Consider the following 56,438-nt stretch of genomic DNA (forward strand, 5'->3'; position numbering starts at 1 on the left):
ACCGATGTCCTCGACGACGGCCCGGGGTTCGATCCGGCGGAGGTTGACCGGGTCTTCGAAGCCGGCGTGACCAGGGGCAACGGGCACGGGTTGGGGCTGGCCGTGGTGAGGCGTCTCGCCGCGTCCGCGGGAGTGGCGGTCCGCGCGATCGCGGATGGTCACGGCCGCGTCGAGGTGACCTTCCCCACGCCAGAAGCGATCGCGTAGTCAGGTTGTGTGCAGGTTGGCCGAGCGAACCTCCCTGCATGACAACGACGAGCGAAGCCCAGGCGCGCCGCAGCGGGCGGCTGATGCTGAACAAGGTTCCCGAGGTCACCGTCTGGTTCTGGGTGATCAAGATCCTGTGCACAACCGTCGGTGAGAGTTTCGCCGACTGGATCAACATGAAGCTGGGCGTCGGCCTCGTGAACACGGCCTGGATCTTCACCGCGGTGTTCGTGGTGGTTCTGGGCGTCCAGCTGCGACTCAAGCGGTACGTCCCCTTCCCGTACTGGCTGACCGTGGTCGTTGTCAGCGTCACGGGCACGCTGTATACCGACATCCTGACCGACCAACTCGGCGTGCCGCTGTGGATCAGCTCCGCCGTGTTCGCGGTCCTGCTCGCCGCGGTCTTCGGCGTGTGGTGGCTGCGTGAGCGCACCCTCTCGATCCACTCGGTCACGACGCTGCCGCGTGAGTCGTTCTACTGGCTCGCTGTTCTCGTCACCTTCGCGCTCGGCACCGCAACCGGTGACTGGACCCTCGAGCTCACCGGCTGGAGCCCGGGAGTCTCGGTGCTGTTGCCGCTCGGCCTCATCGCGGCGATCACGCTGCTGTGGAAGTTCGGCGCGAATCCGGTGCTGTCCTTCTGGCTCGCCTACATCCTGACCCGTCCGCTCGGTGCCAACATCGGCGACTGGCTCGCCTCTCCCAAGGTCGCTCAGCCGGGCGAGCCGACCGGCCTCGCACTGGGCACCTTCACCACCAGCCTGATCTTCCTCGGCCTGATCCTGGCGACTGTCATCTACCTGACGGTGACGCGCTCCGACGTGACCGAGAGCTACGACGCGACGCACACCCCGCAGGTCACCGCCAACCCGCACAGGGAGCGCATCGCGCTGGCGGGTTTCGGCCTCCTCGCCGTCGTCACTGGAGGCCTGCTGGTCTGGGCTCACAGCCAGCCGCACGTCGGCCCGGCGCCGGAGACCGACGCCACCTCCACCGTTCACCTCGCCCCCGGCCAGGCCGTGAAGAAGTTCCCGCCCGCGAAGGTCGACGCACTGAAGGCACTCGCATCCACCTCGCTCAAGGACGCACGGTCAGGGAACGCGGCCGGGGCCCACACCGCTGCCCAGTCGCTGCGAGACCTCTGGGATGCCGACCAAGCCTCGCTGCAGCCGCTGGACAACACCGGCTGGACGTTCCTCGACGCCCAGATGGACCAGGTACTGAAGACCTTCGGCATCGACCACCCGAACCCGCCGATGTCGCCGGCGCGACAGGAAGCCGAGCTCAACACCCTCCTCACAGATATGCGCTGACAGACCTGATCGGCGCCAGGACCGCAGTCGCCGGTGGCGCGCTGCCGCGGCATCGTTGCTTCCCGACTTCAGCGCGTGAGCACGGGTGCGGCCCTGCCGCACCCGGCTCCCGGCGCAAGCCGAGCGCGGAAGGGGAACAGCGGGACCCATGGTGTGTACCCGCTGTGCACGAGGTCGGGCGCGCTCCCCTGACAGGGCACGGTCCTTACTCGGGGGCCTTGCGCGGAGAACCGGTGTGGGTGTCCGGCCCGGGGCGATACAGGCGGTGACGGGCGACGAGTTCGAGGGTCACCGCCACCGCGACGGCCTGCACGGCCATGAGCGCGATGAGGACGAACAACTGCACCGCTCCGGCCAGCACAGGGCTGGCCCCTCCCAGGAGCATGCCGACGAAGGCGCCGGGGAGCGTGACCAGCCCGACCGTACGGGTCTGGTCGAGACCGGGCAGGAGGGCCTCTGAGGCGGCGGAACGTGCGATCTCCATTCGCGCGTCACGGTCCGCGAGCCCCAGCGCCATCGCCGCCTCCACCTCGCCGCGGCGCTGGGACAGCTCGTCCAGGGCACGGCGTCCGGCGAGGACCGTCACGGTCAGTGCGCCACCGATGAGAATGCCGGTGACCGGGATCAGGGCGACGCCCTTCAGGGGGACGAGCCCGGTGGCGAGGAGCGCCACGACGACCGGCGTCACACCTGCGGCGATCGGAACGGCCGTCAGCCACCAGGTGTGGTTGGCGGTGATTCTCCTGCCGGCCGTGCGCACGGCCACCGTGAACATGACCACGAGGAACGCCAGGAGCCCCGGCACCGACTTGACAGCCCAGGTGATGACCACCGCGACCAGGGCGAGCTGGAGAGCGGCACGGAAGCCGGCGAGGAGGATCTCCCGGGCCCGGCTCTTGTACGGGTGCGGGTCCAGACGCGCCCAGCCCGCGACCGCCGCCGCGACCAGCAGGAGCGCGGCGAGCAGGACACCGAGTGCTGGGTTGACCGGTACGAGAGATGCCGCACTCGACGTCACGTTCACCACCTTGAAGGACTGCTGCGCGGGCCGGGGGTGTGCGCGGGTCCGCGTCCCGGCTGGCCCCGGCGGCCGGCAGCGCAGTCTACGTTGACGTCCTTCCGTCGCCGTTCACGCTCCGCTGTTCATGCCCGCCACCCCGCGGCCGCGACGAACGGGAGGACGACGCTGCCTTCACCACGCTGAACGCGAATCGCCGCCTTGGCCGCCGTCGATCGGTCGGCATGCTCCCACGGCCCCTTCCAGCCGGTAGCCGTGACCCCGCAGGGTGGTGATCCGGGGCAGTCGGCACGGGCGGGTGAGCGCGTCGGCGGCCTGGGCCAGGCGGCGTCGCAGTCCGGCCATGGTCACGTCGAGGGTCTTGGTGGAGCCGAACCAGTTCTCGTCCCACACATCGGCCATCAGAGTCTCGCGCGAGACCGCCTCGCCCGGGTGCCGGCCCAGAAGGGCGAGCAGGTCGAACTCCTTGGGCCGCAGGAGAACCTCGGTGCCCTGGAGTGTGCATCTGCGTGCGGCCAGGTCGATCACGAGGTCGCCCAGCCGGATCGGGCCGGGCACGGGCGAGGAACCGGCGTGGCGGCGCAGATGGGCGCGGAGCCGGGCGAGGAGCACGGTGAGGCTGAAGGGTTTGACGAGGTAGTCGTCGGCACCGGCGTCGAGTCCGGCGACGATATCGATGTCGTCGGTGCGTGCGGTGAGGATGACGATCAGCAGGTCCGGGAAGCGGGTACGCAGAGTGCGGGCGATGTCGAGGCCGTCGGTGTCGGGCAGCCCGAGGTCCAGGAGCACCGCGTCGAACGGGGTGCGGGCGGCCTCGGCCAGGGCGGCGGTGCCGGTACGGCTCCAGGTGGGCGTGTAGCCGTTGCCGCGCAGACCGGTCTCCAGGTGGTGGCCGATGGTGGTGTCGTCCTCGACGACGAGGACGCGCAGGCGGCTGCGGTCCGGTGTGGCGGGGGTCCCCATGGTCGACAGCGTAGGAGGAAGCGGGCCGTCCGGCACGGTCTGCGGACACCGGCTGTTCACAGGTCACGCAGCTCCTCCACCGCGGGTCGGCGGGCGCCGCGGATGCCGTTGGCTGTCGCGGCCAGTACGGCGGCGACGGCGGCGGCAGCGGTGAGCGCCAGGTAGGCGGCGGGGACCGCGAGGCCGGCGGGCGGTGGGTCGAAGACACCCGTCAGGACCTTGACGAGCATCTCGGACAGGGCCCAGCCGATGAGGGCGCCTCCGGCCAGGCCACCGGCGGTCAGGAGGAGGGCCTCGGTGAGGACCATGCCGCGCAGTTGGCGTGTCCTGGCGCCGAGGACCGTGGCGATGGCGAAGGTACGTCGGCGTTCGGCGAGTCCGAGGCCAAGGACGAGCCCGCCGGCTCCGGCGGCCAGCAGCACGGCGAAGACGAGTTCGATACGCGTGAGGCCGGCCAGGTCGACGGAGGTGAGGCTGGTGCCGACGGTGCCGCGGGTCTGGGTCAGGTCGGTGACGGTGGCGCTCGTTCCCAGTCGTCCCCGCAGTTGCGCGGCGATCTGCTTCTGGTGGGTGCCGCCGGTATCGAGGAGGAACGCGCCGACCGCGTCGCTGCCGGTCGCCCTGGCGATGTAGGAGGCGTTGGCGACGAAGAAGCTGTCCTTGGGGGCGGTGGGGAATTCCTTGACCACGCCGGCGTAGCGGAAGGCGACGGTGCGCAGAGCCTTGGTGCGGGCGTCCTGGACGCGCAGATTGACGGTGTCGCCCGGGGAGAGCTGGAAGTCGTGCACGGTCTCGGCGCTGACCAGCAGATTGTCCGGGCTCTGGGCCAGCTTGCGCATGAGCTGCCCGGCGGTGCCACCGGCGAAGTAGGTGTCCTGGAGGGACGTGGCCTGCGCGATGCTGCCGGGGCGGACGCCGTAGAGGTCTTGCAGGTCGGAGCCGACGTATGCGAAGCGGTGCTGGAGCGGCTCGACGTGCCGGACGCCGGAGACCTTCAGCGCCGGTCCGGCCGCGGGTGCGACGCGGGCGCCGGGTGGTTCGGTGACGGTGACGTCGGCGCCGTTGGTCAGGCGGGCGTCGACCTCGGCCTGCTGCTGGTAGGTGGCATTGAAGACGGCGGTGGAGATCGCGAAGGACACGGCGAGGGCGAGCAGCACCACCGACCGGGCCAGCGGGCGGCGGCGCCGGGACAGAGTGGCCGCGGTGGTGCCGGCGAGCGTCGCGGTCAGTGGCCGGGCCAGCCTGGCCAGGGCAGGTCGGCCGTGGGTGAACGCGAGGAGGGTGAGCCGCCACAGGAGCAGGGCTGCGCCGATCCACAGGAGGGCGGGGCCGAGGAAGGCCCAGTACGACACGGAGATGCTGGGCACGCCTTCCGGGGCGAGGACGAGGGCGTACTGGCTGCCGGAGGAGGCGCGGAAGACCAGCCAGGAGCCGGCCAGGAGGGCGAAGTCCAGGCCGTAGCGCATCCACCAGGGGCTGCGACTGCCGCGGGCTCCGCTCTCCTTGCGGGTGTCGGAGACGGTCACGGTGCGCAGGTCACGCAGGGCCGGCACGAGGACGGCTGCCGCCGCCACGGCCGCCCCCAGGACGAAGGCAACGCCGTACCAAGCGGCCCAGGTGCTCGCGCCGGCCCCGAAGGACGCGCTGCCGAAGGCGAGGCGGCCGGTCAGCGCGGCGATGCCGAGTCCGGTCAGGCCGCCGACCAGGCCGATCAGTGCCGCCTCGACGCCCGCGAGCACGGTGATCTGGCGCGGCCGCAGTCCGCGCAGCCGCAGCAGCCCCTGCTCCTGCCTGCGTCGTTCGCCGCCGGCCGAGGCCACTGCGGCGGTCAGCGCGGCGGCGAGGACGGCGCCGGGGACACCGAGGAAGAGGAAGAGAATCTGGGCGTACAGGGCGTCCTGGCGGGCGGAGTCGAGGGCGGCGCCGACGTTGTCGCCGACGAGCGCGGCACCCGTCGAGCGGGCCTCCAAGTTGTGGGCGGCGCGGGTGACGGCGTTGAAGGCGGCGGCCGGGTCGGAGGGCAGCCGGGTGTCGTCGCGGGCGGTGTGGATCTGGGTCGTCGTACCGGTGGCGCCCTGGGTGAGGGCGGCGAACCGGGCGGCGGGGAGCAGAACGACGTTGTCGGGGGGCGCGGTCGGCTGGGACTGGCTGGGAGCGCCGACGGTCTGGAAAAGCGCATCGGCCTGTGGCAGGTCGACGACGCCGTCCACCCTCACCTGGCGCGCCCCGACGCCCGGCAGCTGGACGCCGATGGTGTCGCCGGGTGCGGCGTGCAGGTTGGAGGCGGTCTGCTGGGCCAGCAGGACGCCGGTGGGCGAGCCGGAGAGGGTGCGGATCGCGTCCGGGAACAGACTGCGGTAGCCGTCGGGCAGACCCAGCGCCATGCCGGGGCCGGTGGTCTGGGTGCTGCCCTGCACGCGGGCGGTGAAGCCGGTGGTACGGGCGTATCCGACGGGTAGGGCGGCCCGGGTGCCGGGGGTTTTGCGGACCAGGTCCAGGACCGTGTTCGGGGCGGCCCCGGGCTGGACCTGGACCTGCCAGTCGACGGCGACCGAGCGCAGGGCGCGCTGGGTCATGGTCGCCTTCGACGCGGTCAGGAAGGAGCCGAGCGCGGCGACGAGCCCGACCGCGAGCGCGATGCCGGTCAGGGCGGCCAGCAGCCGTCCGGTGCGGTGGCGGGCCAGGCCGCCCGCCCACGTGCCGATCATGACACTCCCTCGGGTGCGAGAAGCCGACCTTCGCGCATGATGCGCCGCACGGCGAGGCGGGCGGCGACGGCCGGATCGTGGGTGGTGACGACAAGGGCCGCGCCGGTGTGGTCGGCGGCCGTGAGCAAGGCGTCCAGGACGTGGGCTCCCGTGGCATGGTCGAGGCGGCCGGTGGGCTCGTCGGCGAGGATGAGGCGCGGGGCCTGGGCCAGAACCCGGGCCGCAGCCACCCGTTGTGCCTGTCCGCCGGAGATCTCCTCGGGCAGCCGGTCGGCCAGGTCGGCCACGTCCACCAGGGCGAGCGCCGCGAGGGCGGCCTGTCGTGCCTCGCCCTCCGGCCGGTCGGCCAGCACCAGCGGCAGAGCGGTGTTCTCGACCACGTTCAGGGCCGGCATCAGGCTGTCGCCCTGGAAGACCAGGCCGGTGTCGTACGGCCCCAGTGACTCCGCCCGGGTAACGGCACCGCTGGTGGGCTGTTCCAGCCCCGCGAGCAGGTGCAGGAGCGAGCTTTTTCCCGATCCGGAGGGCCCCACGACTGCGAGCCGTTCGCCGGCCCCGATCTCCAGGTCTGCTCCGTGCACGGCCACGACCGCCTGCGGGCCGCGGCCGAAGGTGAGCGCCGCCTTCCGGCAGGCGACGAGTGTCTCAGCCGTTGTCATCTCAGGTCTCCCGTCACTTTGCCGCCTGCGGTACCGCGGGACTGCCGGCTCGTCCGTCTGCCAGTTCGACGACGCGGTCGGCGACGCGCACGGCCGCCGCGCTGTGCGTGACGATCAGTACCGCGCACCCCTGGGAGGCCCGGTCGCGCAGCAGTGCGAGAGCGACCTGCTCCGTCTCACCGTCCAGTTCGCCGGTCGGTTCGTCGGCCAGCAGGACGTCGGGTGAGTTGGCGAGCGCGACGGCCAGCCCGGCTCGTGCCAGTTCGCCGCCGGACAGTTGCCGGGGCAGGGCATGAGCACGCTCGGCGATACCCACCTGGCCCAGCAGTTGCCGTGCGGAGACGGCGGGCCTGCCCGCGTCGGCCCGTTGGGCCAGGAGGATGTTGTCCTGGACGCTCACGTGGGGCAGCAGATTGCGGGTCTGGAGCAGCACCCCGATGTGCCGGGCCCGCAGCCGGGCTCGCTCGGTCTCCGGCCGGTGACTGATCCGTACGCCGGCCACCCGTACCTCTCCGCCGGACGGTACGTCGAGTCCGGCCAGGCAGGCCAGCAGGGTCGATTTACCCGACCCGGACGGCCCGACCACCGCGAGCGTCTCCCCCCGCTCCACGTGCAGTGACACGCCCCGGAGCGCGAGGGTCTCCTCCTCGCCGGCCCGATAGAAGCGGTACAGCTCACGGGCGACGAGGGCCGCCTCGGACGCCATGGCGGTCACCGCCATACGAGCGAGTCGCTGACGATCCGCCATGGATCGACGTTGTCGGCGTTGACCGGGCCGGACAGGGTCAGATCCACCTCGTGCCCGGACCGGTGGAAGGCGTAACGCTCGAACGCGTCCCGCACCACCTTGCCTGTGACCGGATCCTTCGCCGAGTCGCCCTGATAGGTGAGCAGAACGACACGACCGGCGTGCCGGGTCACCTCGGACACCTTCGGCGCCGCGAACTTGGGTACTTGGGAGCGCAGTTGCGGTACGACCGTGTTGGTGACCGAGGCGATCGTGGGGGCGCTCGCGGCGGAGACCGCCGTGATCCTCACGGTGTTGAGCTTGTCCGTGAACGCCGTCGTGTCCCCCTGTACGGTGCGGGCCCAGCCCTCGGGCACTTTCACCGTGAAGCCGGTGAAGCCCCTACCGGCCGGCCGGTAGGGGACGTAGACCTGGTTGTCGGGGATGTCGCCGGGCGGATTGGACTCGGTGGGCTCCGCCTGGTTCGGTGTGCTGGTCCCGCCCGTGGTGGAGGACGAGGTCACCGCCGGTGCAGGGCCGGAACCGGAGTGTGAGCCGGAGTCGGAGCAACCCGCGGTCACCGCCACCACCGCCACCGCCAGCCCGAAGGCCGCGCTTGTCCGTACGTGAACTGTCATGGCAGTCCCCTCCAGGAAGTCGTCGGACCGGACGGTCATGCCAGCCACGCTAGGGAGTGACCGGTTAACGCTCCGCTCAGCAAGAGTTAGACGACGGCAAAAGCCGTGCCGCCTGCCCGTCGGCCGCGGGCGGGGGCCGCATGATGAGATCATGAGACAGCGCGTGGTGCGAGTGGCCCTCACCGCCGCCCTGGTTGCCGTCGTCCTCCTCGCCGTTCCCCTGGCCCTGGCCATCAGGTCGTCCCTGTATGCCGACCAGCGCGACACCCTGGAGCGCGCGGCGCTGGCGGGTGCGGTGCAGGTGAGCCCGGACTATGCGACCGGCGACCCGGTGGAACTGCCGTCGGCGCCCGCCGGCGGTCGTCTGGGGCTGTACGACCCCCGGCTCAGGCTGCGTGCGGGCGACGGCCCCCGGAGCGGTGACGTCCTGACTCGCCGCGCCCTCGCCGGGCAGGTGGCCCACGGCCGCTCGGGAGGCGACCTGGTCGTCGCCGTGCCCGTGTCGCACGCCGAGCAGGTGATCGGCAGCGTACGGGCCTCCTCCCCCGCCGACGCCATACGTGACCGTGTTCTCGCCGTCTGGGCCGCCTTGCTGGGCGTCACCCTGTTCGCCCTTGCCGTGGCCGTACTCGTCGCCCGCCGTCAGGCCAGAGCGCTGGCCGCACCGCTGGAGGACCTCTCCCGCTGCTGCCGGGCCGTCACCGCGGGCGACCTGAACGTCCGGGCGGCCCCCAGCAGCATCGCCGAGATCGACCAGGTCGCCCGCACCCACAACGAGATGCTGCACAGCCTGTCCGAACTCCTGCGCCGTGAAAGGGACTTCACGGCGAACGCCTCTCACCAGCTGCGCACTCCGCTCACCGGCCTGCAATTGGCACTGGAGGCGGGCCTCGCCCAGGACGACGACGCCCGGCTGCGGCCCGTGCTTGCGGAGGCGCTGGCCACCACCCACCGCCTGCACCAAACGGTGGAAGAGGTGCTGCGCCTGTCCCGGTCACAGGACCGCGCCCACGCCGTTGCCCTTGGTGTTCCGGTGGCGCGGCTGCTGCGCGAGACGGAGGAGCGGTGGCACGGCCTCTTCGCCGACGACGGGCGACGACTGGAGTACGGCACCCAGGACGTACCGTCGGACGTCCTGGTCCCCGGCGGCCCGGTGGCGGAGGTGCTCGGGATCCTGCTGGACAACGCGCGCGTGCATGGACAAGGAACCGTCCGTGTGGCAGTGCGGGATCTCGACGACGCGCTCGCCTTCGACGTGAGCGACGAGGGAACCGTGCCGGGCGACCCGGCGCGGCTGTTCGATCGGGGGCACACGGGCTCCCGGCCGGGAACAGGCATCGGCCTGGCCCTCGCGCGTGACCTGGCCATCTCGCTCGGTGGCCGGCTCTCGCTGACCAGCCGCGCCCCGGCCACGTTCACCCTGCTGCTTCCGGTCCGACCAGGTGACGGCGACGGCTCCCTGCCGGCGACCGGGTGAGCACGGGACCCGTACCGGCTAGGGTCGGCGTTCCCTGCCCTCGTGCCACTCGTGTCCCGCACAACCGCCAGGACGGCGACAACCACGGTCGCGGTCGAGAACCGGACCGCGAAGGCCCGGCCGAAGGTGCCCGCCTGCAAGGCGATGAGCTTCAGATCGACCATCGGACCGACCACCATGAACGCCAGCCGTGCAACCGGCGAGAATCCGCTCAAGGAGGCCGCCACGAACGCGTCCGCCTCCGAGCATACCGCCAGCAAGATCGCCAGCCCGGCCAGGAACGGCACCGACAGCCAGGGCGAACCGGAGAACGCATCCAGCACGGAACGGGGCACCGCCACATTGAAGGTGGCCGCCGCCATCGCACCCACCACCAGGTAACCGCCGGCGTGCAGGAAGTCGTGCTGGAAGCCGGCCCGGAACTCCCGCCACCGGCTCCCACCCGCCCGGTGACCACTGTGCCGCACGGCCGGGCGCAGCCATTCGGGCCGCCCCTGCCACAGCCACAGCCAGCCCATCACCGACGCCGTGCCGAGCGAAGCCAGCAGCCGGGCGGCGACCATGGCCGGCTGACCAGGGAAGGCCACCGCGGTGGCAGTCAGCACCACCGGATTGATCGCGGGCGCCGACAGCAGGAACGCGAACGCGGCGGCCGGCGTGACACCCCGCCCGATCAGACTGCTCGCCACCGGAACCGACGCACACTCGCAGCCCGGCAGGACGGCTCCGGCAATGCCGGCCACCGGCACGGCGAGCACCGGCCGACGCGGCAGCACACGGCTGAACATCCGTGCCGGTACGAAGGCGTTGACGGCACCGGACAGGGCCGTGCCCAGCAGGAGGAAGGGCAGTGCCTGCACGGTCACGGCGAGGCAGACGGTTCGCCATGCCTGCATCGGCGGCGTCTGCATCCACCGGCCCCCGAGGTAGAGCACGGCACCCGGAACCGTCGCCGCCCCGAGGCACAGCAACGGCCAGAACCGCAGCCAGCCGGGAGCAGCGTCCTCCCTCGCCACGCCGTCCGGCTCGACGACCTCCGCCTCCGCTTCCGCGACTGCTTCGCCTGTTCGAAACATGCCACCTCCACCTCCCGGACGCTCCGGCCAACACAGCGGCGCCGACGAACCCGACATCCAAACACGCCAGGCGCAACCGGACCAAGCGCCACCGGGCCGGCCCGTGCAGCACGCCCGGCCTTCACGGACGCCTGGCGGTCCATCGGTGTGCCGGTCGTGAGCCGGGCCATCTCGACGGCCCGTTCCGCCCCCAGGCACGCGGCGGCGAGACCCACACCCGCTTCATCGGCCGCCTCACCCAGCAACGCGCCGCGATCATGAACGCGGTCATCCGGGCCGAGGACTTCGTCGGCGCCCAGTCGCTCCACACCCGCCTCGCCGCCGACGGCTCGCAGATCGGCCTAGGGAAGCAGCGCCATCTCGCGCGCGTTCTTGACGGCCCGCGCTATCTGCCGCTGCTGCTGACGTGTCACGTGGGTCACCCTACGGCTGCGGATCCTTCCCCGGTCGGAGATGAACTGCCGCAGCAGATCGGTGTCCTTGTAGTCGATGCAGGTGATGCCGGCGGCGTCCAGCGGGTTGGCGCGCTGCCGCTGGGTGGTCTGCCGTCCGGTGTATGTACGTCGGGGCATTGGTGAGGCCGGTCCTCTCTCAGGTCACGGGGTCGAGCACGTCATCGAAGGCGTGCGGAAGTTGCTGCCAGCGCTCCCTGCCCGCCGCGTACTCGTCGTCGGTGAGCAGGCACGAGGCGAGCAGAGCCGACAGACCGTCGCGGTCCAGGCCGGGCGAGGTGAAGCTCAGGTACTGGCAGCGGTCACCGTGCTCGGGGTGCCAGCCCACGGCGGCGGCGATACGGCGCTCGGCGGGCACCATCTCCCATGCGGCATCGGGCAGGGCGGCCAGCCAGGGGCCGGCCGACTCCACACTCAGGGCGCCGCCGGCGGCGTCCCAGGACAGCAGTGCGTCGGGCCGGTCCGCCAGCCAGAACCGCCCACGGCTGCGGACCGCCGCGCAGGTCAGATCCTCCAACGCCGAGTACAGGCGCTGCGGGTGGAAGGGCCGATCGCGCCGCCAGACGAAGGTGCCCACGCCGTGCTCGTCGCACTCCTGCGGGAGCAGCACGCACGCCGGATGCACACGGGCGGCGGCAGCTGCCACATCGAAGCCCGCCAGCAGACTGCTCCCCAGCACGCCGCTTCCCACGTGTACCTTGTGTGCGCCCGGCGTCAGCTGGGTGAGCAGCGCGTGGTCGGTGTCATCGGCGACCTCGACGCCCTCCCCGTACGAACCGCCTTCAACGAGGCCGATCACCGTGGGGTACTCGAGCTGGCGAGCGAACGTGTCGGAAACCGTGCGCTGGTCGGTCGGGGCCGCAGCCAGGCCGACGTCGGCCAGGTCGTCACCGTTCGACAGGTACGGCAAGACGAGCGCTGTGTCGACCACGGTGGCGACCCCGGTCAGCGCCAGCGGGGCACCGGCGGCAGCGATGACTCCGGCCATGGCCTGGGGTTCGACGGAGTCCCACAGTTCCACGACGGCCAGCCGGTGCCTTCCCTCCTGGGCGAGCCGCAGCAGTTCGGGGACGAGGTCCTCGCGCAGCGCGCAGCATGCGCAGTCGTTGACCAGGGGTGCGTCACCGCTGTCCACCAGGCCGTCGGCGTCGCGTACGGTCCGGTGCACCGCGCTGTCGACGGCGGCCGTCAGGTCGTGGTGCAGCGCGACTGATCCGGGAACCGTACGCAGGATCTCGTCGACGGCGGTCCGGCGGGCATCGGCGTGCAACCCGGCGACGACCGCGACGGCCAGCCGTGTGTTGTCCCCGCTCACTGCTCGCTCCCTCCTCGGCCGTAGCGCCGCTCGAAGCGCTCGACCCGGCCCGCGGTGTCCAGGACCCGCTGGGTGCCGGTGTAGAAGGGGTGGCTCGCCGAGGAGATCTCGACGTCGATGACCGGGTAGATGTTTCCGTCCTCCCACTCGACCGTCTTGTCGCTCGTGGCCGTCGACCGGGTGATGAAGGCGTAGTCGGCGGCCCGATCGCGGAAGACGACCGGGCCGTACGCGGGGTGGATTCCAGGCTTCACTGCTCTCAGCGCTCCTCACGGAAGTCGACGTGGCGGCCGGCGACCGGGTCGTACTTGCGCAGCGTCAGCCGGTCGGGGTCGTTACGGCGGTTCTTGCGGGTCACGTAGGTGTAGCCGGTGCCGGCTGTGGACCTCAGCTTGATGATCGGGCGCAGTTCGTTACGTGCCATGGAGAGCACCATACAAGAGATTGGTTTTCATTTTCATCTAGGGCTAGTGTGCTGCTGTTGCCACCACCGAGGAGGAACAGCCATGTCCGCCCATTGCCAACTCACCGGCCGACAGCCGGGCTTCGGCCACCACGTCTCCCATTCGCACCGGCGCAGCAAGCGCCGTTTCGACCCGAACATCCAGCGCAAGCGCTACTGGCTGCCGAGCGAAAGCCGGCAGATCCGGCTCACTCTCTCCGTCAAGGGCGTCAAGACGGTCGACACGATCGGCATCGAGGCAGCGGTGGCGCGCATCCGGGCACAGGGAGGAAAGGTCTGATGGCGAAGAAGAGCAAGATCGCGAAGAATGAGCAGCGGCGCCTGATCGTGGCCCGGTACGCCGCACGGCGCGCGCTGCTGAAAGCGGTCATCTCGTCCCCGGGAAGCTCGGGCAAGGACCGTGATGCCGCCCAGCGGGAGCTGCGCCGACAGCCCCGTGACGCCAGTGCCACCCGCCTGCGCAACCGTGACTCCGTGGACGGGCGCCCCCGCGGGCACCTGCGCGCCTTCGGGCTGTCCCGCATCCGCGTACGCGAAATGGCCCACGCGGGCGAGCTGCCCGGTGTGACCAAGAGCAGTTGGTGACCTGCCCACTGACGTACCCGCAACGGCACGGGTGAACGTGTGTCCTGCACGCGGACGGCTTCCGCGTGCAGGACCGGGTGCTCAGCTCGTTGCCGTCAGACAGTCAGCCGGCCGTCGGGGCGGTGTCGTCGACGACGAAGCTGGTCTGGAGGGAGGAGTCCTCCAGTGTCGAGTTTCCTGCCCCGCGCCTATCCCATTCCGGTGCTCTTGCTGGGCCACGGCGCCGAGCGGAGACGCTTGCAGAGCAACAGCGGCACCAGCGCCAGTGATCGACCGCCAACGGACTGTCCTCACGCTCATCGCGTCCTCCGGGGCGGGGTGAAGGCGTACAGATCCAGAATGTCGGGGCAGGGGCGATGCCGGGGCGCCGGCCTGTACCCAGGCGGCGATGTCCTCGGTGGCGTCGGGGTCGTTGACGAGGCCGAGCCAGACCGGACGAGCGCCGGCAGCCCGTGCGGCGGCGGAGGGCTGGACGACAATGACGTCGGTGTGTTCACACACGTCGAGGCAGTCAGAGACACGTACGGGGACCTCTTCAGACAGGCGCGCGAGCTGCCGGTCGTGATCCACGCCGGTGATTTTCGGGGTTCCGCAGCAGCAGTCCCGGCAGACGACGACGCGGCACGGCGCCGGTCCGGCAGGGGTGTGCTCTGTGTCCGCTGCTTCAGGGCGCTGTCGGGGCATCGCTCGTCACACTCCTCTTCGGAGTGCGGGGCAGTGATGCACTCGACGCACGGACGGTCATTCCGGGACGAGCGTCGAGAGGGGAAAGTGGTGAGCGACGAAGTCGTTGCGGAACACGCCCTCGGGGTCTCTCGCCCTCATGAGCCGGGCGAAACGGTCGTAGTGCGGGTAGAGGCCGCGCAGTACCTCGGGCTGCGTCACGAACACCTTGCCCCAGTGCGGACGGGCGGCGAGGGGCGCCAATACCTCCTCGATCACGTGCAGGGCCTTCGTCACCGGCTCGGGGTCGGGCAGCCAGGTGAAGTGGAAGGCCACCGAGTCCCGCCCCTGAGCGGGACTGAGCCACAGGTCGTCCGAGGCCACGCTCCGGATCTCTCCGATCCTCAGGTGGGGGGCGAAGGCCTCGCGCACGCGGTGGAGGGCGTCGAACGCGGCAACGGCGTCCTCGCGGGCGACGAAGAACTCCGACTGCAGCTCGTCACCGCTGCTGGGGGTGTGTTCCAGCCGGAAGTGCGGGAGCCGCAGCGCGGACGGGCCCGGCAGTCCTGCCTGCGGGGTACAGGCGTCGGCCGGCATGCCGGGAACGGGATGCCGCGGCCCGTCGGCCAGCGAGGCGCCGAGCCACCGTCCGGGTCGGACCACCGGGCCTTCCGGCTCGTCCACGCGTCGTTTGAGCCACACCTGGTCGATTGAGCTGTCCTGCCAGCCGGTGAAGAGACTGACGCTGTAGGCGGCGGACATCACCTCGTCGAAACGGTCCCGGAGCGTGGCCAGGGGCAGGTCCTCGTAGACCCACTGCTGGACGTCGAAGGCGGGCACCAGGTCCAGCGTCAGTTTCGTGACCACACCGAGGGCTCCGAGAGCGACCACCGAGCCGGCGAAGTGCGCGTCACCGCGGCGGCTCGTCACGAGTTCGCCGGTGGCCGAGACGTACTCGACCGCCCGCACCGCGGAAGCGAGGGTCCTGTTGCCGTCTCCGGATCCGTGCGTGCCGGTCGCACAGGCGCCGGCTATCGAGATGTGCGGCAGGGACCCCAGGTTGTGCAGGGCGAACCCGGACTCGTGGAGGGTGCCGGTGATCTCGCCGAAGCGCGTTCCCGCGCTCACCGTGACGGTGCGGGCCTGCGGATCGATGTCGACAACGCGCGGGAGGCGGGCCGTGGAGACGAGATCCCCCGCCGTGTCGGCGATCGCGTTGAACGAGTGGCGGGTGCCGAGGGCCCGCACCGCCGTGGACCCGGCGACGAACTCCTGCAGTTCCTCGACCGAGGCGGGAGCGGTGAGGCGTCGCGCTCCGAAGGTGATGTTCCCGGCCCAGTTCGTGATGATGCTGTTCATGTACGTCCTCATGGCGTGCGATCACGGAAGGCAGGGCCCGCGGACCGGTGTGCCTCCCGGTGCGCGGGCCCTGCTGAGAGTGCGGAACGGCGGACACGGACGGGTGGGGAGGGCGTAGCGGCCGCCTCTCCGCCCGCGGTCCGTTCGCTGGATGTCACATGCCGAGTGCCAGGCGGTGGTACGCCTGGTTCCAGCGCAGCTCACTGCGGAACTGCCGGAACGTGGTCGTCTCGTCGATGAGGGCGAGTTCCACCTTGAGCATCTCGGCGAGGTCGTCCAGGTGCTCGGAGGTGAGCGCCGTGCTCAGGACGGTGTGGTGCGGGCCGCCGGCGGTCAGCCACGACTCCGTGGACGTACGGAGGTCGGGCAGGGGGCGCCAGACCGCACGGGCCACCGGCAGCGCGGGCAGCGGGTGCGGCGGCGGCACCACGTCGACCTCGTTGGCCACGAGACGGAAGCGGTCACCGAGGTCGCTCAGGCCGATGACGACGGCACGGCCCGGGGCCGCGTCGAACACCAGCCGGACGGGATCCTCGCGACCGCCGATGCCCAGCGGGTGGATCTCACAGGCAGGTGTGTCACCTGCGATCGACGGACACACCTCCAGCATGTGCGCGCCGAGGATCAGCTCCTGGCCGGGCGTCAGGTCGTAGGTGTAGTCCTCCATGAAGGAGGTGCCGCCCGGCAGACCTTCGGCGGCGACCTTGAGGGCGCGCAGCAGTACCGAGGTCTTCCAGTCGCCCTCCCCGCCGAAGCCGTGGCCCTGGGCCATCAGACGCTGCACGGCGAGCCCCGGCAACTGGCGCAGGCCGCCGAGGTCCTCGAAGTTGGTGGTGAACGCCTTGAAGCCGCCCTCCGTGAGGAAGGACCGCAGACCGGCCTCGATCCGCGCCGCATAGCGCAGGGAGTCGTGGCGTTCGCCGCCCGCCCGCAGTTCCGGCGCCAGCCGGTAGAGGTCCTCGTACTCCTTGACCAGCGCCGCGATGTCGCTCTCGGCCACCGAGTCGACGACCTCGACCAGGTCGTTGACGCCGTACGTGTTGACGGAGACACCGAGGCGGAGCTGCGCCTCGACCTTGTCGCCCTCGGTGACGGCGACATCACGCATGTTGTCGCCGAACCGGGCGACCTTGAGCGTGGCCAGTTCGGCCCGGGCGGACGCGGCACGCGCCCAGGTCACGATCCGCGCGACCGTCGTCGGATCGCTGATGTGGCCGGCCACCGTCTTGCGCGGCACACCCACGCGGCCCTGGATGTGGCCGAACTCCCGGTCGCCGTGCGCCGCCTGGTTGAGGTTCATGAAGTCCATGTCGATGGTGTCCCAGGGCAGGGCCACGTTCGACTGGGTGTGCAGGTGCAGCAGTGGCTTGCGCAGCGCGTCCAGGCCCGCGATCCACATCTTCGCCGGCGAGAAGGTGTGCATCCAGGCGATGAGGCCCACACAGCGGTCGTCGCCGTTGGCGTCCAGACAGATGCGCCGGATCGCGGCCGCGTCGGTCAGCACCGGCTTCCACACGACACTGACCGGAAGGTTGTCCGTACCGGCCAGCGTGGCGGCTATCCGCTGGGACTGCTCCGCGACCTGCTTCAGTGTCTCTTCTCCGTACAGCCCTTGGCTGCCGGTGAGGAACCAGAGTTCACGGACAGGGGAACGATGGCTGGGCACGTGGGCTCCTGAAGAAGAGAGAGGGGGGTGGATCCGGTGCCGGCCGCGGCGCACGCGGCCGGCGGGGAGGAGGGTCAGCCGGCGGTGAGCGACGCGTTGCGGATGCCGCGCAGCCGCTGCAGCAGGTCGTGGGACCCGAAGTGGTCGTGCAGCAGCCGGTATTCGGCGAACAGCGCGTCGTAGGCGTCGGCGCGCGACGGGTCGGGCACGTAGACGGCGCGCTCGAGGCGGCCCATCGCGGCCGTCGCGGTCCGCACGTCGGGGTACGCGCCGGCGGCGACGGCGGCGTGGATGGCCGAGCCGAGAGCAGGGCCCTGCTTCGAGGCGGCGAGGGACACCGGGCGGCGCAGGACGTCGGCGTAGATCTGCATGAGCAGTTCGTTCTTGGCCAGTCCGCCGGCGACGATGAACTCGCTCACCGGTACGCCGCCGCCCTCCAGGGCTTCGACGATGACACGGGTGCCGAAGGCTGTGGCTTCCAGCATGGCGCGGTAGACGTCCTCGGGGCGGGTGGCGAGGGTCAGGCCGACGATGACGCCCGAGAGGTGGTGGTCGACGAGGACGGAACGATTGCCGTTCAGCCAGTCCAGGGCGATCAGGCCGTGCCCGCCGACCGGCTGGCCGGCGGCCTTGCGGGTGAGCAGGGTGTGCAGATCCTCGCCCCGCTCGGCGGCCTCGTCGTAGTAGTCCCGCGGTACGCCCTGGCGCAGCACCCAGGCGAAGATGTCGCCGACCGCGCTCTGCCCGGCCTCGTATCCGTACGCCCCCTCCACGATGCCGCCGTCCACGACGCCGCAGATCCCGGGGACTTCGGCGAGGACGTCGGCGTTGACGACGTGGCAGGTGGAGGTGCCCATGATGGCCAGCAGCCGCCCGTTCTCCACGGCCTGGGCCGCGGCCGCCGTGACATGGGCGTCGACGTTGCCCGCCGCCACCGCGATGCCGGGACGCAGCCCGGTCCACCCGGCCGCCTGGTCGCTCAGCGAGCCCACGCGGGACCCCAGCGGCGACAGGGGGAAGTCGAGCCGGGTGCGGGCGAAGTCGGCGAACCGCGGGTTCAGCGCGGCCAGATAGTCCTCGCTCGGGTAACCGCCGTCTTGGTGGATGCCCTTGTACCCGGCGGTGCAGGCGTTGCGGGACTCCTCGCCGGTGAGCTGCCAGACGATCCAGTCGGCCGCCTCGATCCAGCGGGCGCACGCGTCGTAGATCGCCGGGTCCTCCTCCAGGACCTGCAGCGCCTTGGCGAACTCCCACTCGGCGGAGATCTTGCCGCCGTACCTGCCGATCCACTTCTCGCCCCGGGCGTGCGCCAGTTCGTTGATGCGGTCGGCCTGCCCCTGGGCGGAGTGGTGCTTCCACAGCTTGGGCCAGGCGTGCGGGCGGCCGGCAAGGTCCGTCTCGGCCAGCGGGGTTCCGTCGGCGAGCGTGGGCAGCACCGTGCAGGCGGTGAAATCGGTGGCGATGCCGATGACGTCACCGGGGTCGATGCCGGACGCCGCGACCGCCTCCGGCACGGCCTTGCGCAGCACCTCGCGCCAGTCGTCGGGATGCTGGAGCGCCCAGTCCGGCGGCAACTGCGCACCGGTGCCGGGAAGGCGTTCGTCGATCACGGCGTGCGCGTACTCGTGGACCGCGGAGGCCAGTTCCCGACCGTCGCGCACCCGCACCACCACGGCGCGGCCCGACAGGGTGCCGAAGTCGACGCCCACGGTGTACCGCTCGCGGTCGTCCGAGGAGGGGGTGGCGAGGTGTGCGGGAGGCGAGGGGGAGGTCACCGGATTGCCTTTCGAGAAGCCGTACGGCCGCGGACGGCTCAGCAGCCGGGCAGGGTCCGCGGTGCGACGGGCACGGTCGTTACCTTCGCATTGTGAGCGCTAACAATCCTGCGACGCAAGTGCCCTGTGCGGGCAAGTCCACTGATAGAGCAGCGGAGGGAAGATTGGCCGACCGGCCGACGGCCGAGCTGCCTACGGCTGAGCTGCCTACGGCCGGCAAGGGGAGACGCAGGCCAGGGTGACGCGGCGATCGGCGCGAGCGAGCGAGGGCGCGACCGGAAGGCGACGGACACATAACGTATGTAAATGTGAGCGCCCACAATTCAGGGGCGCTCCCCTCGTCGAGAGGTCACCGGGCTAGCCGGCCGGCTCAGGGCGCGTACGTGGCCCGCTGCGCCGTGCTCACCACCTTCGCGCCGTCGGCGTCCCCGAGGAGTCCGGCGGACACCCACGCCGTCACGGTGGACCGCACGCGCGCCACCAGGGCCCCCTTCCCGCCGAAGGGGGCCCCGGCCCAGATCTCGTCCAGGAGCGTGGTGCCGTCGGCCTTCGCCGGGTTGGCGACCCCGGAGTCGGTGCCGCCGAACACGACGCGCGGCTCGGACCGCCGGACGTACGCGTGCGTCGGGTCCTCGGTGCCCTCGAAGAACGGCGCCCACTCGACGCCGTCCAGGGTGAAGTGCAGGGGCTTGCCCGGCACGGGAGTGAGGCTCGGCAGCAGATCGCCGGACAGACCCGCGTTGCGGTACAGGCCGACCTTCAGGTGCGCGGTGGAGGGATCGCGGGCGACGAGGTTGACCGGCCCGAGGAAGAGGGACTGCAGGGTCGGGTCGTCGAGTGCCTCCTCCACGCGCAGCCGGAACGGGATGGACACCCGCACGGTGTCTCCGGCGTGCCAGGTCCGGGACACGGCGAAGTAGCCGCCGGGCACGGGACGGCCCGGCACCGCACGGCCGTTGACCGTGACGCGGAAGCCGTCGTCGGCCCACGCCGGCACGCGCAGCCGCAGCTCGAAGGAGGCGCGGCCGCCCCCGACGGTGAGTGTGCTGCCCCGCTCCACCGGATAGTCGGTGGTCTGCGTGACGGTGATCCCCTTGCCGGCCCACGTCAGCGTGGCGGGGCTGTAGAGGTTGACGTACAGGGCGCTGCCGTCGGCCTTCGCGAAGTACACCGAGTCCTGGTACTTGGTGGCGCTCTCCATGCCGGTGCCCTCACAGCAGGTCGTGCCCTGCTTGGGCGTGTAGTCCCGGACATGACCGGGCGTCAGGCCGATGAAGTAGGTGACGAGGGGCTTCTCCGCGTCGGGCCGATCCTGCTTGGAGCCGAGCACCTGGTTGTACAGGGCCCGCTCGTAGTACTCCATGTACTTGGGGTCCTGCTCGTGGAAGAACAGCGTCCGGCTCAGCTTCAGCATGTTGTACGCGCAACACGTCTCGGCGGTCGTCGCCCCGATCGTGCTCGCGATGGCTCCGGAGGCCTTCCAGAACTCCCCGGTGCTGGTGCCGCCGATGCCGTACATCCGGCCCGGTACGACCATGTCCCAGAAGTTCTTCGCGGCCGTCAGGTAGCGTTCCTCGCCCGTCTCGTCGTACAGCCGCACGTATCCGGTGAAGATCGGGATGTGCTGGTTGGCGTGCAGGCCGTCGAGGATGTCGCGGTTCTCGGCGCAGGCGTCGATGAGCCGGTCGAGGTCGAACAGGCGGGCCAGGGCGAGGTGTTCGCTCTTCCCGGTGAGCGCGTGCAGGTCGCAGAGCGCCTCGACGATGCCGCCGAACTCGCCGCTGGAGAAGATGCCCCACATGCGCTGACGGGTGGCCGCGGGCAGCGTCGACAGCCGGGAGTGCATCCAGTCGGCCAGGCCGGACGCGAGGTCCAGTGCCCGCGCGTCCCCGGTGGCGAGGTGGGCGTCGAGCAGCCCGCGCAGGATCTTGTGCGTGGTGTAGTACGGCGCCCACACCTTCGTGTAGTCGCTGCCGGTCATCGACTCCAGATCGATGAACTGCGTCTCGGGGTACGCCGCGAGGAAGCCGGGGTGGCTCGGCCCGCCCCAGGTCCGGCGCAGGGTGGCGGCCGGGCCGCGGCCGGAGGCGTCGGTGAAGGTGCCGCCCGAGGTCTCGTCGAAGGTGTACGAAGCGAGGTCGCCGGGGCCCGCGGGGGTGTCGGCGGCGCGGGTCTTCTGCAACTCGGCGAGGTCGGCGGCGGTCAGGGCGCGCGACCAGACGTTGAACTCGTCGAAGGCGCCCGCGAACACCGGGTCGGCGGGGAAGTGGGAGCGGCCCAGCCAGTGGTGGGCGAGGGTGCCGAGCGCGGCGGGCGTCAGCGTCATGGCCGAGCGGGCCACGGCGGTGCCGTTCACGTGCAGCGTGCCCGTGCCGTCCGCGAGGGTCACGGCCAGGTGGCTCCACGTGTGGAGGGGCAGCGGGGCCGTGCCGTCGAGGCCCTGTTCGCCGCCGGGGCCCGAGGTGGTGACGGCGAAGCGGGGTACGCCGTCGCCGTTGCGGGCGGCCAGGTACAGGTAGCGGGTGGTGTCGTCGCCGAAGTCGAGAACACGGGCCCAGTTCCCCGCGTGCGCGGGCCGCACCCACGCGGACAGCGTGATCGCCGGTGCGCCGCCGAGGACCTGGCCGGGCAGGTCGACGTACTGGCAGGAGCCGCGGACGTTCTCCACGGCGGTGCCGAACCGGCCGCTGGTGCTCAGCACGGCAGGGTCGCGGCGCAGCGCCTCGCGCACCTCCGTCAGCGCCGTGACGACGGTGTCGGTCTTCTCGGCGAACACCCGCTCGCCGGTGCCCCGGTGGGCCTGCGCGAGCATGGTGAGGAAGTGGCCGGTGTAGTGCCCGCGCAGGTTGCCGTTGGCCTCGCCGTCCAGCCCTTCCCAGCCGCCCGGCGCGACCGCGTCCCCGGTCGGCAGGCCCGCGTTGGCGCGGAACACCTGGACCAGCCGGTTCACGTCGTAGCCGCGGGCGTGCTCCAGCATCAGCTCGCGTTTGGCGGCGAACAGGCCCGGGCGCAGCGTGACGTCCTCCAGGGCGAACGGGCGCACGGTCCAGGCGGCCGGGACGTCCGGCGCCGCGCCCGCGGTGGGTGCGGCCAGGCCCCGCCCGGCACCCGCGAGGGACGCCGCGGACGCCGTCGCGGCGAAGGTCGCGGCCCGGAGAAGGGTTCGTCTGGAGAGGGGCGGTGCCATGTGATCTCCTCTGCGAGTCCACGGACACGGAACGGGGCAGTGCCGGCCGGCAGGCAGTACGTTCGATATGACGAACGTCGTACGAACGATCGACCAGACGATAGGTACGGGGCGCAGGGGCGTCAACGGGCCGGGACGAAACAGTTCCGACCGTTCGGCATGAGTGTGCCGACCACCAGGACCAGCACGCCGTCGGTCCTCCATTGACTTGCATCGCGGAAGAGTCTTAACGTACCGCCAGCATATCGAACAACATTCGAAATATCGAACAATGGGGAGACGATGATGATCGGAACAAGGTTGTTCCGGCGCGGCGGCACCCCGTGCTGGGTCGCGGGGGTAAGGCGAGACGGCTGGGTCGGGAGCGGGCGATGACCGCGGCGGTCCTGGTCACCCGGCCGGGGGAACATCGACTGATCGCCAGGGCGCACGGGACGCCGGGGCCCGGACAAGCCTTGGTCCGCGTGCACAGCAACGGAATCTGCCAGAGCGACGCGGACCTGCTGCGGGGCGTGCGGCCCCGGGGGCTCGTGCGTTACCCCGTCACTCCGGGACACGAATGGTCGGGCACGGTGGAGCGCGTGGGCGACGGAGTGCCTGACGGTCTCCTCGGGCAGAAGGTCGTGGGCGAGAGCATCCGAGGCTGCCGGCTGTGCGAACCCTGCCACGTGGACCGGGGCACGCTCTGCGACGAGGGCTACGAAGAGACGGGCTTCACCCAGCCGGGGGGAATGGCGGAAACACTGGTGGTGCCCGCGCACTCGCTGCACGTGCTGCCGCAGGACGCCGACCTGGCGGCGGCATCCCTCCTGGAACCCGCGGCTCTGGCGGTGGCGACCGTCCTCACGGCGAAGGCCGACCCGGGTGAGAGTGTTGCGGTGCTCGGAGACGGAGTGCTCGGTCTGCTGATAACCCGGTTCCTGGCGACCGCGGGCGTGGGCCGGGTGATCGTCGTGGGCTCCCGGGCCGAGCGCGCGGACACGGCCCGGGCCTTCGGGGCAACGGTCTACGTCCCGTGCGGTGAACCGCTGCCCGGGCTGTGCGATGTCGCCATCCACACGGTGGACGCGCGCGCCACGTCACGCCAGATGCTGGGCGTTCTGCGCGAGGGTGGCCGGCTCGTCTGCACGAGCACCAGCCCGGGCGCGGGCCCCCTCGATGTCGTCGAGCTGGTGCGGCGGCGGCTGAAGGTCCAGCCTGTGCTGGGTGCTTCATCGGCCGCGTGGTCCCTGGCCGTGCGCGCCTTCGCCGAAGGAGGGCTGGACACGATGCCTCTGATCACCCACACCTTCTCCCTGGATGCCTACGAGCAGGCTCTGGACCTGGTGGCGTCGGGCGACTGCGGCGTCGGCAAGGTGCTGCTGACCCCCAGCGCGTAGGCAGGCCGGACCCGGATCAGGCCGAGGGCTCTTCGATCCCGGTCCTGCGGCGGGCGGTGCTGGCGCGGACGATGAGTTCCGGAGCGATCGTCAGGTGCTCGGCCTTGGACGCGGTGCCTTCGATGTGGTTCAGGAGCAGTTCGATGCTCTTACGGCCGAGCGATCTGAAGTCCTGGCGCACCGTGGTGAGCGGAGGAGGGAAGAACTCCGCCTCGGGCGTGTCGTCGAAGCCGGCGAGGGCGACGTCCGCCGGAGTGCGCAGCCCCACCTCACGGAAGGCCCGCAACACGCCCAGTGCCATGTGGTCGTTCGCGACGAACACCGCTGTGAGTTCCGTGCCACGGCCGACCGAGGCCAGAGCCCGGCCGGCGAGCTGCTGGCCGGCCTGGTATCCCGACAACGGGCTCCAGTCGCCTCGCAGCACGGGTGGCACCTCGGCACCGGCCTCCCGCAGCGCGCTCTCCCAACCGGCCGTACGGCCTTCGCTCTCCAGCCAGTCGGCAGGGCCGGCCACATGCCAGACGGTGGAGTGCCCCGCCGCGAGGAGATGCTCCGTGACCATACGGGCCCCGGCGTACTGGTCGACCGACACGCCGGGAAGGTCGAGCGCGTGGCCGCCCTCGACGGTCACCACGGGGAAGGGAGCCTCCAGCGCGGCCAGAGCCCGGACGGCGTCACGCTGCGGGGTGATGGCGATCACCCCTTCCACACCCCAGGCGGCGAGGTGGTGCATGGCCTCGGTGAGCGAGGCCTCCGTGAGTGTCTGGAGAGTGACGGAGGTGGTCAGATAGCCGCGTTCCCGTGCCGCCTCCTGAACACCGAACAGCGTGCTGGCAGGTCCATGCAGCGTGGTGTTGACCGCGATGACGCCCAGCGTGTGCGTCCTGCGCGTGGCGAGGGCCCGAGCCACCGAGTTCCGGCGATAGCCCAGCTGCTCGACGACCTCCATCACCGCCGAACGGGTCTTGGCGCTGACGTTGGGATGACCACTGAGCACGCGCGAGACGGTCTGATGCGACACGCCGGCCACGCGCGCCACATCGGCCATGGTGGGCGCTCTGGAGACATCCGGGAGCCGGGTCAAGCCTCTCCCCCCTCCTTGCTGGTTGCACTGCCCTTTCCTCAAGGTACCGCCTCGCCGCCGCCCCTTCGGCGCCGGATCCGCATCAGCACGCACTCCGATGCGTTCTTCCGGCACACAGCGATGTGTGCGCTCACATTTTTGGAATCTACACGTACCTGGTTCTCGCGTCAGCCCTTGAGTTCGCGTTATGTTAGCGCGCACAATGTGCGGAGGGGTGAGCGCCGACTGCCCAGGATGCACAGGCGATCTCGTCCCTTCAGCCCCTCGTGCGCGGTCGCACCCACCACAGGGCACGGACCGGGCACCGCTGTCCATGACGGAAAGACGGTGAGAACGTAGTGACCGAGTCCCTCTCCTTCGGGGATCTCCGCCGGGAGGTCCTGGCGGCCAACCTGCGGATACGGGAGGCCGGTCTGGCCACCCTCACCTGGGGAAACGTCAGTGGCGTCGACCGCGATGCCGGAGTCTTCGTCATCAAGCCGTCCGGCGTCTCGTACGCGGACCTCACGGCGGAGGACCTGGTCGTGGTCGCCCTGGAGGACGGGCAGGTCGTCGAAGGCCACTTCAAACCGTCCACCGACACCGAGACCCACCGGTGCCTGTACCGCGCCTTTCCCTCCATCGGGGGCGTCACCCACACGCACTCGACCCATGCGGTCGCCTTCGCGCAGGCACGCCGTCCGATCCCCGTCCTCGGGACCACGCACGCGGACACCTTCAACGGTCCCGTCCCGGTGACCGAGGACCTCACGGCCGAACAGTGTGCGCGTGACTACGAATACAACACCGGCCAAGTGATCGTGGCTCTCCTCGAAGGCGATCCGCACCGGGCCGAGCAGGTGCCCGGAGCGCTGGTCTCGCGGCACGGCCCGTTCACCTGGGGGGCGACCGCGACCGCGTCGCTCGAGAACGCCATCGTCTGCGAGGCGGTCGCCGAGATGGCACTGCACACCCTGGCGCTGCACTCACCCGCCGACCCCCCGCAGCCCCCGCAACACCTGCTCGACCGGCACTTCACCCGCAAGCACGGACCGGACGCGTACTACGGCAACGCCGCTGTGACCGCTGCCCGCTGAGCAGGAAAGAGGGGAAGACCGGACCGCCGACTCGGCGGACAGCACCGGCCCACCCGAGAACCAGACAAGGGCCGCACCCCAGGTGTGAGAGCACCGGCTTCCCCCGCCTGTCGTACGCCGCCCGTACCAGGAACCGAACGGATCCGGCCACGGCCCGGCGTCACGATCCGGTCGGCGGTGAGGCCGCGCTGCAGCGCTGTGACGGCGGGAGGAGGAGCACCTCCAGGGCCCGCGCACAGGCCCGGGCCTGTTCCAGGAACCAGTCCGTGCGCTCCGCCGTGATCAGTTCGGGTGTGCCGCGGACCGCCAGGGCGAACCGCGCCGCATGCAGGTGGTCGCGGACCGGCACGGCCAGGGTGCGGACACCGGGCGCGGACTCGCCGTCGTTGAGGGCGTACTCCTGGGCGCGCACACGGTCCAGTTCGGCCTCGAGGAGTTCCCGGTCGACGATCGTGCGGTCGGTGAAAGCCCGCAGCGGCGGCAGTGACTTGGCGCCAGCCTCGCCGGGGCGGGGCCAGGCGAGCAACACCTTGCCCAAGGCCGTGGAGTGCAGTGGCCGGCGCAGCCCCACCTTCGGGGTCACCGAACCGCCCGCCACGATCACCACGTGCGGCCCGCTCCGCAGTGCCAGGTCGGCCGTCGCGCCGGTGCGGTCCGCGAGGTCGGCCAGTTCGGGCGAGGCGAGGTGCAGTCCCCGCTGGTGGTACGACAGCCGCCCCAGTTCGGTCACGGCCGGGCCGAGACGGTAACGGACGGTCCTGGCGTCCTGTTCGAGGAAGCCGGCCTCCTCCAGCGTCCGGGCCAGGCGGTGCGCCGTCGACGTGGGCAGGGACAGTCTGCGGGCCATCTCCGACGCGCTGAGGTCCGGGCCGTTGTCGTGGAAGCAGTGCAGCATGTCCAGGGCCCGGCGGACCGCCTGCGCCCCCGTCACCGGAGTCCTGGCCACCACGTGTCGCCTCCTCTGATCCGTCGGCGCGTGGAGTTCCACGGGCGCCTGGGTACGGGCTGAGATTCCCACATCGCGGGATGCCCGCCGCGCCCTCACAGCCTGCCGCAACGGACTGTTCACACCGGTTCCCACATGATGGGAAGCTGCTTGCCGGGCGCTCTGCGCCCGTGTCAGGCTGCGGTCGTCCCGCCGGAACAGGTCCGATGGGAACCACCGGAAGGAGCCAGCGATGCACCACTGTGCCGCCGCGCTCCTCCTCACCGCGCGCCGCCACATCGACTTGGCCCGCGTCTCCAGCGCCGCCTGTCGCTGACTCCTCCCCCGCAGCCGTCCGGTACCGCCGCGACGGTCCGAGCGCAGCTTCCGCCTGCCGCCGTACGGCCCTGACGTCCGCGACCCGTTCGTCGGCCTCCCCCTGCGCACGCCTGCCCGCGGCGCACCGCCTTCAGGGAAGACTCCATGACGCACATCCCCCTGCCCGAAACCCTGTGGTTCACCCGCTGTCCCGTGCCCACGGCGACCGGCATCGCGGCCGATCGCCACTGGCTCGCCGAGGAGTTCGCTCCCGACGGCATCGCCGTCCGCTCGTTGCAGGACGCCGCGTCCGACGTGACGGGCTCCGTCCGCGCGGCCCACTACACGCACACCCTGCCCGCGCTGTTCCGGGAAGGCGGCAACGTGCCCGCCCTGTGGGCCCGTTCCCGGGGCGAGCCGACCCGGTTGATCGGCCTGACCTGGATCGAGGAACGGCAGACGATCCTGGTGGCGCCCGGCTCCGGTATCCGCGGCGCTGCCGCGCTGCGCGGCCTGCGGCTCGCCCTGCCACGCCACCGGGTGCCGATCGACTTCTGGCGGGCCATGGCGGTACGGGGCTTCGAAGGTGCCCTCGCCTCCGCCGGATACGCGTTGTCCGACGCCACAGTGGTCGACGTGCCGGCCGACGGCCGTCACGGCCAGTGGGCGGCCGAACTCGCCGCGCTGGCACGCGGTGACGTCGACGCGGTCTACGTCAAGGGCGCCGTCGCCGTCGAGGCCGCGCGACGCGCCGGTGCCGAGGTCGCCGTGGAACTGGACGAACTGCCCGACCGCGCCCACCGGGTGAACAACGGCACCCCCCGGCCCATCACCGTGCACCAGCGTCTGCTGGACGACCATCCGGAGCTCGTCGAACGGTTCCTCGCGGTGCTGTTGAGGGCCTCCGACTGGGCGGCGTCGCAGCCCGCCGAGGTGGCCCGCATCCTGGGCTCCGAGACCGGCGCCGGAGCCGAGGGCGTCCAAGGCGCCTACCGGCCGGGCACCCACCGCACCCTGCGGCCCGACCTGTCGGACGAGCGGCTCGGTCTCCTCGCCCGGCAGGAGGCGGCGCTGCGGGCCCACGGCTTCCTGCCCTCGCCCGTCGACATAGGGACCTGGGCCGACCCCGAGCCCCTGCGCCGCGCCCGTCTGCGTCTCACCCGGCCCCAGCCCGCATCCCTCTCCACCGAAACGTAGGACTGTCATGCTTACGCCGAGAATGGCTGCCGTCGCCCTTGCCACGGTCGCTTCCCTCCTCTCCCTCAGCGGATGCGGGACATCCGCGGCGGACTCGGGCACCGGCTCCGCCTCCACCGTCACCGTGCGCATCCCCGACCCCGGCAACGCCGGCGTACTCGCCCTCGGCAAGAAGGACGGATCGCTCGCCCGGGAACTGGCGAAGGTGCACGCGAAGGTCGAGTGGACCGGCAGCTCCGGGCCCTTCGCACCGGCCGCGCAGGCGCTCAACGCCGACCAGCTCGACATCGCCGTGGGGTCGATCACCTCAGGGATCACCTCGCTGTCGCAGAAGCCCGGCTTCGAGTTCTTCACCGCCACCGCACCCGATCCGGCCGGCGAGGGCATCCTGGTCAGGAACGGCTCGGGCATCGACTCGGTCAAGGACCTCGTCGGCAGGAAAGTCGCTGTCAACCAGGGCGGCACCGGCGAGTACCTGCTGCTGAAGGCTCTGGCCAAGGAGGGCATCGCGCCCGACAAGGTCCGCAGGGTCTACTTGCGTCCGGACCAGACCGCCGCGGTGTTCAACGCCGGCCAGGTAGACGCCTGGGCGGTGTGGGCGACGTACTCCGTGACCGAGATCGGCAGCGGCAAGGCCCACTTCGTCGCCGACGGACGGGCCATCGGCTCCGACAACTACAGTCTCACAGCGGTGCGCACCGCCTTCGCCGAGGAGCACCCGCAGGTCGTCAAGGCGCTCTACCGGTACCTGCACGACGGCAGCGTGAAGGAGAAGCGGGATCCGGCCGCCTATCTGAACGTCAACACCGACACCGGCCCCGAGGCCCTCACCGGCGAGGCCAAGCGCGTACAGGTGGAGTTCGCCCGCCAGGGTGCGACCGTCGAGCCGATCACCGACGCCGACATCAAGCGGTTCCGCGACGTGGCCCGCTTCTACGCCGACCACAAGGTCACACCTGCCGAGGTCGACGTCGCCGCCCACCTCCTCGACGTGACCAGGCTGTCATGACGGCGACCGACGAGATCCTTGCCGCACCCACCGCCGAACCCGTCGCGGACACGGACCTGGTGACCCCGCAGGCCGCCACCAGGCGTCCACGCTCGCGGCGGTACACCGTGGCCGTTCGGGCGTTGGGCCCGGTGGCCCTGCTCGCGCTGTGGTGGGCCGCCTCCGCCACGGGCGTCCTCACCCCGGACGTACTGGCCTCGCCCGCGGACGTGGTCCGCGCCGTCGGCGAGTTGTGGGGCAACGGCCAACTGCCCGACGCGCTCGCCACCTCACTGACCCGCTCCGGAACCGGACTGCTGATCGGACTCACCGCCGGCCTGGTGCTGGGCGTCGTCACGGGTTTCACCCGCCTGGGCGACGAACTGCTGGACTCCTCCCTGCAGACACTGCGGACCATCCCGTTCCTGTCCCTGGTCCCGCTGTTCATGGTGTGGTTCGGCATCAACGAGATCGCCAAGATCCTGCTGATCGCCGTCGCCACGACGTTCCCGATGTACGTGTCCGCCTCCAGCGGGGTCCGCAACACCGATGCCAAGCTGGTCGAGGCGATGCGCAGCTTCGGGATGAGCCAGCTCGCCGTCGTGCGGGAGGTGGTCCTGCCCGGAGCCCTGCCCTCGCTCCTGGCGGGTCTGCGGCTGTCCATGACGCTCAGCGTGATCGCCCTGATCGCGGCGGAGGAGATCAACGCGACCGCCGGTATCGGCTACCTCATGGCGCAGGCGCAGAACTACGCCCGTACGGACGTCCTCGCCGTCTGCATCCTGGTGTACGGAGTGTTCGGCCTGCTGGCCGACGCGATCGTCCGCCTGCTGGAGCGGCTGCTGATGCCCTGGCGAGGAGCGGCCCGATGACCAGCGCCGTCCACGTCGGGAACCTGCGCAAGGCGTTCGGCGGCCGCACGGTGCTCGACGGGCTCGACCTCACCATCGGCCGCGGGGAGTTCGTGGCGCTGCTCGGCGCCAGCGGCAGCGGGAAGACCACCCTGCTGCGGATCCTGGGGGCCTTGGACACGGCGGACGCCGGTGAGGTCCTCGTCCCCCGGGCGCGCACGATCGTCTTCCAGGAGCCGCGGCTCGTGCCGTCCAAACGGGTCCTGGCGAACGTGACCGTCGCGCTTCCCCGCGGACAGACCGAGCGCGGCCGGCACGCGCTCGCGGAGGTGGGTCTCGAAGGGCACGCCCACGCCTGGCCCGCCACCCTCTCCGGCGGTGAGGCCCAGCGGGTCGCCCTCGCCCGCGCCCTGGTGCGCGAGCCCCAACTGCTGCTCCTGGACGAGCCCTTCGCGGCGCTCGACGCCCTCACCCGTCTGCGCATGCAGGATCTGGTGGGCGAGTTGTGCCGGGCCCACCGCCCCGCCGTCCTGCTCGTCACCCACGACGTGGACGAGGCGGTGCGGCTGGCCGACCGCGTCTGCGTGCTGCGTGAGGGCCGTCTCGTCACCGACGAACCCGTCGCCGTCGCCCGGCCCCGCGACCCGGGCGACCCCGCCTTCGCCGCACTGCGCCAGCGCCTGCTCGCCGACCTCGGCGTCCACGCCACCACCCCCGACACCGTCACGACCGGAGCGCACTGAATGCCCATCACCCTCGGCGTCCACGCCAGCAACCCGACCCTTTACTACCTCTCCCGGCTCGACTACGCCCAGCAGGAACTGGCCGCCGTCGGAGAAGCGGTGGCCTTCCACGCCTACACCGACGGCGTCCGCACCGGACAACTGCTGACCGAAGGCGTGATCGACTTCGGCGGCACCGGTTCGACACCGCCGGTGACCGCGCAGGCCGCCGGGCACGACCTCGTCTACGCGGCCGTCTCGGCCCCGCGGCCGGACCACGGCGCTCTCCTCGTCCTCCAGGACAGCCCGGTGCGTACGGTCGCCGACCTCAGGGGCGGCGTCGTGCACCTGGCCATCGGCTCCTGGCAGACCCACCTGGTCGCCAAAGCCCTGGACGACGCCGGCCTGTCCTACACCGCCGACATCACTCCCGTCCGTGCCGGAGCGGACAGCGAACGGCAACTGCGCTCCGGAGACATCGCGGCCTGGGTGGCCCAGGGGCCACAACTGGCCGCCGCCCTGCGCACCGGTGGCGTCCGCGTGCTGGTGCGCACCGCGGACGTCATCACCGACCGCTCCGTGTTCTTCACCCGGAGGGAGCTGGCCGAGCGCCGCCCCGAGATCGTCGACGCCGTCGTCAGGGCCTTGCGACGGGCCGACGCCTGGGCCGCGGCACATCCCCGGGAAGCAGCGGCGATCGCCGCCGACCACCAAGGCGGCAGCGTCGAGGACTGGGAGACCGCGCTGCGCACCCTGCCCTGGCGGATCGAGCAGGTGAGCGAGGAATTCCTCGCCGAACAGCAGCAGGCCGCCGACATCTTCCTCCGCACCGGCTTCGTCGACCGCCCGGTCACGGTCGCCGACGCCGTCGCCCGCCAGAGCTGAGGGACAGACACCATGGCCGCCGAAATCCTGTGGTACATCATCCCCCGCGAAGGCGCCTACCCCTGGGAACCCGAGGGACGGCGCCCCGTCGACCTCGGCTACCTCCAGCGCCTGGCCGGGGCCGTCGAGCGCCTCGGCTTCAGCGGCGCGCTGCTGGCGACGGACCTGTACGACGTGTGGCCGCTGGGCAGCGCGCTCTCCGCCGTCACCAGCCCGCGCTTCAAGCCCCTGCTCGCCGTCCACCCCGGACTGATCTCGCCGACCCTGCTCGCGAAGATGGCCCTCACCTTCGACACGCTCTTCGGCGGCCGGCTGCGCTTCAATGTCGTCAACGGGTCCACGAAGACGCTGCGCGAGTACGGTCTGGACGTCGAGCACGACGAACGGTATGCGCTGAGTGCCGAGTACTGGTCGATCGTCAAGCGGCTCACCGCCGGTGAGGTCTTCGACCACAAGGGCCGCTTCTACGACCTCAAGGACGCTGGTGCCTCCTTCGGCGACCTCAGGCCGGTGCAGGCGCCACACGTCCCGCTGTGGTTCGGCGGCTCGTCGGCGCCGGGCATCGAGATGGCGGCCGAGCATGTGGACGTCTACCTGACCTGGGGCGAACCTCCGCACCTGCTGAAGGAGAAGCTGGACCGGGTGCGCGAGCGCGCGGCGGCGCACGGGCGCAGCCTCCGCATCGGGCTGCGGCTGCACCTGATCGTGCGGGACACCGAGGACGAGGCATGGGCGGCCGCGGACCGGCTGCTCGACGTCACCAGTGAGGCCACGTACGCACGGCAGCTCGGCGGCCGGACGGGCGAGGACGGTGTCGGATGGCAGCGCCAGTTCCGCCAGCACGGAGGCAAGGTACCGGCTCGCGCCCGTGAACTCGAGGTCCATCCGAACCTCTGGCCGGGCATGAGCCTGTTCCGCCCCGGACCGGGAACGGCGGTGGTCGGCTCCACGGCGCAGGTGGTGGAACGGCTGCGGGAGTACGAGGAGTTGGGCGTCGACACGTTCATCCTCTCGGGCAACCCGCTGCTCGAAGAGGCGTACCGAGTGGCGGAAACAGTCCTTCCGCACCTCGGGATCCGGACCTGAGTCCACCGGACACGTCACCGCCGGCACCGGTCCCCGCCGGCGGTCAACGGTGTGGTCGGTCTCGCCGCCCGGGAGGCCGCCATCGCGTTCACGCCCGGCATCTGCCCGCCGGGATGCGGCCCAGCATCGTCGCGGCCCGGCCGGCGTCTTCCCGGTGGGCGCGGGTGAGGTCGGTGACCATGTAGCCGGGGGGCGAAAGATGTGCTGGTGTGCTCCGGTGCTGACCGCCTGAGCGATGCCGGCCGGCACCGGTGACGGCGCCGAGGCGGTGTGCCTGAGGGGATGAGATCCGGGTGGATGCGGCCTCAGCGGATGAAGTGATCGACGTAGTCGGCGCCGAGGCCGACACTCTCGTAGTGCGCTGCTCCTGAGTCGGATCGGAGGCGACAGCGGGCCACCGCACAGCGAACGACTCCCGTATGCGATGCAAGTCCGCGACACCACAGCGGTGCGCTGATCGCACAGCCACCTGCCACACCGCACCTCGGGCGCCGGATATCGCGGGCGATCACGGGCCGTCGCACCGAAGGACTCAGTTGATTCCGGTGCTCACCGGGGCGCGCACCACAGCACCGGCTGCCACCGCACCGCGTATCACCCGGCCATGATCCACCACCCGGCGATCTTCGAAGACGGACCCCAGTGCACCAGTTGGGCCTGGCCTGGAAGGCAGCTGTCTTTGGGCTACTGGCTTCTGCGCGTGTGGAGCGTCGCCTCATCGACCAGGTGGCGGAGCCAGAGGTGAGCGGGGTCGTCGGTGGCGGTGGCATGCCAGATCGAGCTGACGGTGTACTCGGGCATCGGCAGGGGCGGCGCGACGGCCGTCAGTCCCAGGGCGTCGGCGTAGACGGTGGCCGCGTGAGTGGGGAGGGTGGCCACCGCGGGCAGGGTCGCGAGCTGGAGGGCGGCTCCGCCGAAGTGGGTGGTGGAGGCGATGACTCGGCGGTCGAGCCCGCGTGCTTCCAGGAGGTCGTCGACGATGCCGCGCCGGCCGTCGTGGGAGATCAGCAGGTGCGGGTGGGCCAGATAGTCGTCGAGGCCGATCGGAGTCCGAAGCGGCAGGAGGCGGGGGTTGAACAGGCACATGTAGCCGGAGGCGAAGAGGTCCCGGGTGCGGTGGTCGGCGCCGTGTGCGGGAGTAGCGGCCACGCCGAGGTCGATCTCGCCGCGGTCGAGCAGGTCTGCGACGGTGTTCCGGTTCGCCTGCCGGACGGCGAGCCGGATGCCGGGCAGGCCGGCCGTGGCGGCCAGCAGGTGGGGCAGTAGCGCTGCCTCCAGGTCGTCGGACATGCCCAGGACGAAGATGCGCCGGGCGCTGGCCGCATCGAAGCGGTCCCGGTCGGTGACGGCGCCATGAATCAATCCGAGGGCCGGATCGATGCGGCGGGCCAGATCGATGGCGCGCGGCGTCGGCTCGATACCGCTGCGGGTACGGGTGAACAACTCGTCGTCGAAGAGTCTGCGCAGCCGGCCGAGGGCGGCGCTGGCCGCGCCCTGGCTCAGGTGCAGGGCAGCGGCGGCGCGGGTGACGCTCCGCTCGCGCATCAGGGCGGCGAAGACCACCAGGAGATTCAGGTCCGCCTTCCTGAATTCGGTTTCATAAATGTCGATCATCGTAAACATTAGTTTGCCGCATGACCGAGTGAGTTCATAGTCTCGAGGACATGGCTGACCCCCCTGAACTCTCCCGCACCGTGACCGCCGCCGTGGTCCAGGCGGCCGCTCCTCTGTTCGACACGCCGGCCGCGCTGGTCCGCGCCGAGGAACTGATCCGCGAGGCCGCCGTCCACCACGGAGCCGAGGTCGTCGTGCTGCCCGAGGCGTTCCTCGGCGGCTATCCCAAGGGGCTGGATTTCGGCATCACGGTCGGCAGCCGCACCCCGGACGGCCGCGAGCTGTTCCGCCGCTACCACGCCTCCGCCATCGAGATCACCGGCCCGGAGGTCACGGCCCTGGCCGCCGTCACCCGGGAGCTCGGCTGCCACGCCGTGGTCGGCGCGGTCGAACGCCAGGGCGGCACGCTGTACTGCGTCGCACTGTTCTTCGGCCCCGACGGCTACCTGGGCCTGCACCGCAAACTGATGCCCACCGCAGCCGAGCGCTACCTGTGGGGCCAGGGCGACGGCTCCACCCTCCCCGTCATCGACACCGGCACCGCCCGCATCGGCGCGGCCATCTGCTGGGAGAACTACATGCCGCTCTTCCGCACGGCGATGTATGCCAAGGGCGTCGACCTGTGGTGCGCGCCGACGGTGGACGACCGTGACGCCTGGCAGGCCACCATGCGGCACATCGCGCTGGAGGGTCGATGCTTCGTCCTCAGCGCCAACCCGTACCTGCGTCGCGACGCCCTGCCCGCCGACCTCCACCCCGTCCAGGGCGACGACCCCGATACGGTCCTGATCGGCGGCGGGTCCGTCATCGTCTCCCCGCTCGGCGAAGTCCTGGCCGGCCCGCTGCGCGACGGCGAAGGCATTCTGACCGCCGACCTCGACCTCGACGACCTCGCCCGCGCCCGTTTCGATCTCGACACCACCGGCCATTACGCCCGCCCCGACGTCTTCACCCTCCACGTGGACGAGTCACCCCACACCACCGTCACCACCAGCTGACCGGCCACGGCGGAGCCCTGAAGGTGCCGTCCGGCGCGCCTGGCCGCCACGCGGTCCGCGCAGCTGGCCGGGACACAGCTTGAGGAGAAAGATCGGCGACGTCTGCGAATCGGCTATCGGCGGGGACCCAGGGTGAGCAGGTCTCGGCCAACTCCGAACTAAAAGGACTCCGACGCCGACACCCTGCCCGCGATCGAGGCCGGCGCCACCGGCTACCTCCTCAAGGACGCCCCGCCCGAGGACCTGGCCGCCGCCGTACGCACCGCGGCCGCCGGACGCACCACGCTGGCGCCCACGGTCGCCGACCGGCTGATGAACCGGCTGCGTGCCCCCGGCACCGCCCTGACCCGGCGCGAGACCGAAGTCCTCGCCCTGGTTGCCGACGGCTTGTCCAACCAGGCCGTCGGCAACCGCCTCCACCTGACCGAAGGCACCGTCAAGTCCCACCTGACCCGCATCTACGCCAAGCTGGGCGTCAACTCCCGCACGGCCGCCGTCGCCACCGCGACCGACCTCGGTCTCATCCGCCGCTGACCGGAGCACCCCCGAACGTCAAGAGCCGCCGCCCAGCGCCATGGGGCGCGGAGCGTGACAGCCGCTGCGGTCATCTCGGCGCCACCGGCCCTCGCCAGTGCACGCCTGGCGGTGCTGATCCGGCCCCGGCTCGGCCGGGTGCCGTCGACCGGGCGTACGGCTGTGAGCCGGGGGCCGTCGAGGAACGTACCGAGCCGATCACCCGTCAGGGCGGCCTGCCGCTCACCTTGAGCACCGCGGTTCACCCCTGCCCGTGCTGACACGGCGATGTCGGCTGCGTGTGATCAGCCTGTTTCCGTCAAGGCTGCGTGCGCGGCGGCGAGGATCTCCGCGGAGAGCGGGGAGCCCTTGGTGGCCCGGGACAGGACCAGCGCACCGAACAGGGTGCAGAGGCGGACGATGCCGTCCTGGTCGTCGCCGGCCAGGAAATCGGCGAAGTCGGCCACGCCCTCGGCGTAGACCCGACGGGCCTCTTGCCCCCCGCCCTCGCGCGCGATGTCGGTGGCGAGGGCGGCGACCGGGCAGCCGTCCGCCGGGTCGTCGCGGTGCTCGACGGAGAGATAGGTGTCGATCAGCGCCTGCTGGGCGGCGGCACGCTGCCCGTCGTACCGCTCCAGCCCGGCGCGGTGGCGTTGGGCGAGCTCGGCGAAGGCGTGCGCGGTGGCCTCGTCGACCAGCGCCTCCTTGGAGGCGAACTGCTTGTAGAAGGCGCCGTGGGTCAGACCGGCCGCCTTCATCAGGTCGGCGACGCTGACCTGCGTGCCCTGCTCGCGGAACAGCCGGGATGCGGTGTCCACCACCCGCCGGCGGTTCTCCTCCGCCTGTGCCTGTGATACGCGGCCCATGACCACCTCCCGCTTGGATGTCGACTGGCATCTATCGTAGACCCATGTTTAGATTGCCTGCATAATCTATTTGCGCGGGTGACCGACGGTGCCCGCCACGACCAGGAGCGAGCATGGAACTGAACAACGCGGTCGCGGTCGTCACCGGCGCCAACCGGGGCTTGGGGCGCCACCTGGCCGCCCGGCTCGTCGAGCGCGGCACGAAGGTGTACGGCGCGGCCCGGCGCCCCGAGACGGTCGACGTGCCGGGCGTCATCCCGCTGCGGCTGGACGTCACGGACGAGGCGTCGATACGAGAGGCCGCGCGCGTGGCGTCCGACGCGACACTGCTGATCAACAACGCGGGCGTCTCCACCGGCGCGACGCTGATCGGGGGTGACGTGGCCGAGGTGCACCGGGAGATGGAAACCAACTCCTTCGGCCCGCTCGCCGCGACCCGTGCCTTCGCCCCCGTCATCGAGGGCAACGGCGGCGGCGCCGTACTCAACGTCCTGTCCGTGCTGTCCTGGTTCCACCCGGCAGGACTCGGCTCCTACGCGGCTTCCAAGGCCGCCGCTTGGGCGCTGAGCGACGCGACCCGTGAGGAGCTGGCACCGCGCGGGATCGCCGTATCGGCGCTGCACGTCGGCTATATGGACACCGACATGGCCGCCGGCGTGCCCGCCGATCAGAAGGTCGCCGCTGCCGACGTCGCGGCCCAGGCACTGCACGGCATCGAGACCGGCCTGCCCGAGATCCTCGCCGACGAGACCAGCCGGCACGTCAAGCAGAGCCTGTCCGCGGCACCCCAGCCGAACGCACTGTCCGCGGCACCCCAGCCGCACGCACTGTCCGCGGCACCCCAGCCGCACACGGACTGAGGCTCACCCCCGCCACCCCGGCGTGACACCCGCGCGGGTGGCGGTGGCCTGGGTGCGCGAGCGCGCCGCCCGTTCCGTGGCCACGCTCGTCCCGGCCGTCGGCCCGCGCAGTCCCTCCCCGCTCGACGGCTGCCTCGGCGCCCTCGACGTCCGGCTGGCCGATGAGCAGTACACCCGCCTGGCCGAGGTCGGCGCGGTGCCGCTCGGCGTGCCCCACGAGGGGATCGCCGCCTCCCTGGACCGCCTCCGGGGAGGCTCCGCAGACCGCGTCACCGCCCCGGTCGTGCTGGTGGCCTGACGGAGGAACGCTGCCGAGGCCGCGGTGCGCCCGCGCCGCGGCCGGAAGAAGACACGAACCATTTCGTACCGGGAGAAGCCCGGGGCGAGCGGAGACCCCGGCCTCGCACGGACGGGAGAGGGAACGGAGACGACGATGAGGGCTTTCGTGGTCGAGAAGTACGGCGACCAGTCCGGGATGCGCGCCGCCGAGACAGCCGAACCGCGGACAGGTGCCGACGACGTGCTGGTCAAGATCCACGCGGCGGGCGTCAACCCGCTGGACCTCAGGATCCGCAACGGAGACTTCAAGACGTTCCTGCCCTACCGTCTCCCGCTCGTTCTGGGCAACGACCTCGCAGGGACGGTCGTCCGGGTCGGCGCCTCCGTCACCCGCTTCGCGGTGGGCGACGAGGTCTACGCCCGGCCCGACAAGAACCGCATCGGTACCTTCGCCGAACTCATCGCCGTCCACCAGGACGACCTGGCACCCAAACCGGCCGCCCTCACCATGGCCGAGGCCGCCTCTCTTCCCCTGGTCGCCCTGACTGCATGGCAGGCACTGGTCGAGCGGGCACGCGTGCGGCCGGGCCAGAAGGTCCTCGTCCACGCGGGCGCCGGCGGCCTCGGCTCCATCGCCGTCCAACTGGCCAAGGCGCTGGGCGCGCACGTGGCCACCACCGTGAGCACCGGCAAGGTCGACGTGGCCAAGGACCTCGGCGCGGACGTCGTTGTCGACTACCGCACCCAGGACTTCGAAAAGGTCCTCGACGGCTACGACGTCGTCCTCGACAGCCTCGGCGGCGAGAACCTCGCCAAGTCCCTGCGCGTTCTCAAGCCCGGCGGCACGGCCATCAGCGTCGCGGGCCCGCCCGACCCGGCCTTCGCCCGCGAACTGGGCGTGAACCCGATCCTCCGCCTGGCCATGACCGCCCTCAGCTTCAAGACCCGACGCAACGCCAAGCGCCGCGGTGTGACGTACTCGTTCCTGTTCATGAAGGCCAGCGGCGACCAACTGCGCGAACTCACCGCCCTCGTCGACACCGGGAAGATCCGCCCCGTCGTCGACCGCGTCTTCCCGTTCGAGGAAACCCTCCAGGCGATGGAGTACGTCGAAACGGGACGGGCGAAGGCCGGCAAAGTCGTCGTCGTCATGCCGTAAGAGCGGGCCGAGGCCGGGCGCCGGTCACCTCGGATCAGCCGAGACCACGATGGGCGGCCCACAACGCCCCGGCGCGGCTGGCGGCGTCGGATACCAGGGCGGCCAGTTCGGGTTCGTCGGGGACGGGGAACGCGACGTAGGCGCCCCGACCGCCACCGACCGGCCTGCCGTAGGCCTTCACGGCGAGGTGACCGTCCGGGAGAAGCCGGACGTTGAGTGTCGTCAGCGTGAACGCTTCACCGCGTCGGGTGTCCGTCCAGCGGAGCGCCTGCGGGATCACGACGTTGATCGCCAGAGCACTTACTTCCAGCTCGCTGTCCATGCCCGGATGATGTCACGCGGGTCACCGCGGGCGGCCGGCGCCGGCAGCCCAAGTCATCCCCCTCTCCGGACGGCCCGTCCGGCACCCGGGACTCGTCTGAACCGCGGGCTTCGTTGCGCTGGGCAGGGCGGGGATGGGGATGGTCCTGGCCTCGGTCACCGAGGTAGCCGCCCGGCTGACGCCAGCCCGCCGGGCCCGGCGCGGGCTGCCTGAACACGCTGTCTGCCGAAGCGACCCGAAGTTCTGGACGCGCCGCGCATGGAAGCTCATGTTCCGCTTCGTTGCGCGCGGGCGCGCGCCGATACGTGACGTGCGCACTGGTCACGCGCTGGTGCTCCCCTTCGGGGCGCCCCGAACGAGTGACAAGCAGTGGGGTGTGCGAAGCGGAGGGAACGCGGGAAGCACGCGGCCACGATCCGTGAGGCGCGTGACCGCGATCGTTTCCCCTCACAGGAAGGACACCGCATGTCGTTCACCACACGAGCTGTGGGCCTGGTCGCCGCGACGCTCCTGACCGTGCCCCTCACGCAGGCACACGCCGGCGCCCCCCACCGGGCCGCAGAAGCTCCCGTCGGGCCCAACCGCATCATCAACGGCAGCTTCCTGAGTCCCGGAGTCACCCGCGAGCAGCGGCTCAAGGCGTTCAACGCGGACACCGACGCCCCCATCACCCCCTGGGAGGTCACCGCGGGCGAGGTGCACATCTTCTCCGAACACGAGGCGGGCGCCGGCGGCGCCCAGGCCGCGGACCTCACCGGTGGCCCCAAAGCCACCATCAGGCAAGCCGTCCATCTCGACGAGGGCATCCGGTACCGGCTGACGTGGCAGGAGCGCACCGAGAGCTGGGAAGGGTGCGGGGAGAAGCCCGCCGAGAACCAGAAGTACCAGGTCGCCGTCACCGGGCAGCGCACCAAGACCTACACCCCCACCTCGTCCTGGCAGCCGCCGGACCCCAACCCCCTGGACTTCACCGCCACGGCGGACGACACGGTCGTGCAGTTCATCTCCGCCTCCGACAACAACGTGGCCCCCGCCCACTGCGGCGCGATGATCACCCGCATCTCGCTGAAGGAACTCAGGAGCGGCAACAACTGACCCCGCGCAGCCCGCACGCACGCGACGGGCGCGCTGTCGCATGACAGCGCGCCCCGCCCTTCCAGGAGAACCAGCTTGAAGCACCCCGCTGCCGCCACCTGTCTGCTCGCCGCAACGGCCTTGCTCGTCACGGCGAGCCAACTCACCGGACACAGCACCGCTGCCGTCGCCGAACCGTCCGTCCGCAACGGCACCTTCACCGACCCGACCGCCCCTGCCGGCAGCTACCTGCGCGTCACCGGCGACTCCGCCCACGGCCCGGCCCACTGGTCGCTCACCCGCGACGACATCGACCTCTACAGCCCCTCCCTGGCCCGCCTCGACGACGCGCAGTCCGCCGACCTCACCGGTTCCCACAACGGAGCCGTCAGCCAGAGCATCGCCACCACAGCCGGCCAGACCTACGAACTCACCTGGCAGGACGCGCCGGACACCTGGCCCGGAGCCCCGCAGGACCCCACCGGCTTCGATCCGGAGAAACAGAGCTGCGCGGACAAGAACGCCGACGACCAGCCGTACCAGCTCGTGATCGGTGACACCCGCGCCGTCACCTACCGGCCGTCCGGCACCGGTCACCAGCCCGCCTGGACCGCCCGGTCCCGGCAGTTCACCGCCCGGGAAGACGACACCGTCATCCGGTTCATCTCCCAGTCCAGCACCGGGACGCTGCCCCACTGCGGCCCCCAGATCACCCGCGTGAGTCTCCGCCCGGCAGCCGTCCCCCGGCACGAGCCGGACACACCGGCCAGGAGTACGGCCACCCACCCGTGACCCGGCCGGCGTGATGTGCGGCGTACACGCAGCCGCACATCACACCGGTGTAGGAGACGGCCACCGCGGGGATGTCCGCCAGGGCGGGCGCCTTCCTTGCACAGCCATCAGGGCAGGTGATCGTAGCCGTCGCCTTTGCCCACAAGGCTCAGCCCGGCGTGCCGGATGCTCTGGTCCGTCCTCGGTGACGGCGTGGGGCCGCATGCAGTGGAGGACCACGGGATTTCCCGCCGGTACTGGACCGTCACGCGTGGCCCTCGCCGTAGAAGCGCACGTAGTCGACCGACATCGTCGCGGGAGAGGGTGTCGAGGCGTCGGGAGGGCCGGGCCAGTCGCCTCCGACGGCGACGTTGAGCAGGAGGTGCATGTCCTGTTCGAAGACCCAGTCACGTGGCTCGGGCAGTTGCGACGGGGTCAAGGTGAAGTACGGCTTTCCGTCGACGGACCAGGTGATGCGCCGCGGTCGCTTGTCGACGGCGTAGACGTGGAAGGCCCGCGACGCGTCAGCGGGGAGGGTGGTGGAGCCGCCGATCCCGTTCTCGTTGAAGTAGGACGGCCCGTGGGCGGTGCCGTACACCGTTCGCGGTTCTCCGCCGACCACCTCGCAGATGTCGATCTCTCCCTGTCCGGGCCACTCGACTCCGTTGTCGCCCAGCATCCAGATCGCCGGCAGCAGTCCCGTGCCGGTGGGCATCTTCGCGCGTATCTCCACGCGTCCGCGGGTGAGTGCGACCTTTCCCTCGGTGGTGAGCCGGGCCGACGTCCAGGTGCAGAACTGCCGCGTGTAGCACGGCAGGCGTGATGCCCCGGGGGCCGGCCGCGCCGAGATGAGGAGGTGACCCGCGCCGTCGAGGGCGGAGTTGGCCACCTCGTCCGTGTAGTACTGCAGTTCGTTGTTGCCCCAGCCCTCGGCGTCCCGGTTACCGATCTCCGTGTTCCAGGATTCCTCCGACGGGCGTGCGGCCGCCGCTCCGTCGAACTCGGCCCGCCAAAAGGGCCGTTCCCCGGACGGGGAAGGGCTCGTGCCGCCAGGAGAGGCGCATCCGCCCAGCAGTCCGCCCAGTGCCAGCACGAGTGCCAGGCGGGTACGTCGGTTCATGGCGTTGCTCCTGGGAGAAGGTGCGGAAAACGGTGAGCACGGTCGTGTCCCTCCGCGCGAGGTGACCGGACCCGGAGGAACCGCGACCTGTCCACAGGACACGAACCTTACAAAGCGCCGGCCAGGTCGATGCCGGCGCGTGCCGGTCACGGTGCGCACTCATGAGCATGACTGAGCATCATGTGACATGTCGACGCCACGATCCGGTACGTCGACGGTCTCGGCACCCCGGCTGGAGGGGCTCAGCTGGTTCGTTGGTGGGAGCCGGCAACGTTCGTCGGACGGCCGGGCGGTGCCCGGCGACCAGGGTCAGTTCGTGTGCGTCATGATGTCGTCGCGGCCGTACGGGACGCGTGGTGCCGTGCGCCGGTGACGACGAGTGAGACGTTCTGTCCACCGAAGCCGAAGGAGTTGCTGAGCACGGCCTCCTGGGGGACCTCTCGTCGCTCGGTGACGACATCGAGGTCGATGCCGGGACCGACGCCGGCCGTGGCCAGATTGCGGGTCGGCGGGATGACGCCGTGCTCCACGCTGAGGACAGCGATGAGGGCTTCGATCGCGCCGGCCGCGCCGAAGAGATGGCCGAGAGCCGCCTTGGGGGCTGTCACGGTGGCGCGGCCGAAGACCTCCCCGATCGCGTGTGCCTCGGCGACGTCACCGACCGGAGTTCCGGTGGCGTGTGCGTTGATGTGGCCGATCTGCCCGGGAGCCAAGCCGGCTTGCGCGAGGGCCTTCCGCATGGCCGAGATCTGACCGGAGCCGTCGGGAGCGGGCGCCGTGATGTGGTGAGCGTCGGCGGCGATACCGGCGCCGGCGAGCACCGCGTGGACGCGCGCGCCCCGGGCACCGGCGTGCTCGGCGCTTTCGAGCACCACGACGGCCGCGCCTTCGCTGAGGACGAATCCGCTGCGGTCCGCGGCGAACGGCCGGGACGCGGACGCGGGTTCGCCGGTATGCCGTGACAGTGCCTGCGCCTGGGCGAATCCGGCGACGGTGATCGGGGTGATCGCGGCCTCGGTCCCGCCCGCGATGACCACGTCCGCCTCGCCGGCACGGATGAGCCTGGCCCCCAGGGCGATCGCCTCGGCACCGGAAGAGCACGCCGAGACGGGCGTGTAGACACCAGCCCGTGCGCCGTACTCGATACTGATCAGCGCCGCCGCCGCGTTCGGCATGAGCATCGGGACCGTACGCGGTGAGACGCGCCGCGTCCCGGCCTTCTCCAGTACGTCGTCTTGCTCCAACAGCGTGCCCACACCACCGATGCCCGTGCCGATCGCCGATGCGAGCCGGTCCGGTTCCACCTGCGGGGCCCCGGCGTCGGCCCAGGCTTCGGCCGCCGCGCCGAGGGCCGCCTGCTGCGAGCGGTCGAGCCTCCTGGCCCGCACCGGCGACAGCAACTGGGCGGGGTCGATCGCCATCGTCCCCGCGACGGTGTCGGGAAGGCCGGCGTCCGCGTGGCCGCGCGGGACGCCGCGGATGCCGGACTCGCCGGCGAGCAGGGCGTTCCAGGTGGACACCACGTCTCCACCGAGTGGGGTGATCGCGCCGAGCCCGGTCACGACGACTTCAGTGTGTTGCATGCGCTTCGACCTTTCTTGTATGCCATACAAACTGGCAGGGCTTGTTGTATCACATACAATCCAGGGGTGGAGAAGAAGCGAACCGAAGCCCGCGCGACGCCGACTCCGGCGCTCGACCGTGGTCGCGCGACGAGACGCCGGCTGATCGAGGTCACTGCCCGGCTCTGCAAGGAGCGGCCCGGCGCGGAAGTGAGTGTCGCGGAGATCGCGAACGCGGCAGGCGTCTTCCCCAATCAGGTCACCTACTACTTCGGCTCCAAGGACTCGCTGCTCGTACACGCCGCCTTCCTCGGCTTGCTGCACGACACCCGGCGGATCGAGCGCATCGGTCGCCAAGCCCCCGATGCGGCGGCCTTCCGGCGCAACATCGCCCGCGCCGTACTGGCCATGCCCTCGCTCCCCTCGGTCACGCGAGCACTCGCCACCGGGATCTCCAAGCCCGAACTCGCCCCCGTGGTCGACCAGCACCTCCAGTTGCTGTTCCGGCAGTCCGAGCGCTTCGTGAGCCAGCTCATCGACACCCGCGGCTGGAGGGCCCGTCGGCCGCTCGACGTGGAGGCCAGGACGTTCTGGAGCACCGCGCTCGGCGCGGTGCTGCTCGTCCGTGCCGGGGCACACGGCACCAACGGCGACCTCGACCTCGCCGGAGCGCTGACCATCGAGGACGCACCCGAACCCGGCTAGGCCGTTCCTTGCCGCCGCGCCGCGCCGCCGTCAAGGCGGGGCCAGGGCTCGGCGGGCCGGGAAGGGCTTCCCCGTGCGACGCCGGCGTGCCGTTGGTTCCGCTCCGGATCGGCGGGTACGTGCTGCGGCATGGGATCTTTGGGTTCGCCGGTGTTGCTGGCGTTGTTCGTGGCCAGTGCGGCCGTCATCTGGTTCGCGGGTGTCAAGCTGTCGGACACCACCGATGTGCTCGCCGAACGGCTTCATCTGGGCAGTGCGCTGGGCGGTCTGATCCTGCTGGCGGTCGCGACGAACCTGCCCGAGATCGCGATCACCGCGAGCGCGGCGATGGCGGGCCGGCTGGATGTCGCGGTCGGCAACATTCTGGGCGGTATCGCCATCCAGACGGTCGTGCTGGCGGTCCTGGACGCGGCCGGGGTCCGGCCGCGGGCTCCGCTGACCCGTCTGGCGGCCAGTCTGCAACTGGTCCTGGAGGGGGCCATGGTGGTGGTCGTCCTGGCCGTGGTGGTGATGGGCACGCAGCTCTCCCCCGGCCTGCACGCCGCCCGTCTGGCCCCCGCCTCGGTGGCGATCGCCATCTTGTGGGTGGTCGGTCTGATCCTGCTGGACCGGGCCGGCCGGGGTCTGCCGTGGCGGGAGGGCGGTGACGCCCCGGACGGCCAGCCCGAGCCGCGCGGCCACTCCAAGGGCAAGAAGGAGAAGGCCGCCAGCGACAAGGGCGTGAGCACCGCGCGCGCCGCGCTGGTGTTCGGCGTGGCCGCGCTGGCCACGCTCGTGGCCGGTGTCGTGATCGAGCGCAGCGGCGAGGAGTTCTTCGCCCGGCAGGGTCTGAGCGGTGTGCTGTTCGGCGCGACCGTGCTGGCGGCGGCCACCTCCCTGCCCGAGGTCAGCACCGGTCTGACCTCCACCAGGCTGGGCGACTACCAGCTCGCCATCAGCGACATCTTCGGCGGCAACGCCTTCCTGCCCGTGCTGTTCCTGCTCGCCACCGTCATCTCCGGCCGACCGGTCCTGCCGGCCGCGCACGACACCGACATCTACCTCACCGCGCTCGGGATCCTGCTGACCGTGGTCTACATGGCGGGGCTGATCTTCCGCCCGCGCCGCCAGTACGCGCGCATGGGCGTCGACAGCATCGCCGCGGTGGTCATCTACCTCGTCGGCATCGCCGGCCTGGCCACCATCGCCACCTGAGCTGAGCAGGTCCCCTCACCTCTGGCCGGTGGCGCTGTCAGCCGTGCTCCGGCTCCACCGGGAGCCACAGTTCGGCGTCGGCCTCGGTCCGGTCCGGCGACAGGCGGGTGCGCAGGATCTCGGGGCCGGTGCGGGTGCGGTACGGGTTCGACGGGAACCACTCGGTGAACACGTCCCGCCACAGCTCCTGGATCGCCCGGGGCACCGGCCCGGAGGTGGTGAAGACCGCCCACGTGCCGGCCGGGACGGCCAGCGTGGTCGTGCCCTCCGGTGGCGCCGCGGAAGTGATCACGCCGTGGTGGTAGTCGAGTTCGGTGCCCTCGGCGCGGCTGGGGTCCATGCCGTCGCAGACCGCGACGATGCCGTGCGGCTCCTGGTCCGACAGCTTCTCCAGGCGCTCCAGCGCCCGTGGGTCGGTCCCCCGGACGAAGTCCACGATCGCCTGGTTGGGTCCGGTGTGCACCAGCGGTACGCGGGTCCGGAACCCGACGACGGTGAAGGCCGCCTTGTCCACGACGCGGTACCGCATGCTGCTGCTCCCCTCGACGGTGAGGCGGAAGGACATCCGGGACTGGGAGCTGAGCGCGGCGCCGGTGCGGCGGGCCTCGCCCGGTCCGATGCCGTGCATGGCACGGAACGCCCGCGCGAACGCCTCGCCGGAGCCGTAGCCGTAGCGCACCGCGATGTCCAGCAGCGTCTCGCGGCCCGCGAGCACGTCGGCACCGGCGAGGGTGAGCCGGCGGCGCCGGATGTACTCCGACAGCGGGATGCCCGCGAGCGCGGAGAACATCCGGCGCAGGTGGTACTCCGAGGTGCCCGCGACGCGCGCCAGCTCGGCGACGTCGAGGTCCTGGCCGAGCCGGCGCTCGATGTGCTCCATGGCCCGGTTCAGCCGCTCGGGCATGCCCGGCCTCCTTCGTCTCTCTCCCCGCACGGCCACGGTGCTGACGGCGCTCTCTTCGCGCACGGCCGCCGTGCCGACGGTATGTCCCCCGCACGGCCAGCGTGCCGACGGCAGCCGTGTCGCATGTCTATCCGGCGCCGTGGCCGGGGGTGTCCCGGCCCAGGCCCCGGCGGATCGCGGTCTCCACGGGCGCGTACGCGCCGTCGGCCCGCTCCAGTGCGTACGGCGCGGCCGGCAGCAGCGGCGGCTGGGCCATGAAGCGCGGCCGCGCCCCGTGGTGCGGTTGCGCGGCGTGCACCAGGAACGGATGGCACAGGAAGACATCGCCCGGGGACCCGGTGGCCAGGGCGAGCGGCCGGTGGCCGGACGCCGCCGTCAGTTCGGGGGCGAGGGTCAGCCCGCTCGCCCCGTCCTCCCCGTACTTCTCCAGCACCTTGGGCACGTCGAGGTGCGAACCGACCCGGATCCGGGTCGGGGCGTCCTCCTCGCCGACCTCGCTGAACAGGAACAGCATCAGCAGCGCCCGGCCCCGGGAGCGCAGATTGGTGAAGTACCAGTTCTCGCCCTCCGGCAGGTAGCTGCCCTCGATGTGCCAGCCCGCGTCGTCCGGCTCCTCCGGGTGCGGGAAGCGCAGCGGGAACGTGCCCAGCGAGTAACGCGGCTCCCAGCGTCCCGCGCCGACCAGCAGGTCGTACGCGTGGTGCAGGAACGGGGAGTTGGGCGCGGCGGCGAACGGCCCCTGGGCCATGCCCGCCACCCAGTGCACGGGCCGCGTCCACGTCGACGGGTCGTCCGGGTCGCAGCCCGTCTCCCGCCACAGCAGCCGCGCGCAGTCCGCGGCCACGCGCGGCGCGACGGCGCCCTCCAGCTTCACGAAGCCGTCACGGAGGAAACGGGATACCAAGGTCGTGTCGTCCATGCCCCCATCGTGCGGCGGCACCGGCCGCGCTCACCCGACTTCCTCCGCACCGGCTTTGTCGGGTATCGCGCGTACGGCGTCCTCTTACCGCGAGAGGCTCGGTCGGGGCAGCCTTCGGGGGTGTCACCGGCTTCGGGTGCCGGTGGAGCGGGCCGGCCGTGGGGCCGGTCCGCTCAGCCGCCGCTCTTGCGCCGGAACGACCGCTGGCTCGAGGCCGGGCCGTGCGCCGCGCGCACCTTCGACGCGTCCGGGTTGGCGGCGACGTCGGCGGCGTCCGCCTGCGCACCGCGCTTGCGCGCCAGGGCTTCGCGGAACTTGCGCTTGAGGTCGTAGGTGCCGTCGTCGTCCGGCGTCACAGGGGACGTCTCGGGGACGGTCGGCTCCGAACCTTCCGTGGTGGCGGGCTCTGGGGTCATGGGGACCTCCTGGGTTGGGGGTGGGCAGGCACAGCTTGTCATGCCGGGCGCGGTGGGGGCACCGGCGTTATCAACCCGCTCGGTTGCGGCGCACGAGGGCGGCCTTGCGGGCCTCGGCCAGCTTGCGGGCCTCGCCGGACTTGCGGGACTTGCCGCCGGCGCCGCGGGAGGCGTCCTTGCTGGTGCCCAGGCCGCGGAACGGGGCGTTGGTGTTCTTGGGCCGGGGTACGGCGGGGCCGCTGTCGAGCGGGGTGCCAGAGGGGGACTTGGCGCCGGTGATCCGGCTCAGTTCGGCCTCGCCCGAGCGCACCTTGGTGACGGTCGGCTCGATCCCGGCCTCGGTCAGCATCCGGCTGGTCTCGCGGCGCTGGCCCGTCAGCACGAGCGTGACCACGCTGCCGGACTCGCCGGCGCGGGCGGTGCGGCCGGCCCGGTGCACGTAGTCCTTGGGGTCGGTGGGCGGGTCGACGTTGACCACGAGGTCCAGGTCGTCGACGTGCAGGCCGCGGGCGGCGACGTTGGTCGCCACCAGGACGGTGATCTGGCCGTTCTTGAACTGGGCCAGGGTCCGGGTGCGCTGCGGCTGGGACTTGCCGCTGTGCAGGGCCCCGGCGTGCACTCCGCTGGCCCGCAGATGCCGGGTGAGCTGGTCGACGGCGTGCTTGGTGTCGAGGAACAGCAGGGCGCGGCCGTCGCGGGCGGCGATCTCCGTGGTGACGGCGTAGCGGTCGGGGCCGTGGACGACCAGGACGTGGTGCTCCATCGTCGTGACCGCGCCCGCGGACGGGTCGACCGAGTGGACGACGGGGTCGTGGAGGTAGCGGCGGACGAGCTGGTCGACGTCGCGGTCGAGCGTGGCCGAGAACAGCATGCGCTGGCCGTCGGGGCGCACCTGGTCGAGGATCTCGGAGACCTGCGGCAGGAATCCCAGGTCGCACATCTGGTCGGCCTCGTCCAGCACGGTGATCCGTACGCGTCCCAGGCGGCAGGCGTTGCGCTCGATCAGGTCGTGCAGGCGTCCGGGGGTGGCGACGACCACCTCGGCTCCCTCGCGCAGCTCGGCGACCTGCCGGCCGATGGACATGCCGCCGACGACCGTGGCCGTGCGCAGCCGCAACGCCTCGGCGTACGGTGCGAGCGCCTGGGTGACCTGCTGGGCCAGCTCCCGGGTGGGTACGAGGATCAGGGCGAGGGGCTGCTTCGGCTCGGCGCGCCGCCCGGCCGTACGCGTCAGCAGCGGCAGGCCGAAGGCGAGCGTCTTGCCCGATCCGGTGCGGCCGCGGCCCAGGACGTCGCGGCCGCGCAGGGCGTCGGGCAGTGTGGCGGCCTGGATCGGGAAGGGGTCGCGCACCCCGAGTCCGTCCAGGGTCCGCAGCACCTCCGCCGGCAGGTCCAGGCCGGCGAAGGAGACGGCCGGGGGCGGCGCGGTCGTGGCGGGACCGCCGGGTGCGGTGCCGGAGTCGTCGGGGTGGTTCATGAGGAGCCTTCCGCAGGGGACGTATCGAGGAAGGCCCGGCAGGACCGGACGGTCCCCGCACGAGCGGAACCGAACGGACGGAATCGCCCACCGCGACGACCACGCAAACGCATGACGATAGCACAGGCACGTCACGCCGTTCCCGTGCGGTCGCTCAGCGCGGCAGCCGGGACAGCAGGTGTGCGAGGTCGTCGGGGAACCCGGGCATGTGGGGTTCGGCGCAGTACCGCACGGTGCAGGCCGCGGAGACCAGTTCCATCGCCGAGTACTCGCCGAGCGACAGCATCTTCGCGCACATGCCCAGAGGGACCACGAAATCCGCCTGGGCGCCGTCCGTCAGCGTATCGAGCAAGCCGGACTCCTCCGAGAAAACCAGCTCCACGACCGACGTCAGAATTCCCGCCAGTTCGGAAGTGTCCACTCCGCCAGAGAGTTCGATCATGTCTTCGTATTCGGCGAAACCGAATCGGTTGACCCGGAGGTGTTCCCTTGTCACATCAATCCTCTTGGAAGCTGATTCCCTGGTTCCGCAGCCTGGGCTGACACACTGTCGTACAAGGACTGGCGGGGGTGCCGTGCGCCCCGTTGGGCGGTGAGTTGAGTCCCCTCACCTTGACCACGTCGAACGATCCCCCTTGAATCCCGGCCGCGCCTTCCGCCGCCTCGGCCTGGATGAGACACATCGTCTCGGCACATCCCGCATGGTAGCGACCGTCCTCCGGGGAGAACCGCCGGACGAGGGAGTCGACCTCTCCGCCGGGCGCCGGCGTCATGCCGTGCCCGGAGTGACCGAAGTACGTCCTGCCGGACGGCGAGGTGTATTTCGCCGCGTAGAAGGGACCGGTCACCTTGTTGAAGCCGGGGCGCAGGCTGTCGGCGTACTCCGGGAGGCCGCAGTTGTGGACGAGGACCGGCGTGGCCCCCGCCAGCACATAGTACGTGTGGGCTCTGTCGACCGTCAGGTTGTAGACCGCTGCCTGTTGGGTCCAGGCGCTGACCGCTTCGATCTTGACCTGGGTGCCCGAGCCGGTGCGGAGCCATTCGCCGGGGCGGAGTTCTCCGGCCCTCAGCCACTTCTTCAGGTCCGGGACCCAGAAGGGGTGGCCCTCGGTCGCCGTGAGGGTGTCCGTGGCGTGGCCGCGGGCGCCGTCCGTGTCGATCGTGACCCGGACGAGGTTCTTCGCGCCCCGGCCCTCGATGGTGTCGGTGACCTTCTCCTTGGACGTTCTCCCGGTCGTCGGGTCGGTGGCGAGGACCTCGTCGCCCTCTCGCACCTTCTCGATCGGTTTGCGGCTGCCGTCGGCCATCGCGACCTCGGTGCCGGGGACGAAGCTGTTGCCGCTGGCGAGGGAGGCCACGTCGCGGGCGGTCGAGACGCACTCCCCCACCGCCTCGGCCTCGTCGAGGACCTTCTTGCCCTTCTCGGCCGCCTTCGCGATCTGGTCCGCGTACTTCGCCGCCTTCGCGGTCATCCGGCCGGCCTTCGCCGCCCGGACCGCCGCCGCGCCGGCGCCGCCGAGGACGATGCCGCCCACGGTCGCCGCCGCCCAGGCGCAGGACTCCATGTCGCCCGTGGTGACGCAGTCCTTGATGTCGTTGAAGCCGGTGACGTCGCCGATGACGTTGCCGACCGTCTTGACGTCGTCCCAGACCTCGCCCCAGTCGACCGCGTCGGAGACGGTCTCTACGACGCTGCCGACCTGCTTGACGACCTCGTCACGGATGGCGTCCGCGGCCTTGGCGGCGTCGGCGACCACCTGGACGGCCGCGCCGACGATGATCGCCGGCAGGTTCGGGTCGGCCGTGACGATCGCCTTGCCGACGGCGATCAGCGGCTTGGTGGCGGCGAGGATCGCCGGGACCGGGTTGTGCCGGGCCGCGTAGGAGGCCGCCTGTCTGGCCTTCTTCGTGAGGTAGACCTTGGCCTGGTAGGCCGCCCGGGCGGCCTGTCTGGCCTTCTCGCGGGCCCACTCGGTCACGCCCGTCTTCTGGCCGACCCATCTGACCGCGTTCACGGTGGCGTCGACGGCCGTCTTCAGGCCCGACTTGCGGTACACCCAGTTGGCGGCCTTGCCGACGTAGCTCAGCGCCAGCTTGAACGCCGCTCCGGGGTTGTTCCACGCCCACTGCACCCCGTGCCAGACGGACTGGGCGGTCTTGGAGACCCAGTGCGCGCCCTGCCGGATCTTCTTGCCGGTCCAGCTCGCGCCCTGGCGGATCTTCTTGCCCGTCCAGCTCGCGGCCTTGCTGCACCAGCCGCAGCTCGGCCAGTGGCCGTCCGGGTCGGTGTAGTCCAGCGGGGCGCCGGCGCCGTAGGTGTAGCGGTTGGCCAGGATCGAGGCGCCGGAGCTGTAGAGGTAGGAGTCCTGGGAGTCGAAGGTGCCGGTCCCCGGGTCGTACCAGCGGGACTGCATGTCGACCTGGTCGGTGTCCGGGTCGGTCCAGCCGCCCTGGTAGCCGGCGTTGCCGGTCACGCCGTCCGTGCCGAGCACCCGGCCGAAGGGGTCGAAGGCCGTGGACTCGGCCAGGGCGGGTGCCGCGCCGTCCGCTGCGGACATGCTGCCGACGACGTCGCCGTGCTTGTCCTCCAGCGTCAGCCGGGCGGCGGTGCCGCCCTCGGCGACCGCGAGCAGTTCGTCCGCCGCGCCGCGGCCGTAGGTGGAGGTCTGGTCCTTGACCGGGTCGGGTGCGAAGCCGGCGTAGGAGAAGTCCGCGCCGTTGCGGGACGCGACCCGGTCCAGCGCGTCGTAGGTGTACTCCGTGCCGGACTCGCCCGCCTTCACCAGCCGGTCGAAGGCGTCGAAGGTGAAGTCCTCCTTCAGTCCGGAGCTGGTGCGCGACGCGAGGGTGCCGCGCGCGGTGTAGGCGTAGGTGTAGTCGCCGTCGGACAGCAGCCGGTTGCGCTCGTCGAAGGTGGCGGTCTTGTCGCCGTTCCTGACGCGGTTGCCGCTGTCGTCCCAGGCGTACTCCGTGGTGGTGCCGTCGGCCGTCCAGGAGGTGAGGCGGCCGGCCTGGTCGTAGCCGTAGGTGTGGGTGCCGGCCTTGGCGGTGCTGGCCGTGGTCTTGGAGGTCAGCCGGTCGTCGTCGTCATAGCCGTAGTCGGTCGACGCCATGGTCCGGCCGGCGCTGTTCTTCAGGGTGTCGGTGTCGAGGCGGCCCAGGTCGTCGTAGGTGAAGCTGCGGGACTGGCCCGCGCCGTAGTCGACCTTCTTGACCGCGCCCGCGCCGTCGTAGGTGTAGCTCTGCCGGACACCGGTGAGCGGGTCGGTCGCCGAGGCCAGTTGCTGCTTGGCGTAGCCGAACACGGCGGTGCCGGCGGCGTCGGTGCGGCTGGTGAGCAGGCCGTCGTCGTCGTACTGGTACGTGGCGTCGCCGAGCGGGCCGGTCGCCTTCAGCAGGGCGCCCCGGTCGTCGTACTCGTAGGTGTTGTCGCCCTTCGGGGAGGAGGCCCTGGTCAGGCGGCCCGCCGCGTCGTACTGGAACGCCTTCTCGGCGGTGGCCGCGGCGGCGCCCGTGCCGGTCTCGCGGACCAGCTCTCCCGCCTTGTCGTAGGCGCGCTCGCGGACCACGCCGCCCGGGGCGGTGACCTTGACGGGTTCGCCGGCGGCATCGTAAGCGGTGGTCCAGGTGCGGGCCTGCGGTGCCGGGTCGCGGGCGGTCGCCGGCTCGATCACGGACTCGGCGAGGCCAAGCGAATTGAACGTGTAGAGCGTGGAGTTGCCGCGGCCGTCGGTGTAGCGGGTGCGGTTGCCGAGCGCGTCGTAGCCGAAGGACGTGGTGAGGGACTTGGTGTCGGAGACCGGTTCGGTCTGGCCGGTCAGCCGGTTGAGGGCGTCGTAGGTGTACGTCGTCGTGCGGTTCAGCGGGTTGGTCGAGGTGACCAGGTTGCCCGCCTTGTCATAGGTGTAGCCGACCTTGCGGAGCTGGTTGTTCGCCGGGTCCAGGTCCTGGTCCTGGACGAGCCGGCCGAGCTGGTCGTAGATCTTCGCGGAGGTGCGGCCCATGCCGTCCGTGCGGCGCACCTCGCGGCCCTCGGCGTCGTAGCCGAGCTGGGTGACGACGCCGCTGGGCTCCTGCAGCCGGGTCAGCTGGCCGAGGCTGTCGTAGGTGAACCGGCTTTCGGCGCCGCTCGGCGAGGTCTGCCGCACCACGTTGCCCGCGTCGTCGTACTCGCTGCGGGTGGTGAAGGCGCCGGGCCGGGGCTTGCGTTCGATCGCGGTGCTGGTGACCGGGCGGTCCAGGTCGTCGTAGGTCGTCTCGGCGCGGGCGCCGTTCGGGTCCGTGACCGACAGGATCTCCCCGGTACGGGTGTAGGTGTACGTCCACTGGCCCCGCTCGTCGCCCGTGCCGACGGGGACGTCCTTCACGGTGAGCCGGTTCTGGCGGTCGTACTGGTACCTGGTCACGCGGCCGAGCGGGTCGGTGCTCTCGGTGACGTTGCCGAGGGCGTCGTAGGCGTGGGTGACGGTCGGGGCGACGGTGTCGGTGGAGCCCGGCGCGGTGTAGGCGGGCGCGGTCTCGGTGACCGGGCGGCCCAGCCGGTCGTAGGCGGTGCGGTTGACGTTGCCGAGGGCGTCGGCGGACTCGGTGACCGCGCCGAAGGTGTCGTAGCCGGTGAAGGTGGTGGGCCGGGAGGTGGCGGGCGCGCTGCCGCCGGACTCGGTGAGGACGGGGGGCGCGGTGACGGAGACGGGCCGGCCGAGTTCGTCGTAGCCGTACTCGGTCGTGTGGCCCGCCGGGTCGGTCTGGGAGGTGGTGAGCCCGCGGTCGTCGTAGGTGTAGTCGGTGGTCCGCGAGTCGGTGCCGTTCTCGACCGTCTCGTGCAGGACGTTGCCCGCGTCGTCGTACTCGTAGCGGACGGAGTCGCCGCTGACGCTCACCGGCCAGGGGACGTTGGACGGGGCGCCGCTGGAGGCCGTCGTCAGCACGTTGCCGGCGAGGTCGTAGGTGTACGTCGTGCGGCGCGCGAGCCCGTCGGGGTCCGTGACCTCGGACTTCACCCGGCCGACCAGGTCGTAGGTGTAGGCGGTGACCAGTTGGCCGTTGGCGGTCGTCTCGGTCAGGACGTTGCCGGCGCCGTCGTAGGTGTCGGACTCCACGACGACGTCCCGCCGGGTGCCGTCGGGGTTGTGGAAGTCCTTGAGCGTGATCGACTTGACCAGGTCGTCGCCGTAGTACTGGTACACCAGCGAGCGGCCCATCGAGTCCGTGTGCCGCACCAGCCGGCCGCCCATGTCGTAGGCGTACGACTGGAGGACCGTGTAGGCGTCGTCGCCCCCGTCGTCGTCCCAGTCGCGCAGCCGGGTCTCGGCCATCATGTTGCGCGCGGTGTAGACGTAGTCGAAGTGGTTGCCGCCCGCGTCCACCATCGACGTCTTGTTGCCGAAGACGTCGTAGGTGTACGAGGTCTCGTTGCCCTCGGCGTCGGTGACCAGCTCGGGGCGGCCGTGGTCGTCGAGGGCGAAGGTCATCACCCGGGTGGCGTCGCCGCCCAGCAGGTCGCTGATCTCGGTGCGCACCACGTTGCCGTCGGCGTCGTAGTCCGTGGTGGTCCGCTGCTGGTGCCTGCCGGAGGTGACGGTGTTGGTCACCGCCGGGTCGGTCAGGGTGCGGACCCGGGAGAGCTTGTCGTAGGTGAACGTGGAGGTCGTGCCGGCCGGCTGGGCGTCCGTGACGACGGTCTCGCTGAGTTTGCGGCCCAGCGCGTCGTAGATGTACTTGGTGATGCTGCCGGACGGTTCGGTCACCCAGGCCAGGTCGCCGTTCTTGTAGTACTGGTAGCGGGTGATCTTCCCGCGCGGGTCGGCGGTGGTGAGCGGCAGGCCGGTGGGCGTGTTGCCGCCGCCGACGGCGGGCTCGGCGCCGGTCGTGTACGTGTTGCGGGCCGTGCCGCCGTCGGGCGCCGTCTGGGTGAGCAGCGCGCCGCTGGAGTTGTACGTGTACGCGGTGAGGTAGCGGTTGTCGGTGGGGCCCGTCGAACGGCCGTCGCGGGTCTCGGAGGGCTGGTCGGCGCGCAGGTCGAAGTCGCCGGCCGGCGTCGGGTAGGTGGTGTACGAGGTCTGGCAGTCGCCGGCCGCCCGGCAGGTGGTCCGGCTGGTGACGTTGCCGCGGCCGTCGTAGCCGAGGGTGACCTTGTCGCCGTTCTCGCTGGTGATCCCGGTCTGGAAGCCGTTGTCGTCGTAGGCGAAGGAGCGGATGGCGACGCCGTCGACGGGGTAGCGGATGAAGTCGGGTCCGTCGCCGCTCCCGCCGGGCGGGGTGGTGCAGAAGGCCGGGTCGCCCGGGTCGGGCCGGGTGCAGACCTGACCGGGGTCGGACGGCGACGGGGACGGGGTCCCGGTGCCGGACTCGCGGGCGCCGAGCGCCATCGGCTCGCCGTAGCGCAGCAGCCGCGAGGACAGTCCGTCGTACTCGTAGAAGTACGGGGCGTCCATCGGGTCGCGCACCTCGACGGTGCGGCGCAGGTCCTTGTCGTTGCCGAAGACCGCGGGCGTGCCGACCTTCCAGGTGCCGCCGTTGCGGTCGGTGTACTCCTGGACGCGGTCGCGGCCGGTGTCGTACTGGACCTCGGAGGCGGTGCGGCCGCTCGGCAGCGTCGTCTTCGTCAGCACGTCGGCGGTGCGGCCGCCCTCGCGGTAGTGGGCGGAGACGGCCGCCGTGCCCAGCGGGTGGTGGTAGACGGCGACGTCGTCGATGGTGCCGGCGAAGGACCTGGCGGCGGTGGAGCCCCAGCCCGGCCAGGACGCGGGGGTGGTGGCCTGGGCGGCGCCGATCTGGTTGTAGGTGAGGGTGGTCTGCAGCGGCTGCTTGCCCGTGCTGGTCCCGGACAGCTTGCCGTCCAGGTAGAGGCTCTGGGCCGAGCCGGACAGCGACAGCACCGCGTGGTGCCACTGGCCGTCGTTGACGTTCTTGGTGATGTCGGT

General features: G+C 71.3%; 49 protein-coding genes and 3 pseudogenes (2 of these 52 cut by a window edge). 23 read left to right on the forward strand and 29 right to left on the reverse strand.

All coding sequences use genetic code 11. From position 1 onward, the window contains the following. Together ACZ4SV_RS06655 and ACZ4SV_RS06660 are read left to right on the forward strand one after the other, a co-directional pair. Positions 1-207, forward strand: the final stretch of a protein-coding gene (locus tag ACZ4SV_RS06655; protein WP_468001955.1) for a sensor histidine kinase. It extends 1,062 nt beyond the left edge of the window; only the last 207 of its 1,269 coding nucleotides appear in the window; the start codon falls outside the window, past its left edge; it ends in the stop codon at positions 205-207. 38 nt (positions 208-245) lie between these two features. Then, a complete protein-coding gene (locus ACZ4SV_RS06660; RefSeq protein ID WP_468001957.1) occupies positions 246-1,520 on the forward strand; it encodes a COG4705 family protein in 1,275 nt (424 codons plus the stop codon). A 205-nt stretch (positions 1,521-1,725) separates the two neighbouring features. Here ACZ4SV_RS06660 and ACZ4SV_RS06665 read toward each other — a convergent pair whose 3' ends face one another. The 6 genes from ACZ4SV_RS06665 to ACZ4SV_RS06690 form a co-directional block, all read right to left on the reverse strand. Next, entirely contained in the window at positions 1,726-2,538 is an 813-nt protein-coding gene (locus ACZ4SV_RS06665; protein ID WP_397935193.1) for an ABC transporter permease, read from the reverse strand. 174 nt (positions 2,539-2,712) lie between these two features. After that, positions 2,713-3,501, reverse strand: coding sequence for a response regulator transcription factor (locus tag ACZ4SV_RS06670; RefSeq protein ID WP_468001959.1), 789 nt, complete (start codon positions 3,499-3,501; stop codon positions 2,713-2,715). Between the two features lie 56 nt (positions 3,502-3,557). Next, on the reverse strand, positions 3,558-6,209 hold the full coding sequence (locus tag ACZ4SV_RS06675) for an FtsX-like permease family protein (RefSeq protein ID WP_468001961.1): 2,652 nt from the start codon (positions 6,207-6,209) through the stop codon (positions 3,558-3,560). Next, the gene (locus ACZ4SV_RS06680) at positions 6,206-6,868 is read right to left on the reverse strand and encodes an ABC transporter ATP-binding protein (RefSeq protein WP_468001963.1); all 663 of its coding nucleotides are present in this window, start codon (positions 6,866-6,868) and stop codon (positions 6,206-6,208) included. The genes ACZ4SV_RS06675 and ACZ4SV_RS06680 overlap by 4 nt, the downstream gene beginning before the upstream one ends. 13 nt (positions 6,869-6,881) lie before the next feature. Then, the gene (locus ACZ4SV_RS06685) at positions 6,882-7,616 is read right to left on the reverse strand and encodes an ABC transporter ATP-binding protein (protein ID WP_468001965.1); all 735 of its coding nucleotides are present in this window, start codon (positions 7,614-7,616) and stop codon (positions 6,882-6,884) included. Continuing rightward, complete coding sequence (locus tag ACZ4SV_RS06690) at positions 7,580-8,272, reverse strand: hypothetical protein (RefSeq protein ID WP_468001967.1); 693 nt, start codon at positions 8,270-8,272, stop codon at positions 7,580-7,582. The genes ACZ4SV_RS06685 and ACZ4SV_RS06690 overlap by 37 nt, the downstream gene beginning before the upstream one ends. Positions 8,273-8,384: 112 nt before the next feature. Here ACZ4SV_RS06690 and ACZ4SV_RS06695 point away from each other — a divergent pair, with 112 nt between their 5' ends. Next, positions 8,385-9,710 (forward strand): sensor histidine kinase, encoded by a 1,326-nt coding sequence (locus tag ACZ4SV_RS06695; RefSeq protein ID WP_468001969.1) that lies wholly within the window; start codon positions 8,385-8,387, stop codon positions 9,708-9,710. A 59-nt stretch (positions 9,711-9,769) separates the two neighbouring features. On the opposite strand, the pseudogene ACZ4SV_RS06700 reads toward ACZ4SV_RS06695, so the two are convergent. The 5 genes and pseudogenes from ACZ4SV_RS06700 to rpmG form a co-directional block, all read right to left on the reverse strand. Further along, positions 9,770-10,786: pseudogene (locus ACZ4SV_RS06700) on the reverse strand (permease); the annotation flags it as partial. Positions 10,787-11,127: 341 nt separating this feature from the next. Further along, a complete protein-coding gene (gene rpsR, locus ACZ4SV_RS06705; RefSeq protein WP_468001971.1) occupies positions 11,128-11,358 on the reverse strand; it encodes a 30S ribosomal protein S18 in 231 nt (76 codons plus the stop codon). 19 nt (positions 11,359-11,377) lie between these two features. Then, positions 11,378-12,553, reverse strand: coding sequence for a GTP-binding protein (locus ACZ4SV_RS06710; protein ID WP_468001973.1), 1,176 nt, complete (start codon positions 12,551-12,553; stop codon positions 11,378-11,380). Further along, a complete protein-coding gene (locus ACZ4SV_RS06715; RefSeq protein WP_468001975.1) occupies positions 12,550-12,807 on the reverse strand; it encodes a type B 50S ribosomal protein L31 in 258 nt (85 codons plus the stop codon). The genes ACZ4SV_RS06710 and ACZ4SV_RS06715 overlap by 4 nt, the downstream gene beginning before the upstream one ends. 5 nt (positions 12,808-12,812) lie before the next feature. After that, positions 12,813-12,977 carry a 50S ribosomal protein L33 gene (gene rpmG, locus ACZ4SV_RS06720; protein WP_017949758.1) on the reverse strand — a complete coding sequence of 55 codons (165 nt, stop codon included), beginning with the start codon at positions 12,975-12,977 and terminating at the stop codon, positions 12,813-12,815. Between the two features lie 82 nt (positions 12,978-13,059). Between rpmG and rpmB the strand changes: the two genes are divergently transcribed. Continuing rightward, positions 13,060-13,296, forward strand: a complete 237-nt coding sequence (gene rpmB, locus ACZ4SV_RS06725) for a 50S ribosomal protein L28 (protein WP_468001977.1) — start codon at positions 13,060-13,062, stop codon at positions 13,294-13,296. Beyond that, entirely contained in the window at positions 13,296-13,601 is a 306-nt protein-coding gene (gene rpsN / locus ACZ4SV_RS06730; RefSeq protein WP_468001979.1) for a 30S ribosomal protein S14, read from the forward strand. The genes rpmB and rpsN overlap by 1 nt, the downstream gene beginning before the upstream one ends. Before the next feature lie 296 nt (positions 13,602-13,897). On the opposite strand, the pseudogene ACZ4SV_RS06735 reads toward rpsN, so the two are convergent. From ACZ4SV_RS06735 to ACZ4SV_RS06755, 5 genes and pseudogenes are all read right to left on the reverse strand, one after another. Next, positions 13,898-14,285 (reverse strand): annotated as a pseudogene (locus ACZ4SV_RS06735) ((2Fe-2S) ferredoxin domain-containing protein). 57 nt (positions 14,286-14,342) lie between these two features. Further along, on the reverse strand, positions 14,343-15,623 hold the full coding sequence (locus ACZ4SV_RS06740) for an FAD-binding protein (protein ID WP_468001981.1): 1,281 nt from the start codon (positions 15,621-15,623) through the stop codon (positions 14,343-14,345). 154 nt (positions 15,624-15,777) lie between these two features. Next, the gene (gene araA / locus ACZ4SV_RS06745) at positions 15,778-17,289 is read right to left on the reverse strand and encodes an L-arabinose isomerase (RefSeq protein WP_468001983.1); all 1,512 of its coding nucleotides are present in this window, start codon (positions 17,287-17,289) and stop codon (positions 15,778-15,780) included. Positions 17,290-17,363: 74 nt separating this feature from the next. Beyond that, entirely contained in the window at positions 17,364-19,064 is a 1,701-nt protein-coding gene (araB, locus tag ACZ4SV_RS06750; RefSeq protein ID WP_468001985.1) for a ribulokinase, read from the reverse strand. 370 nt (positions 19,065-19,434) lie between these two features. Then, positions 19,435-22,251 (reverse strand): beta-L-arabinofuranosidase domain-containing protein, encoded by a 2,817-nt coding sequence (locus tag ACZ4SV_RS06755; RefSeq protein WP_468001987.1) that lies wholly within the window; start codon positions 22,249-22,251, stop codon positions 19,435-19,437. A gap of 371 nt (positions 22,252-22,622) precedes the next feature. Here ACZ4SV_RS06755 and ACZ4SV_RS06760 point away from each other — a divergent pair, with 371 nt between their 5' ends. Further along, entirely contained in the window at positions 22,623-23,630 is a 1,008-nt protein-coding gene (locus ACZ4SV_RS06760) for a zinc-dependent alcohol dehydrogenase (protein ID WP_468001989.1), read from the forward strand. A 16-nt stretch (positions 23,631-23,646) separates the two neighbouring features. Here ACZ4SV_RS06760 and ACZ4SV_RS06765 read toward each other — a convergent pair whose 3' ends face one another. After that, complete coding sequence (locus ACZ4SV_RS06765) at positions 23,647-24,714, reverse strand: LacI family DNA-binding transcriptional regulator (protein WP_468001991.1); 1,068 nt, start codon at positions 24,712-24,714, stop codon at positions 23,647-23,649. Between the two features lie 338 nt (positions 24,715-25,052). Here ACZ4SV_RS06765 and araD point away from each other — a divergent pair, with 338 nt between their 5' ends. Further along, positions 25,053-25,790, forward strand: a complete 738-nt coding sequence (gene araD / locus ACZ4SV_RS06770; RefSeq protein WP_365875258.1) for an L-ribulose-5-phosphate 4-epimerase AraD — start codon at positions 25,053-25,055, stop codon at positions 25,788-25,790. Between the two features lie 160 nt (positions 25,791-25,950). On the opposite strand, the gene ACZ4SV_RS06775 is transcribed toward araD, so the two are convergent. Then, positions 25,951-26,739 (reverse strand): IclR family transcriptional regulator, encoded by a 789-nt coding sequence (locus tag ACZ4SV_RS06775; protein WP_468001994.1) that lies wholly within the window; start codon positions 26,737-26,739, stop codon positions 25,951-25,953. A gap of 229 nt (positions 26,740-26,968) precedes the next feature. Here ACZ4SV_RS06775 and ACZ4SV_RS06780 point away from each other — a divergent pair, with 229 nt between their 5' ends. From ACZ4SV_RS06780 to ACZ4SV_RS06810, 7 genes are all read left to right on the forward strand, one after another. After that, complete coding sequence (locus tag ACZ4SV_RS06780; RefSeq protein WP_365875289.1) at positions 26,969-27,052, forward strand: putative leader peptide; 84 nt, start codon at positions 26,969-26,971, stop codon at positions 27,050-27,052. A 146-nt stretch (positions 27,053-27,198) separates the two neighbouring features. Next, on the forward strand, positions 27,199-28,230 hold the full coding sequence (locus ACZ4SV_RS06785) for an ABC transporter substrate-binding protein (protein ID WP_468001996.1): 1,032 nt from the start codon (positions 27,199-27,201) through the stop codon (positions 28,228-28,230). Between the two features lie 22 nt (positions 28,231-28,252). After that, on the forward strand, positions 28,253-29,239 hold the full coding sequence (locus ACZ4SV_RS06790) for an NrtA/SsuA/CpmA family ABC transporter substrate-binding protein (RefSeq protein ID WP_468001998.1): 987 nt from the start codon (positions 28,253-28,255) through the stop codon (positions 29,237-29,239). Beyond that, positions 29,236-30,090, forward strand: a complete 855-nt coding sequence (locus tag ACZ4SV_RS06795; RefSeq protein ID WP_468002000.1) for an ABC transporter permease — start codon at positions 29,236-29,238, stop codon at positions 30,088-30,090. Before ACZ4SV_RS06790 ends, ACZ4SV_RS06795 begins: the two co-directional genes overlap by 4 nt. Beyond that, a complete protein-coding gene (locus ACZ4SV_RS06800) occupies positions 30,087-30,812 on the forward strand; it encodes an ABC transporter ATP-binding protein (RefSeq protein ID WP_468002002.1) in 726 nt (241 codons plus the stop codon). The genes ACZ4SV_RS06795 and ACZ4SV_RS06800 overlap by 4 nt, the downstream gene beginning before the upstream one ends. Then, entirely contained in the window at positions 30,813-31,676 is an 864-nt protein-coding gene (locus ACZ4SV_RS06805) for an ABC transporter substrate-binding protein (protein ID WP_468002004.1), read from the forward strand. 12 nt (positions 31,677-31,688) lie between these two features. Further along, positions 31,689-32,762 carry an LLM class flavin-dependent oxidoreductase gene (locus tag ACZ4SV_RS06810; protein ID WP_365875244.1) on the forward strand — a complete coding sequence of 358 codons (1,074 nt, stop codon included), beginning with the start codon at positions 31,689-31,691 and terminating at the stop codon, positions 32,760-32,762. Positions 32,763-33,446: 684 nt separating this feature from the next. Here ACZ4SV_RS06810 and ACZ4SV_RS06815 read toward each other — a convergent pair. Further along, on the reverse strand, positions 33,447-34,376 hold the full coding sequence (locus ACZ4SV_RS06815) for a LysR family transcriptional regulator (RefSeq protein ID WP_468002007.1): 930 nt from the start codon (positions 34,374-34,376) through the stop codon (positions 33,447-33,449). A 50-nt stretch (positions 34,377-34,426) separates the two neighbouring features. Between ACZ4SV_RS06815 and ACZ4SV_RS06820 the strand changes: the two genes are divergently transcribed. Both ACZ4SV_RS06820 and ACZ4SV_RS06825 read left to right on the forward strand, forming a co-directional pair. Beyond that, positions 34,427-35,374, forward strand: coding sequence for a nitrilase-related carbon-nitrogen hydrolase (locus ACZ4SV_RS06820; RefSeq protein WP_468002009.1), 948 nt, complete (start codon positions 34,427-34,429; stop codon positions 35,372-35,374). A 165-nt stretch (positions 35,375-35,539) separates the two neighbouring features. Beyond that, positions 35,540-35,908: pseudogene (locus ACZ4SV_RS06825) on the forward strand (LuxR C-terminal-related transcriptional regulator); the annotation flags it as partial. Positions 35,909-36,192: 284 nt separating this feature from the next. On the opposite strand, the gene ACZ4SV_RS06830 reads toward ACZ4SV_RS06825, so the two are convergent. After that, a complete protein-coding gene (locus ACZ4SV_RS06830; RefSeq protein ID WP_468002011.1) occupies positions 36,193-36,753 on the reverse strand; it encodes a TetR/AcrR family transcriptional regulator in 561 nt (186 codons plus the stop codon). A 113-nt stretch (positions 36,754-36,866) separates the two neighbouring features. Here ACZ4SV_RS06830 and ACZ4SV_RS06835 point away from each other — a divergent pair, with 113 nt between their 5' ends. The 3 genes from ACZ4SV_RS06835 to ACZ4SV_RS06845 all read left to right on the forward strand — a co-directional run bounded on the left by ACZ4SV_RS06835 (position 36,867) and on the right by ACZ4SV_RS06845 (position 39,051). Further along, on the forward strand, positions 36,867-37,613 hold the full coding sequence (locus tag ACZ4SV_RS06835; protein WP_468002013.1) for an SDR family oxidoreductase: 747 nt from the start codon (positions 36,867-36,869) through the stop codon (positions 37,611-37,613). A 22-nt stretch (positions 37,614-37,635) separates the two neighbouring features. Continuing rightward, complete coding sequence (locus tag ACZ4SV_RS06840; RefSeq protein ID WP_468002015.1) at positions 37,636-37,911, forward strand: hypothetical protein; 276 nt, start codon at positions 37,636-37,638, stop codon at positions 37,909-37,911. Positions 37,912-38,046: 135 nt separating this feature from the next. Next, positions 38,047-39,051, forward strand: a complete 1,005-nt coding sequence (locus ACZ4SV_RS06845) for an NADP-dependent oxidoreductase (protein ID WP_468002016.1) — start codon at positions 38,047-38,049, stop codon at positions 39,049-39,051. A 34-nt stretch (positions 39,052-39,085) separates the two neighbouring features. Here ACZ4SV_RS06845 and ACZ4SV_RS06850 read toward each other — a convergent pair whose 3' ends face one another. Beyond that, positions 39,086-39,373 carry a hypothetical protein gene (locus ACZ4SV_RS06850; protein ID WP_365875242.1) on the reverse strand — a complete coding sequence of 96 codons (288 nt, stop codon included), beginning with the start codon at positions 39,371-39,373 and terminating at the stop codon, positions 39,086-39,088. Positions 39,374-39,838: 465 nt separating this feature from the next. On the opposite strand from ACZ4SV_RS06850, the gene ACZ4SV_RS06855 reads away from it, so the two are divergent. Further along, on the forward strand, positions 39,839-40,468 hold the full coding sequence (locus ACZ4SV_RS06855; RefSeq protein WP_468002018.1) for a DUF642 domain-containing protein: 630 nt from the start codon (positions 39,839-39,841) through the stop codon (positions 40,466-40,468). A gap of 75 nt (positions 40,469-40,543) precedes the next feature. Next, a complete protein-coding gene (locus tag ACZ4SV_RS06860) occupies positions 40,544-41,239 on the forward strand; it encodes a DUF642 domain-containing protein (protein WP_468002020.1) in 696 nt (231 codons plus the stop codon). Between the two features lie 244 nt (positions 41,240-41,483). On the opposite strand, the gene ACZ4SV_RS06865 is transcribed toward ACZ4SV_RS06860, so the two are convergent. After that, entirely contained in the window at positions 41,484-42,338 is an 855-nt protein-coding gene (locus ACZ4SV_RS06865; protein ID WP_468002022.1) for a glycoside hydrolase family 16 protein, read from the reverse strand. A 323-nt stretch (positions 42,339-42,661) separates the two neighbouring features. Then, the gene (locus ACZ4SV_RS06870) at positions 42,662-43,921 is read right to left on the reverse strand and encodes a beta-ketoacyl-[acyl-carrier-protein] synthase family protein (protein WP_468002024.1); all 1,260 of its coding nucleotides are present in this window, start codon (positions 43,919-43,921) and stop codon (positions 42,662-42,664) included. A 66-nt stretch (positions 43,922-43,987) separates the two neighbouring features. Between ACZ4SV_RS06870 and ACZ4SV_RS06875 the strand changes: the two genes are divergently transcribed. Continuing rightward, entirely contained in the window at positions 43,988-44,605 is a 618-nt protein-coding gene (locus ACZ4SV_RS06875; RefSeq protein WP_468002026.1) for a TetR/AcrR family transcriptional regulator C-terminal domain-containing protein, read from the forward strand. Between the two features lie 129 nt (positions 44,606-44,734). Beyond that, positions 44,735-45,799: a sodium:calcium antiporter gene (locus tag ACZ4SV_RS06880; protein ID WP_397935255.1), complete on the forward strand. Its 1,065-nt coding sequence runs from the start codon at positions 44,735-44,737 to the stop codon at positions 45,797-45,799. A 37-nt stretch (positions 45,800-45,836) separates the two neighbouring features. Here ACZ4SV_RS06880 and ACZ4SV_RS06885 read toward each other — a convergent pair whose 3' ends face one another. The 6 genes from ACZ4SV_RS06885 to ACZ4SV_RS06910 all read right to left on the reverse strand — a co-directional run. Further along, positions 45,837-46,703, reverse strand: coding sequence for an AraC family transcriptional regulator (locus ACZ4SV_RS06885; RefSeq protein WP_468002029.1), 867 nt, complete (start codon positions 46,701-46,703; stop codon positions 45,837-45,839). 127 nt (positions 46,704-46,830) lie between these two features. Further along, on the reverse strand, positions 46,831-47,622 hold the full coding sequence (locus ACZ4SV_RS06890) for a phytanoyl-CoA dioxygenase family protein (protein WP_468002031.1): 792 nt from the start codon (positions 47,620-47,622) through the stop codon (positions 46,831-46,833). A gap of 173 nt (positions 47,623-47,795) precedes the next feature. After that, positions 47,796-48,038 carry a DUF5302 domain-containing protein gene (locus ACZ4SV_RS06895; protein WP_468002033.1) on the reverse strand — a complete coding sequence of 81 codons (243 nt, stop codon included), beginning with the start codon at positions 48,036-48,038 and terminating at the stop codon, positions 47,796-47,798. A gap of 70 nt (positions 48,039-48,108) precedes the next feature. After that, on the reverse strand, positions 48,109-49,515 hold the full coding sequence (locus ACZ4SV_RS06900) for a DEAD/DEAH box helicase (RefSeq protein WP_468002035.1): 1,407 nt from the start codon (positions 49,513-49,515) through the stop codon (positions 48,109-48,111). A gap of 154 nt (positions 49,516-49,669) precedes the next feature. After that, on the reverse strand, positions 49,670-49,867 hold the full coding sequence (locus ACZ4SV_RS06905; RefSeq protein WP_468002037.1) for a hypothetical protein: 198 nt from the start codon (positions 49,865-49,867) through the stop codon (positions 49,670-49,672). A 145-nt stretch (positions 49,868-50,012) separates the two neighbouring features. Next, positions 50,013-56,438: the 3' portion of a polymorphic toxin-type HINT domain-containing protein gene (locus tag ACZ4SV_RS06910; protein WP_468002039.1), read on the reverse strand. 3,285 nt of this gene lie beyond the right edge of the window; only the last 6,426 of its 9,711 coding nucleotides appear in the window; the start codon falls outside the window, past its right edge; it ends in the stop codon at positions 50,013-50,015.

This window comes from Streptomyces sp. NPDC027672 (assembly GCF_055566335.1).

What these genes read in the sequence shown, in the direction of transcription:
- ACZ4SV_RS06660 (WP_468001957.1), top strand. Translation starts at nt 246, where the DNA reads ATGACAACGACGAGCGAAGCCCAGGCGCGCCGCAGCGGGCGGCTGATG.
- ACZ4SV_RS06670 (WP_468001959.1), bottom strand. Translation starts at nt 3,501, where the DNA reads ATGGGGACCCCCGCCACACCGGACCGCAGCCGCCTGCGCGTCCTCGTC.
- ACZ4SV_RS06675 (WP_468001961.1), bottom strand. Translation starts at nt 6,209, where the DNA reads ATGATCGGCACGTGGGCGGGCGGCCTGGCCCGCCACCGCACCGGACGG.
- ACZ4SV_RS06680 (WP_468001963.1), bottom strand. Translation starts at nt 6,868, where the DNA reads ATGACAACGGCTGAGACACTCGTCGCCTGCCGGAAGGCGGCGCTCACC.
- ACZ4SV_RS06685 (WP_468001965.1), bottom strand. Translation starts at nt 7,616, where the DNA reads ATGGCGGATCGTCAGCGACTCGCTCGTATGGCGGTGACCGCCATGGCG.
- ACZ4SV_RS06690 (WP_468001967.1), bottom strand. Translation starts at nt 8,272, where the DNA reads ATGACCGTCCGGTCCGACGACTTCCTGGAGGGGACTGCCATGACAGTT.
- ACZ4SV_RS06695 (WP_468001969.1), top strand. Translation starts at nt 8,385, where the DNA reads ATGAGACAGCGCGTGGTGCGAGTGGCCCTCACCGCCGCCCTGGTTGCC.
- rpsR (WP_468001971.1), bottom strand. Translation starts at nt 11,358, where the DNA reads ATGCCCCGACGTACATACACCGGACGGCAGACCACCCAGCGGCAGCGC.
- rpmG (WP_017949758.1), bottom strand. Translation starts at nt 12,977, where the DNA reads ATGGCACGTAACGAACTGCGCCCGATCATCAAGCTGAGGTCCACAGCC.
- rpmB (WP_468001977.1), top strand. Translation starts at nt 13,060, where the DNA reads ATGTCCGCCCATTGCCAACTCACCGGCCGACAGCCGGGCTTCGGCCAC.
- rpsN (WP_468001979.1), top strand. Translation starts at nt 13,296, where the DNA reads ATGGCGAAGAAGAGCAAGATCGCGAAGAATGAGCAGCGGCGCCTGATC.
- ACZ4SV_RS06740 (WP_468001981.1), bottom strand. Translation starts at nt 15,623, where the DNA reads ATGAACAGCATCATCACGAACTGGGCCGGGAACATCACCTTCGGAGCG.
- ACZ4SV_RS06755 (WP_468001987.1), bottom strand. Translation starts at nt 22,251, where the DNA reads ATGGCACCGCCCCTCTCCAGACGAACCCTTCTCCGGGCCGCGACCTTC.
- ACZ4SV_RS06760 (WP_468001989.1), top strand. Translation starts at nt 22,623, where the DNA reads ATGACCGCGGCGGTCCTGGTCACCCGGCCGGGGGAACATCGACTGATC.
- ACZ4SV_RS06780 (WP_365875289.1), top strand. Translation starts at nt 26,969, where the DNA reads ATGCACCACTGTGCCGCCGCGCTCCTCCTCACCGCGCGCCGCCACATC.
- ACZ4SV_RS06785 (WP_468001996.1), top strand. Translation starts at nt 27,199, where the DNA reads ATGACGCACATCCCCCTGCCCGAAACCCTGTGGTTCACCCGCTGTCCC.
- ACZ4SV_RS06790 (WP_468001998.1), top strand. Translation starts at nt 28,253, where the DNA reads ATGGCTGCCGTCGCCCTTGCCACGGTCGCTTCCCTCCTCTCCCTCAGC.
- ACZ4SV_RS06795 (WP_468002000.1), top strand. Translation starts at nt 29,236, where the DNA reads ATGACGGCGACCGACGAGATCCTTGCCGCACCCACCGCCGAACCCGTC.
- ACZ4SV_RS06800 (WP_468002002.1), top strand. Translation starts at nt 30,087, where the DNA reads ATGACCAGCGCCGTCCACGTCGGGAACCTGCGCAAGGCGTTCGGCGGC.
- ACZ4SV_RS06805 (WP_468002004.1), top strand. Translation starts at nt 30,813, where the DNA reads ATGCCCATCACCCTCGGCGTCCACGCCAGCAACCCGACCCTTTACTAC.
- ACZ4SV_RS06810 (WP_365875244.1), top strand. Translation starts at nt 31,689, where the DNA reads ATGGCCGCCGAAATCCTGTGGTACATCATCCCCCGCGAAGGCGCCTAC.
- ACZ4SV_RS06815 (WP_468002007.1), bottom strand. Translation starts at nt 34,376, where the DNA reads ATGATCGACATTTATGAAACCGAATTCAGGAAGGCGGACCTGAATCTC.
- ACZ4SV_RS06820 (WP_468002009.1), top strand. Translation starts at nt 34,427, where the DNA reads ATGGCTGACCCCCCTGAACTCTCCCGCACCGTGACCGCCGCCGTGGTC.
- ACZ4SV_RS06830 (WP_468002011.1), bottom strand. Translation starts at nt 36,753, where the DNA reads ATGGGCCGCGTATCACAGGCACAGGCGGAGGAGAACCGCCGGCGGGTG.
- ACZ4SV_RS06835 (WP_468002013.1), top strand. Translation starts at nt 36,867, where the DNA reads ATGGAACTGAACAACGCGGTCGCGGTCGTCACCGGCGCCAACCGGGGC.
- ACZ4SV_RS06845 (WP_468002016.1), top strand. Translation starts at nt 38,047, where the DNA reads ATGAGGGCTTTCGTGGTCGAGAAGTACGGCGACCAGTCCGGGATGCGC.
- ACZ4SV_RS06850 (WP_365875242.1), bottom strand. Translation starts at nt 39,373, where the DNA reads ATGGACAGCGAGCTGGAAGTAAGTGCTCTGGCGATCAACGTCGTGATC.
- ACZ4SV_RS06855 (WP_468002018.1), top strand. Translation starts at nt 39,839, where the DNA reads ATGTCGTTCACCACACGAGCTGTGGGCCTGGTCGCCGCGACGCTCCTG.
- ACZ4SV_RS06865 (WP_468002022.1), bottom strand. Translation starts at nt 42,338, where the DNA reads ATGAACCGACGTACCCGCCTGGCACTCGTGCTGGCACTGGGCGGACTG.
- ACZ4SV_RS06870 (WP_468002024.1), bottom strand. Translation starts at nt 43,921, where the DNA reads ATGCAACACACTGAAGTCGTCGTGACCGGGCTCGGCGCGATCACCCCA.
- ACZ4SV_RS06880 (WP_397935255.1), top strand. Translation starts at nt 44,735, where the DNA reads ATGGGATCTTTGGGTTCGCCGGTGTTGCTGGCGTTGTTCGTGGCCAGT.
- ACZ4SV_RS06885 (WP_468002029.1), bottom strand. Translation starts at nt 46,703, where the DNA reads ATGCCCGAGCGGCTGAACCGGGCCATGGAGCACATCGAGCGCCGGCTC.
- ACZ4SV_RS06890 (WP_468002031.1), bottom strand. Translation starts at nt 47,622, where the DNA reads ATGGACGACACGACCTTGGTATCCCGTTTCCTCCGTGACGGCTTCGTG.
- ACZ4SV_RS06895 (WP_468002033.1), bottom strand. Translation starts at nt 48,038, where the DNA reads ATGACCCCAGAGCCCGCCACCACGGAAGGTTCGGAGCCGACCGTCCCC.
- ACZ4SV_RS06900 (WP_468002035.1), bottom strand. Translation starts at nt 49,515, where the DNA reads ATGAACCACCCCGACGACTCCGGCACCGCACCCGGCGGTCCCGCCACG.